The sequence below is a fragment of the Roseomonas sp. CECT 9278 genome, from assembly GCF_918698155.1.
In the GTDB taxonomy this organism is placed as follows: Bacteria; Pseudomonadota; Alphaproteobacteria; order Acetobacterales; family Acetobacteraceae; genus Neoroseomonas.
This window is the reverse complement of sequence record NZ_CAKKLX010000033.1, coordinates 1-55,517: the sequence shown is the minus strand read 5'-3', so window position 1 is coordinate 55,517 and position 55,517 is coordinate 1. Positions and strand designations below refer to the sequence as shown.

The 55,517-nt window shown below is 72.7% G+C and carries 51 protein-coding genes and 2 pseudogenes; 32 read left to right on the top strand and 21 right to left on the bottom strand.

Annotated features, from left to right (window positions below; all coding sequences use genetic code 11):
* The 10 genes and pseudogenes from LQ222_RS18845 to LQ222_RS18800 all read left to right on the top strand — a co-directional run.
* Window positions 1–317: pseudogene (locus LQ222_RS18845) on the top strand (hypothetical protein); the annotation flags it as partial.
* Window positions 318–398: 81 nt separating this feature from the next.
* On the top strand, window positions 399–1,352 hold the full coding sequence (mdh, locus tag LQ222_RS18840; protein ID WP_230168386.1) for a malate dehydrogenase: 954 nt from the start codon (window positions 399–401) through the stop codon (window positions 1,350–1,352).
* Between the two features lie 67 nt (window positions 1,353–1,419).
* A complete protein-coding gene (gene sucC / locus LQ222_RS18835; RefSeq protein ID WP_230168385.1) occupies window positions 1,420–2,613 on the top strand; it encodes an ADP-forming succinate--CoA ligase subunit beta in 1,194 nt (397 codons plus the stop codon).
* 4 nt (window positions 2,614–2,617) lie between these two features.
* Window positions 2,618–3,514 carry a succinate--CoA ligase subunit alpha gene (gene sucD, locus LQ222_RS18830; RefSeq protein ID WP_230168384.1) on the top strand — a complete coding sequence of 299 codons (897 nt, stop codon included), beginning with the start codon at window positions 2,618–2,620 and terminating at the stop codon, window positions 3,512–3,514.
* A gap of 154 nt (window positions 3,515–3,668) precedes the next feature.
* The gene (locus LQ222_RS18825) at window positions 3,669–6,554 is read left to right on the top strand and encodes a 2-oxoglutarate dehydrogenase E1 component (RefSeq protein ID WP_230168383.1); all 2,886 of its coding nucleotides are present in this window, start codon (window positions 3,669–3,671) and stop codon (window positions 6,552–6,554) included.
* Window positions 6,555–6,639: 85 nt separating this feature from the next.
* Window positions 6,640–7,875 carry a 2-oxoglutarate dehydrogenase complex dihydrolipoyllysine-residue succinyltransferase gene (gene odhB / locus LQ222_RS18820; protein WP_230168382.1) on the top strand — a complete coding sequence of 412 codons (1,236 nt, stop codon included), beginning with the start codon at window positions 6,640–6,642 and terminating at the stop codon, window positions 7,873–7,875.
* 54 nt (window positions 7,876–7,929) lie between these two features.
* Window positions 7,930–8,124: a hypothetical protein gene (locus LQ222_RS18815; RefSeq protein WP_198373216.1), complete on the top strand. Its 195-nt coding sequence runs from the start codon at window positions 7,930–7,932 to the stop codon at window positions 8,122–8,124.
* A gap of 292 nt (window positions 8,125–8,416) precedes the next feature.
* A complete protein-coding gene (locus LQ222_RS18810) occupies window positions 8,417–9,139 on the top strand; it encodes a hypothetical protein (RefSeq protein ID WP_230168381.1) in 723 nt (240 codons plus the stop codon).
* Window positions 9,140–9,215: 76 nt separating this feature from the next.
* On the top strand, window positions 9,216–9,605 hold the full coding sequence (locus tag LQ222_RS18805) for a copper resistance protein NlpE (protein WP_230168380.1): 390 nt from the start codon (window positions 9,216–9,218) through the stop codon (window positions 9,603–9,605).
* Between the two features lie 4 nt (window positions 9,606–9,609).
* Window positions 9,610–10,263, top strand: coding sequence for a hypothetical protein (locus tag LQ222_RS18800; RefSeq protein ID WP_230168379.1), 654 nt, complete (start codon window positions 9,610–9,612; stop codon window positions 10,261–10,263).
* On the opposite strand, the gene LQ222_RS18795 is transcribed toward LQ222_RS18800, so the two are convergent.
* The 3 genes from LQ222_RS18795 to LQ222_RS18785 are packed head-to-tail and all read right to left on the bottom strand — an operon-like array spanning window position 10,226 to window position 14,651.
* Window positions 10,226–10,924, bottom strand: a complete 699-nt coding sequence (locus tag LQ222_RS18795; RefSeq protein WP_230168378.1) for a hypothetical protein — start codon at window positions 10,922–10,924, stop codon at window positions 10,226–10,228. The two genes, LQ222_RS18800 and LQ222_RS18795, sit on opposite strands and share 38 nt — an antisense overlap.
* The gene (locus LQ222_RS18790; protein WP_230168377.1) at window positions 10,921–13,011 is read right to left on the bottom strand and encodes a hydantoinase/oxoprolinase family protein; all 2,091 of its coding nucleotides are present in this window, start codon (window positions 13,009–13,011) and stop codon (window positions 10,921–10,923) included. Before LQ222_RS18790 ends, LQ222_RS18795 begins: the two co-directional genes overlap by 4 nt.
* The gene (locus LQ222_RS18785) at window positions 13,008–14,651 is read right to left on the bottom strand and encodes a hydantoinase B/oxoprolinase family protein (protein ID WP_230168376.1); all 1,644 of its coding nucleotides are present in this window, start codon (window positions 14,649–14,651) and stop codon (window positions 13,008–13,010) included. The genes LQ222_RS18790 and LQ222_RS18785 overlap by 4 nt, the downstream gene beginning before the upstream one ends.
* A gap of 94 nt (window positions 14,652–14,745) precedes the next feature.
* Here LQ222_RS18785 and LQ222_RS18780 point away from each other — a divergent pair, with 94 nt between their 5' ends.
* From LQ222_RS18780 to LQ222_RS18755, 6 genes are all read left to right on the top strand, one after another.
* Window positions 14,746–15,684, top strand: a complete 939-nt coding sequence (locus LQ222_RS18780) for an SMP-30/gluconolactonase/LRE family protein (RefSeq protein ID WP_230168375.1) — start codon at window positions 14,746–14,748, stop codon at window positions 15,682–15,684.
* Between the two features lie 81 nt (window positions 15,685–15,765).
* Window positions 15,766–16,896, top strand: coding sequence for an ABC transporter substrate-binding protein (locus LQ222_RS18775; RefSeq protein WP_230168374.1), 1,131 nt, complete (start codon window positions 15,766–15,768; stop codon window positions 16,894–16,896).
* Window positions 16,897–16,909: 13 nt separating this feature from the next.
* A complete protein-coding gene (locus tag LQ222_RS18770) occupies window positions 16,910–17,779 on the top strand; it encodes a branched-chain amino acid ABC transporter permease (protein WP_230168373.1) in 870 nt (289 codons plus the stop codon).
* Window positions 17,776–18,651: a branched-chain amino acid ABC transporter permease gene (locus tag LQ222_RS18765; protein ID WP_230168372.1), complete on the top strand. Its 876-nt coding sequence runs from the start codon at window positions 17,776–17,778 to the stop codon at window positions 18,649–18,651. Before LQ222_RS18770 ends, LQ222_RS18765 begins: the two co-directional genes overlap by 4 nt.
* Window positions 18,648–19,406: an ABC transporter ATP-binding protein gene (locus tag LQ222_RS18760; RefSeq protein ID WP_230168371.1), complete on the top strand. Its 759-nt coding sequence runs from the start codon at window positions 18,648–18,650 to the stop codon at window positions 19,404–19,406. The genes LQ222_RS18765 and LQ222_RS18760 overlap by 4 nt, the downstream gene beginning before the upstream one ends.
* Complete coding sequence (locus tag LQ222_RS18755; protein WP_230168370.1) at window positions 19,403–20,140, top strand: ABC transporter ATP-binding protein; 738 nt, start codon at window positions 19,403–19,405, stop codon at window positions 20,138–20,140. The genes LQ222_RS18760 and LQ222_RS18755 overlap by 4 nt, the downstream gene beginning before the upstream one ends.
* Here the strand turns inward: LQ222_RS18755 and LQ222_RS18750 are convergent.
* The 3 genes from LQ222_RS18750 to LQ222_RS18740 are packed head-to-tail and all read right to left on the bottom strand — an operon-like array spanning window position 20,137 to window position 23,476.
* On the bottom strand, window positions 20,137–21,531 hold the full coding sequence (locus LQ222_RS18750; protein ID WP_230168369.1) for an MFS transporter: 1,395 nt from the start codon (window positions 21,529–21,531) through the stop codon (window positions 20,137–20,139). The two genes, LQ222_RS18755 and LQ222_RS18750, sit on opposite strands and share 4 nt — an antisense overlap.
* Complete coding sequence (locus LQ222_RS18745) at window positions 21,528–22,520, bottom strand: NADPH:quinone oxidoreductase family protein (protein WP_230168368.1); 993 nt, start codon at window positions 22,518–22,520, stop codon at window positions 21,528–21,530. The genes LQ222_RS18750 and LQ222_RS18745 overlap by 4 nt, the downstream gene beginning before the upstream one ends.
* Window positions 22,520–23,476 carry a tripartite tricarboxylate transporter substrate binding protein gene (locus LQ222_RS18740; RefSeq protein ID WP_230168367.1) on the bottom strand — a complete coding sequence of 319 codons (957 nt, stop codon included), beginning with the start codon at window positions 23,474–23,476 and terminating at the stop codon, window positions 22,520–22,522. Before LQ222_RS18740 ends, LQ222_RS18745 begins: the two co-directional genes overlap by 1 nt.
* 66 nt (window positions 23,477–23,542) lie before the next feature.
* Between LQ222_RS18740 and LQ222_RS18735 the strand changes: the two genes are divergently transcribed.
* Both LQ222_RS18735 and LQ222_RS18730 read left to right on the top strand, forming a co-directional pair.
* Window positions 23,543–24,658, top strand: coding sequence for a CaiB/BaiF CoA-transferase family protein (locus LQ222_RS18735; protein WP_230168366.1), 1,116 nt, complete (start codon window positions 23,543–23,545; stop codon window positions 24,656–24,658).
* A complete protein-coding gene (locus LQ222_RS18730) occupies window positions 24,655–25,920 on the top strand; it encodes a hydantoinase/carbamoylase family amidase (RefSeq protein ID WP_230168365.1) in 1,266 nt (421 codons plus the stop codon). The genes LQ222_RS18735 and LQ222_RS18730 overlap by 4 nt, the downstream gene beginning before the upstream one ends.
* Before the next feature lie 3 nt (window positions 25,921–25,923).
* On the opposite strand, the gene LQ222_RS18725 is transcribed toward LQ222_RS18730, so the two are convergent.
* Window positions 25,924–27,081: a hypothetical protein gene (locus tag LQ222_RS18725; protein WP_230168364.1), complete on the bottom strand. Its 1,158-nt coding sequence runs from the start codon at window positions 27,079–27,081 to the stop codon at window positions 25,924–25,926.
* 160 nt (window positions 27,082–27,241) lie between these two features.
* Between LQ222_RS18725 and LQ222_RS18720 the strand changes: the two genes are divergently transcribed.
* The 3 genes from LQ222_RS18720 (at window position 27,242) to LQ222_RS18710 (ending at window position 35,075) form a co-directional block, all read left to right on the top strand.
* Window positions 27,242–32,344 (top strand): alpha-2-macroglobulin, encoded by a 5,103-nt coding sequence (locus tag LQ222_RS18720; protein WP_230168363.1) that lies wholly within the window; start codon window positions 27,242–27,244, stop codon window positions 32,342–32,344.
* Window positions 32,345–32,604: 260 nt separating this feature from the next.
* Complete coding sequence (pbpC, locus tag LQ222_RS18715) at window positions 32,605–34,704, top strand: penicillin-binding protein 1C (RefSeq protein ID WP_230168362.1); 2,100 nt, start codon at window positions 32,605–32,607, stop codon at window positions 34,702–34,704.
* 41 nt (window positions 34,705–34,745) lie between these two features.
* Window positions 34,746–35,075 carry a putative quinol monooxygenase gene (locus tag LQ222_RS18710; protein WP_230168361.1) on the top strand — a complete coding sequence of 110 codons (330 nt, stop codon included), beginning with the start codon at window positions 34,746–34,748 and terminating at the stop codon, window positions 35,073–35,075.
* A 24-nt stretch (window positions 35,076–35,099) separates the two neighbouring features.
* On the opposite strand, the gene LQ222_RS18705 is transcribed toward LQ222_RS18710, so the two are convergent.
* Genes LQ222_RS18705 through LQ222_RS18695 form a run of 3 tightly spaced genes read right to left on the bottom strand, consistent with a single transcriptional unit; the run spans window position 35,100 to window position 36,785 of the window.
* Window positions 35,100–35,402 (bottom strand): AzlD family protein, encoded by a 303-nt coding sequence (locus tag LQ222_RS18705; RefSeq protein WP_230168360.1) that lies wholly within the window; start codon window positions 35,400–35,402, stop codon window positions 35,100–35,102.
* The gene (locus LQ222_RS18700; RefSeq protein WP_230168359.1) at window positions 35,399–36,109 is read right to left on the bottom strand and encodes an AzlC family ABC transporter permease; all 711 of its coding nucleotides are present in this window, start codon (window positions 36,107–36,109) and stop codon (window positions 35,399–35,401) included. Before LQ222_RS18700 ends, LQ222_RS18705 begins: the two co-directional genes overlap by 4 nt.
* Before the next feature lie 49 nt (window positions 36,110–36,158).
* Window positions 36,159–36,785, bottom strand: a complete 627-nt coding sequence (locus LQ222_RS18695; protein ID WP_230168358.1) for a RecX family transcriptional regulator — start codon at window positions 36,783–36,785, stop codon at window positions 36,159–36,161.
* A 90-nt stretch (window positions 36,786–36,875) separates the two neighbouring features.
* On the opposite strand from LQ222_RS18695, the gene LQ222_RS18690 reads away from it, so the two are divergent.
* The 10 genes and pseudogenes from LQ222_RS18690 to LQ222_RS18645 all read left to right on the top strand — a co-directional run bounded on the left by LQ222_RS18690 (window position 36,876) and on the right by LQ222_RS18645 (window position 45,406).
* Window positions 36,876–37,205, top strand: coding sequence for a hypothetical protein (locus tag LQ222_RS18690; protein WP_230168357.1), 330 nt, complete (start codon window positions 36,876–36,878; stop codon window positions 37,203–37,205).
* 14 nt (window positions 37,206–37,219) lie between these two features.
* Window positions 37,220–37,645: an excalibur calcium-binding domain-containing protein gene (locus LQ222_RS26240; protein WP_308071643.1), complete on the top strand. Its 426-nt coding sequence runs from the start codon at window positions 37,220–37,222 to the stop codon at window positions 37,643–37,645.
* Between the two features lie 38 nt (window positions 37,646–37,683).
* Window positions 37,684–38,151: a heme-binding protein gene (locus LQ222_RS18680; RefSeq protein ID WP_230168355.1), complete on the top strand. Its 468-nt coding sequence runs from the start codon at window positions 37,684–37,686 to the stop codon at window positions 38,149–38,151.
* Window positions 38,152–38,320: 169 nt separating this feature from the next.
* Window positions 38,321–38,668, top strand: coding sequence for a hypothetical protein (locus LQ222_RS18675; protein WP_230168354.1), 348 nt, complete (start codon window positions 38,321–38,323; stop codon window positions 38,666–38,668).
* Window positions 38,669–38,830: 162 nt separating this feature from the next.
* Window positions 38,831–40,033, top strand: coding sequence for an aspartate aminotransferase family protein (locus tag LQ222_RS18670; protein ID WP_230168388.1), 1,203 nt, complete (start codon window positions 38,831–38,833; stop codon window positions 40,031–40,033).
* Window positions 40,030–40,980 carry an ornithine carbamoyltransferase gene (gene argF / locus LQ222_RS18665; protein WP_230168353.1) on the top strand — a complete coding sequence of 317 codons (951 nt, stop codon included), beginning with the start codon at window positions 40,030–40,032 and terminating at the stop codon, window positions 40,978–40,980. Before LQ222_RS18670 ends, argF begins: the two co-directional genes overlap by 4 nt.
* 468 nt (window positions 40,981–41,448) lie before the next feature.
* Window positions 41,449–42,978, top strand: a pseudogene (locus LQ222_RS18660) (methyl-accepting chemotaxis protein); the annotation flags it as partial.
* A 340-nt stretch (window positions 42,979–43,318) separates the two neighbouring features.
* On the top strand, window positions 43,319–44,299 hold the full coding sequence (locus tag LQ222_RS18655; protein ID WP_230168387.1) for an Hsp33 family molecular chaperone HslO: 981 nt from the start codon (window positions 43,319–43,321) through the stop codon (window positions 44,297–44,299).
* A gap of 7 nt (window positions 44,300–44,306) precedes the next feature.
* Window positions 44,307–44,906: a hypothetical protein gene (locus LQ222_RS18650; protein WP_230168351.1), complete on the top strand. Its 600-nt coding sequence runs from the start codon at window positions 44,307–44,309 to the stop codon at window positions 44,904–44,906.
* Between the two features lie 110 nt (window positions 44,907–45,016).
* A complete protein-coding gene (locus tag LQ222_RS18645; RefSeq protein WP_230168350.1) occupies window positions 45,017–45,406 on the top strand; it encodes a RidA family protein in 390 nt (129 codons plus the stop codon).
* Between the two features lie 17 nt (window positions 45,407–45,423).
* Here the strand turns inward: LQ222_RS18645 and LQ222_RS18640 are convergent, their stop codons facing one another.
* The 3 genes from LQ222_RS18640 to LQ222_RS18630 are packed head-to-tail and all read right to left on the bottom strand — an operon-like array spanning window position 45,424 to window position 47,254.
* Window positions 45,424–45,723 (bottom strand): phosphoribosylamine--glycine ligase, encoded by a 300-nt coding sequence (locus tag LQ222_RS18640; RefSeq protein ID WP_230168349.1) that lies wholly within the window; start codon window positions 45,721–45,723, stop codon window positions 45,424–45,426.
* Window positions 45,720–46,643, bottom strand: a complete 924-nt coding sequence (gene nudC / locus LQ222_RS18635) for an NAD(+) diphosphatase (RefSeq protein ID WP_230168348.1) — start codon at window positions 46,641–46,643, stop codon at window positions 45,720–45,722. Before nudC ends, LQ222_RS18640 begins: the two co-directional genes overlap by 4 nt.
* A gap of 50 nt (window positions 46,644–46,693) precedes the next feature.
* Window positions 46,694–47,254 (bottom strand): HD domain-containing protein, encoded by a 561-nt coding sequence (locus LQ222_RS18630; RefSeq protein WP_230168347.1) that lies wholly within the window; start codon window positions 47,252–47,254, stop codon window positions 46,694–46,696.
* 75 nt (window positions 47,255–47,329) lie between these two features.
* Between LQ222_RS18630 and LQ222_RS18625 the strand changes: the two genes are divergently transcribed.
* Entirely contained in the window at window positions 47,330–48,073 is a 744-nt protein-coding gene (locus LQ222_RS18625) for a hypothetical protein (protein WP_230168346.1), read from the top strand.
* 247 nt (window positions 48,074–48,320) lie between these two features.
* Here the strand turns inward: LQ222_RS18625 and rho are convergent, their stop codons facing one another.
* From rho to LQ222_RS18585, 8 genes are all read right to left on the bottom strand, one after another.
* Window positions 48,321–49,595, bottom strand: coding sequence for a transcription termination factor Rho (rho, locus tag LQ222_RS18620; protein ID WP_230168345.1), 1,275 nt, complete (start codon window positions 49,593–49,595; stop codon window positions 48,321–48,323).
* 407 nt (window positions 49,596–50,002) lie between these two features.
* The gene (locus tag LQ222_RS18615) at window positions 50,003–50,455 is read right to left on the bottom strand and encodes a CopD family protein (RefSeq protein WP_230168344.1); all 453 of its coding nucleotides are present in this window, start codon (window positions 50,453–50,455) and stop codon (window positions 50,003–50,005) included.
* The gene (locus LQ222_RS18610; protein ID WP_230168343.1) at window positions 50,452–50,751 is read right to left on the bottom strand and encodes a DUF1330 domain-containing protein; all 300 of its coding nucleotides are present in this window, start codon (window positions 50,749–50,751) and stop codon (window positions 50,452–50,454) included. The genes LQ222_RS18615 and LQ222_RS18610 overlap by 4 nt, the downstream gene beginning before the upstream one ends.
* A gap of 61 nt (window positions 50,752–50,812) precedes the next feature.
* The gene (locus tag LQ222_RS18605; RefSeq protein ID WP_230168342.1) at window positions 50,813–51,760 is read right to left on the bottom strand and encodes a tripartite tricarboxylate transporter substrate binding protein; all 948 of its coding nucleotides are present in this window, start codon (window positions 51,758–51,760) and stop codon (window positions 50,813–50,815) included.
* Window positions 51,761–51,789: 29 nt separating this feature from the next.
* Complete coding sequence (locus tag LQ222_RS18600) at window positions 51,790–52,689, bottom strand: alpha/beta hydrolase fold domain-containing protein (protein WP_230168341.1); 900 nt, start codon at window positions 52,687–52,689, stop codon at window positions 51,790–51,792.
* 263 nt (window positions 52,690–52,952) lie between these two features.
* Complete coding sequence (locus LQ222_RS18595; protein WP_230168340.1) at window positions 52,953–54,062, bottom strand: NADH:flavin oxidoreductase/NADH oxidase; 1,110 nt, start codon at window positions 54,060–54,062, stop codon at window positions 52,953–52,955.
* A complete protein-coding gene (locus tag LQ222_RS18590; RefSeq protein ID WP_230168339.1) occupies window positions 54,059–54,841 on the bottom strand; it encodes a DUF2272 domain-containing protein in 783 nt (260 codons plus the stop codon). The genes LQ222_RS18595 and LQ222_RS18590 overlap by 4 nt, the downstream gene beginning before the upstream one ends.
* A gap of 92 nt (window positions 54,842–54,933) precedes the next feature.
* A partial coding sequence (locus LQ222_RS18585; protein ID WP_230168338.1) for a hypothetical protein occupies window positions 54,934–55,517 on the bottom strand: 584 nt, incomplete at its 5' end.

Here is a 55,517-nt window from a genome sequence, read left to right as displayed (position 1 = left end):
CCGCGGCGGCGCCGCAGCGCCGCGAAGCCGCCAGCAGCCGCCAGGCCGCGGCGCGCCCCGCCGCCACCACCCGCCAGGCCTCGGCCAGCCGGACCCGCGATGCCCGCGGCACCCGCCAGGCCGCCACCCGCGCCAATGACCGCCAGCAGGCGGCGGCCAATTGCCGCGGCCGCAACTGCGCCCCGCGCACCCGCACCGTGTCCTGGCAGGGCGGGCTGGAGCCCGCCACCAATGCCCAGGCCCATGCCTGCCCCAGCGGCACGCTGGCGACCCTGGCGCATGGCCACGCCAACATCGTCCGCTGCATGCCCATGTAGCCGGCCAGCCTTGCCGGCGGCCGGGCCGCGGAGTAGGTAGCAGCGCGTTTTTGCGCACTGCACCAGACCCGAGGAAGCCTCATGGCCCGCAAGAAGATCGCGCTGATCGGCGCCGGCAATATCGGTGGCACGCTGGCCCACCTGATCGGCCTCAAGGAACTGGGCGACGTCGTCATGTTCGACGTCTTCCCCGGCGTGGCGGCGGGCAAGGCGCTCGACATCATGCAGTCCGGCCCGGTGGACGGGTTCGATTCTGCCATGGCCGGCACCGGCGACTATGCCGGCATCGCCGGTTCGGACGTGGTCATCATCACCGCCGGCTTCCCGCGCATGCCCGGCATGAGCCGCGACGACCTGGTGTCCAAGAACGCCGGCGTCATCGCCCAGGTGGCCGAGGGCGTGAAGACGCATTGCCCGAACGCCTTCGTCATCGTCATCACCAACCCGCTCGATGCGATGGTGTGGGTGTTCCAGCAGAAGTCCGGCCTGCCGGCCAACAAGGTGGTCGGCATGGCCGGCGTGCTGGATTCCAGCCGCTTCCGGCTGTTCCTGGCGCAGGAATTCAACGTCTCGGTCGAGGACGTGACCGCCTTCGTGCTGGGCGGCCATGGCGACACCATGGTGCCGCTGACGCGCTATTCCACGGTCGCCGGCATCCCGGTGCCCGACCTGGTGAAGATGGGCTGGACCACGCAGGAGAAGGTGGACGCGATCTGCGCCCGCACCGCCAATGGCGGCGGCGAGATCGTGAAGCTGCTGGAGAAGGGCTCCGCCTTCTACGCGCCGGCCGCGAGCGCGATCGCGATGGCCGAGAGCTACCTCAAGGACAAGAAGCGCGTGCTGCCCTGCGCCGCCTGGCTGACCGGCCAGTATGGCGTGAAGGACCTGTATGTCGGCGTGCCGGTGGTGATCGGCGCCGGCGGCGTGGAGCGCATCGTCGAGATCGAGCTGAACGCCACCGAGAAGGCCGCCTTCGACAAGTCCTGCGGCGCGGTGCAGGAACTGATCGACGCATCCAAGAAGCTGGTGGGCTGATCCACCCGGGCCCGGTGGCGACACCGGGCCTTTTTCCTGTCCGCCCCGTTTCAGGGAACCCCCCAGCATGAACATCCACGAATACCAGGGCAAGGAGCTGCTGCGCCGCTATGGCGTCGCGGTGCTCGACGGCCATGTCGCCTGGTCGGCCGACGAGGCAGTGGCCGCCGCCAGGCAGCTGCCCGGCCCGGTCTATGTCGTGAAGTCGCAGATCCATGCGGGCGGGCGCGGTGCCGGGCGCTTCAAGGAAGACCCGAACGGCAAGGGCGGCGTGCGCGTCGTGAAGTCGATCGAGGATGTGCGCGCCGCCGCCGAGGCGATGATCGGCAAGACGCTGGTCACCAAGCAGACCGGCCCCGAGGGCAAGGTCGTCAGCCGCGTCTATGTCGAGGATGGCTGCGACATCAAGCGCGAGCTGTATCTCGGCCTGCTGGTGGACCGCGCGACATCGCGCGTCACCATCATGGCCTCGGTCGAAGGCGGCATGGACATCGAGGAGGTGGCCGAGAACCACCCCGAGAAGATCCTGAAGGTCGCGGTCGACCCGGCCGCGGGGATTTCCGGCTTCCATTGCCGCAAGCTGGCCTTCGGGCTGGGGCTTGAGGGCAAGCAGGTGGCGTCCTTCACGAAGTTCGTCACCGCGCTGTACGGCGCCTTCGTCGAACTGGACTGCATGATCGTCGAGATCAACCCGCTGGTGGTGACCGGCGCGGGCGAGATCGTCGCGCTGGATGCCAAGGTGTCCTTCGACGACAGCGCGCTGTACCGCCACAAGGACCTCGAGGCCCTGCGCGACGACAGCGAGATGGACCCGAAGGAACTGGATGCCACCAAGAACGACCTGAACTATGTCGCGCTCGATGGCGAGATCGGCTGCATGGTGAACGGCGCGGGCCTGGCCATGGCGACGATGGACATCATCAAGCTGTACGGGTCGTCGCCGGCGAACTTCCTCGATGTGGGCGGCACCGCGAATGCGGCGCGCGTGACCGAGGCGTTCCGCATCATCACCTCCGACGCCAATGTGAAGGCCATCCTGGTCAACATCTTCGGCGGCATCGCCAAATGCGACATGATCGCCGAGGGCATTGTGGTGGCGAGCAAGAACCTCGACCTCAAGGTGCCGCTTGTGGTGCGCCTGGAAGGCACCAACGTGGAACTCGGCAAGAAGATCCTGGCCGAGAGCGGCCTTGCGATCATCCCCGCCGACAATCTTGCCGATGCCGCCCAAAAGGTGGTTGCGGCCGTGAAGGGGGCGTAAGGCCATGGCCGTTCTCGTCGACAAGACCACCCGCGTCATGACCCAGGGCTTCACCGGGGCCCAGGGCACGTTCCATGCGTCCCAGGGCATCGCCTATGGCAGCACCTATGTCGGCGGCACCACGCCCGGCAAGGGCGGCACGATGCACCCGGAACTGAACCTGCCGGTCTTCGACACGGTGGCGGAGTGCGTGGCGCGCACGCAGGCCAATGCGTCGGTCATCTACGTGCCCGCGCCCTTCGCCGCCGATGCCATCCTGGAAGCGATCGACGCGGAAGTGCCGCTGATCATCTGCATCACCGAGGGCATTCCCGTGCTCGACATGGTGCGCGTGAAGCGCGCGCTGTGCGGGTCGAAGTCGCTGCTGGTCGGGCCGAACTGCCCCGGCGTGATCACGCCGGAAGCCTGCAAGATCGGCATCATGCCCGGCCATATCCACAAGCGCGGGTCGGTCGGCGTGGTGTCGCGCTCGGGCACGCTCACCTACGAAGCGGTGGCGCAGACCACCGCGGCGGGGCTCGGCCAGTCATCCTGCGTGGGCATCGGCGGCGACCCGGTGAAGGGCATGGACTTCATCGACGTGCTCGAACTGTTCCTGAAGGACGACGAGACCAAGTCCATCGTCATGATCGGCGAGATCGGCGGGCAGTCCGAGATGATCGGCGCCGACTTCCTCAAGCGCGAGAATTTCGGCCCCGGCAAGCCGAACAAGCCCGTGGTCGGCTTCATCGCCGGCGCCACCGCCCCGCCGGGGCGGCGCATGGGCCATGCCGGCGCCGTCATCTCGGGCGGCAAGGACACCGCCGAGGCCAAGATGGAGGCCATGAAGGCGGCCGGCATCCATGTGGCCGACAGCCCCTCGGCGCTGGGGTCCACCATGGTGAAGGCCTTGAAGCGGTAATGCGCCGGCGGGGCGAAAGCCCTGCCACAAGGCGGCCATCCGCCCTATGTTAAGCGACGCCGCCGTACCCTCCACCCAGGGGCGGCGGCGACCCGCATCTGAGACCACCCGAGCGTGACATCCGGCGGCGCCGCCCGTCGGCACGGAGAAGACAATGGCCGGAGTTGACGTCCTCGCCACCGCGATGACCGGCGCGAATGCCGCGTACCTCGCCGACCTCTATGCCCGCTGGGCCGAGAAGCCCGACAGCGTCGACCCTTCGATGGCCGAGCTGTTCGCCGCGCTCAATGACGAGGCACGCGCGGTCCTGACCGACGCCACCGGCGCGTCCTGGGCGCCGCGCATCCGCGGCGCCTTCGGCCCCGACCCCGAGGCGCCCGCACCCACCGCCCGCCGCGCCACCGATGCCCCCGCCGCGCAGGCTGCCAATGCCGAGGCTGCGCGCCGCCAGGTGCTCGACAGCCTGCGCGCGCTGATGCTGATCCGCTCCTACCGCGTGCGCGGGCATCTGGAAGCGCAGCTCGACCCGCTCGGCCTGACCGCGCCCAAGGCGCATCCGGAGCTCGACCCGAAGACCTACGGCTTCAGCGAAGCCGACATGGACCGGCCGATCTTCCTCGACATGGTGCTGGGCCGCGACACCGCGACGCTGCGCGAGATCATGGCGATCTGCCGCGCCTCGTATTGCGGGCCGATCGGCGTCGAGTTCATGCATATCCAGGATCCCGACCAGAAATCCTGGATCCAGCGCCGCATCGAAGGCGCGCCCTGGCTGACCGCCTTCGACGTCGCCACCAAGACCGAACTGCTCGCCGACCTCACCAAGGCCGAGGGCTTCGAGGCCTTCTGCGCGCGCAAATTCGTCGGCACCAAGCGCTTCGGCCTGGAAGGCGGCGAATCCACCATCCCGGCGCTGGAAGCGGTGATCGAGACCGCCGTGCCGCTCGGCGTAAACGAGGTGGTGATCGGCATGGCCCATCGCGGCCGGCTGAACGTGCTCGTGAACACCGTGCGGAAGCCGTATCTCCAGGTGTTTTCCGAATTCAAGGGCGTGGGCGCCAACCCCGACGACGTGCAGGGGTCGGGCGACGTGAAGTACCACCTGGGCACCAGCACCGACATCGAGATCGGCGGGCGCATGGTGCACCTGTCGCTGCAGCCCAACCCCTCGCACCTCGAAGCGGTGGACCCCGTGGTGGCGGGCAAGGTGCGCGCGCGCCAGGACATGGCGGGCGACACCAAGGGTCGGCGGTCGGTCATGGGCATCCTGCTGCATGGCGACGCCGCCTTCGCCGGCCAGGGCGTGGTCTACGAGACGCTGGCGATGTCTCAGCTGATCGGCTACCGCACCGGCGGCACCATCCACATCATCACCAACAACCAGATCGGCTTCACCACCGTCGCCGCGCACGCCTATTCCGGCCTGTACTGCACCGACGTGGCCAAGGCGATCCAGGCGCCGATCCTGCACGTCAACGGCGACGACCCCGAGGCCGTGCTGTTCTGCGCCAAGATGTCCGCCGAATTCCGCATGGAATTCGGCGCCGACATCGTGCTCGACATCGTCTGCTACCGCCGCCATGGCCACAACGAGGGCGACGAGCCCGCCTTCACCCAGCCCATCATGTACAACCGCATCAAGGACATGCGGACCACGCGCACCCTGTATGCCGAGAAGCTGGTGCGCGAGGGCAGCCTGACCGCCGACCAGGCCAAGGCGATGTACGACGCCTTCAACGCGAAGCTCGAGGACGCCTTCGAGGCCGCGCAATCCTTCAAGCCGAACAAGGCCGATTGGCTGGAAGGCCATTGGTCCGGACTGAAGTCGGCCGGCGCCGGCGAGGAGGTCGAGAAGCTGCACGAGACCGCCGTGCCGCTCGACAGGCTGCGTGAGGTCGGCGCCGCGCTGTGCCGCGTGCCGGAGGGCTTCGGCGCCAACCCCAAGATCGTCCGGCAGCTCGACACCAAGCGCCAGTCGATCGACACCGGCGAAGGCATCGACTGGGCGACCGGCGAGGCGCTGGCCTTCGGCACGCTGCTGCTCGAAGGCCATCGCGTGCGCCTGTCCGGCGAGGACGTGCAGCGCGGCACCTTCTCCCACCGCCACGCCTACCTGATCGACCAGGCGACGCAGGCCGAATACGTCCCGCTGAACAACCTCCGCGAGGGCCAGCCGAAGTTCGAGGCGTTCAACTCGCTCCTGGCGGAATTCGGCGTGCTCGGCTTCGACTACGGCTATACCCTGGCCGACCCGAACACGCTGGTGCTGTGGGAAGGCCAGTTCGGCGACTTCGCCAATGGCGCGCAGGTCATCATCGACCAGTTCATCGCGTCCGGCGAAACCAAGTGGCTGCGCATGTCGGGCCTGGTGATGCTGCTGCCGCATGGCTACGAGGGCCAGGGGCCGGAGCATTCCTCAGCGCGCCTCGAACGCTACCTGCAGCTGTGCGCCGAGCGCAACATCCGGGTCTGCAACTTCACCACGCCGGCCAACTACTTCCATGCGCTGCGCCGCCAGCTCAAGGCGAACTACCGCAAGCCGCTGGTGGTGATGACGCCGAAGTCGCTGCTGCGCCACAAGCTCGCGGTCAGCAGCATCGCGGATTTCGGGCCCGGCAGCGCCTTCCGCTACGTGATCCCCGAGACCGACGCGATCGCGCCGGACGACCAGGTGAAGCGCGTCGTGCTGTGCACCGGCAAGGTCTATTACGACCTGCTGGCCGAACGGCGCGAGAAGGGCATCACCGACGTCGCCATCGTGCGCGTCGAGCAGATGTTCCCCTTCCCCGCCACCTCCCTGGCCAAGGCGCTGGCGCCCTACCGCAACGCCGAGGTGGTGTGGTGCCAGGAGGAACCCGAGAACATGGGCGCCTGGACCTTCATGGATCGCCGCATCGAGAAGGTGCTGAAGACCCTCGACATCCAGGCGAAGCGGCCCGAGTACATCGGCCGCGAGGATGCCGCGAGCCCGGCCACCGGCCTGGCGCGCATCCACCAGCAGCAGCAGGCCGCGCTGGTGCGCGCGGCGCTCGGGCTGTGACACCCGGACAGGCACTGCGGGCCACGCGGCCCGGCACGACACTGCGCGCCGCGACGCGCGCCCCGACGATCAACGGACGGCACACATGACCGACATCCTGGTTCCCACGCTCGGCGAGAGCGTTTCCTCCGCGACCGTGGCGCGCTGGCTCAAGAAGGCCGGCGAGGCGGTGGCCGCCGACGAGCCGCTGGTGGAACTCGAGACCGACAAGGTCACGGTCGAGGTCAACGCGCCCTCCGCCGGCGTGCTGGAAGCCATCGCCGCCGCCGAGGGCGCCGAGGTCGGCCCGGGCGCCGTGCTGGGGTCGATCGCCGCCGGTGGCGCGGCGGCAGCGCCGAAGCCCGCCGCCGCCGTGCCGCAGGTCGAAACCCCGCGCGCCGTGACCGGGCCGGTCGCCGTGCCGGGCGCGCCCACCGGCTCGGCGCCCGCCGCAGCGCAGGCCGCCGCCCCGCTGCCCGCCGCGGCCAAGATGATGGCCGAGACGGGGGCGAACGCCGCCGCGATCGGCGCGGGCACCGGCAAGGATGGCCGCATCACCAAGGGCGACGTGCTCGACTACCTGGCGCGCCCCGCACCCGCCGCCGCCGCGCCCGCCGCGCCCAGGCCCGCCCGTGCGATCGAAGCCGGCGAGGAGCGCGTGAAGATGACGCGCCTGCGCGCCACCATCGCGCGCCGCCTGAAGGAAGCGCAGAACACCGCCGCCATGCTCACCACCTTCAACGAGGTGGACATGGGTGCCGCGATGGCGCTGCGCGCCGAATACAAGGACGCGTTCGAGAAGAAGCACGGCGTGAAGCTCGGCTTCATGTCCTTCTTCGTGAAGGCGGCCGTCGCCGCGCTGAAGGAATTCCCGGCGGTGAACGCCGAGATCGACGGCGACGAGATCGTCTACAAGAACTTCGTCCACATGGGCATCGCGGTGGGCGGCCCCTCCGGCCTGGTGGTGCCCGTGCTGCGCCACGCCGACAGCCTGTCCTTCGCCGAGATCGAGAAGACCATCGGCGCCTATGGCAGGAAGGCGCGCGACGGCGCGCTGAAGCTCGATGACCTGGCCGGCGGGTCCTTCACCATCACCAATGGCGGCATCTATGGCTCGCTGATGTCCACGCCCATCCTGAACCCGCCGCAGTCGGGCATCCTGGGCATGCACAAGATCCAGGACCGCCCGATGGCGGTGAATGGCAAGGTCGAGATCCGCCCGATGATGTACATCGCGCTGTCCTACGACCACCGCATCGTCGACGGGAAGGAAGCCGTCTCCTTCCTGGTGCGCGTGAAGGAAAGCATCGAGGATCCGCGGCGTCTGATGCTCGACATCTGACCCGCCCGGCCGCGCCGGCAACAGGCGCGGCCCAATCCAGAAAGGAAAGCCACCATGCGAAGCCGGGACGGCCAGTTCTCCGACGCGCGCCCGATCCAGCGCAGCCGCGGCGAAAAGGAAAAGCTGCTGCGCGAGCTCAAGGACACCCTCGCGGGCCTGAAGCCGCACGCCTCGCCCTCGATGCGCACCACGCTGGTGGCGCGCATCCGCGAGATCGAGGCCGAGCTCGGCATGAGCGGCAAGAAGTAGCCGCCCACGCGCGGCGGTCTGCGCCGGCGTCTCGCCGGCCACCAGGTGGTAGACGCGATGGAAATGGAAGGGCGAGAAGGCTGCCGCCTCGGCCAGCGCCTCCAGCCCCGGCGGGTCGTGCGGGCGGGCGGCGATCAGCGCCATGGCGCGGGCGATGCGCGTGGCGTGGTCCTGCCCGGTCCTGCTGCGTCGCGACATCGCCGCTCCTCCTGTCCGCCTCGCCTCATGGCACGATGCCACTTGATCGCGCTTGCGCAGTTGCGCCGGCGCCGCCGCGGATGATGATGCGCCGATGTCGCGCATCGCCATCGGCACCATCCTGCCCTCCTCGAATCGCGTGGTGGAGCGCACCACCGCGGCGCTGTTGCGCCACCTGCCCGGCATCGACCATTGCGTCGCGCGCATCCCCTACGCGCCGGACGGCAGCGGCCAGCCGCCGGGCGCCTACGACGCGGCCTCCTACGCCACCGCCGCGCGGCTGCTGGGCCATGCCGGCGTCGCGGCGGTGTGCTGGAACGGCACGCGCGGCGCCGCCCTGGGCCTGCCCGCCGACCGCGCCCTGGCGGCGACCCTGGCCGCCGAGGCGCGGTGCCCCGCCACCACCACCGCGCTGTTCGCCGCCGCCTGGCTGCATCGCCGCGGGGCGCGGCGAATCGCGCTGATCCTGCCCGGCACCGCGGCCGAGGGCACCGCCCACATCGCCGGCTTCGCCGCCGAGGGCATCGAGACCCTCGCCGCCGAAGGCCTCGACTGCCCGGACAACCTCTCCGCCGCCGCGGTGCCTGACGGCGCAATCGTTTCTGCCGCGCGGCGCCTGTCGGCCGCGGTGGCGCCGGATGCCATCCTGGTCTGGAGCACCAACCTGCCCGGCCTGCCCTGCATGGCGCCGCTGGAAGCCGAGTTCGGCATCCCGGTGCTCGACAGCGCCGCGCTCGGCGTGGCGGCGCTGCTGGACGCCGCCGGCATCGACCCCGCGCCGCTGGGCCCGCTCGGGCGCGTGTTCGCCGCCCCCTGAATCACTTCATCGCCGCGGCGCGCATCCACGGGCATTCACCGCGCGTAGGGCTTCCGAATGCCCGCCGGAGCGCATCATGTCCCGCCGTCTCCCCGCCGCCATCCTCGCCGTAGCCCTGCTGCTCCCGGGCCTCGCGCAGGCCAGCCCGCTCGCCGGGACCTGGCGCGCCGCGCAGGGCGGGCAGGCGGTCGAGATCACGCTTGAGGCCGATGGCCGCTTCGCGCGCCGCGACCGCGGGCCGGACGGCCGCGCCATAACCGTCTCCGGCCACTGGACGCTGGAGGATGCCGGCCCCTGGCTGCGCCTGACGATCGAGGACTGGGCGCCGCGCCGCGCCTGCGGCCTGGTCGGCTGCACGCCGATCCGCATGCTGCCCCACGAGACCTACCGCTACGCCCTGCAGCCCGACGGCACGCTGCTGCTCGAGGATACCGGCGGGCGCATCGCCCTGCGGCGGGAGGGCTGAGGCCATGACGCCACGCCCCGGCCGCGAAGGCTCCGCCCTCGCCCTGGCGGAGGACCTCGATCAGTGCCGCGCCGGCTTCGGTGCGCTGCTCGCACGCGCCGACCTGCCCGCCGCCGCCGCCGCGGAGCTGCGCCGGCGCTACGGCGAAGCGCATCGCGCCTACCACGATGCCGCCCATGTCGGGCTGCTCTGGCTGCGCCACCTGCTGCATGGCGGCGACCCGGGGGACCGCGACCTCGCACTCGCCATCCTGTTCCACGACGCGATCTACGACCCGATGGCGAAGGACAATGAGGAGGCCTCGGCGGCGCTGCTCGCGCAGCTGGTGCCGGGCGACACCGCCTGGGCGCAGGACGCCATCCGCGCCACCGCCGACCACCTGGGCCATGCGGGCACGGATTGCCGGGTGCACCGGCTGCTCGACCTCGACCTGACCCCGCTGGCGGAATCGCCCGCGGTGTTCGACCGCAACACCGGCTTCCTGCGGCGCGAATACGCGGCGGTGGACGACGCGCGCTGGCGCGCCGGGCGCGGCGCGGTGCTGGCGCGCTTCCTGGAGGCACCGAGAATCTTCCGCACGCGCCTGTCCACCATCTACGAGGCGCGGGCGCGCGAGAACCTCACGGCGGCGCTGGCGGACCTCCGCGCGGCGGCATGAAGCGGAAGGCGCCGGCGGTGACCAGGCCGAGCGCCAGCCCCTCCAGCGCGCCGCCGACCAGCCCGCCGATCACCAGCGATGCCGGGCCCATCGATGCCGGCCCGGCCAGCCAGCGCATGCTGCCCAGCAGCGCGCCGAGCATGAACCCCACCATCACCACCCGCGTCCAGCCGGCGCGCCCGGCCACCACCCGGTCCAGCACGCGCCCCTGCGCCTGGCCATAGAGCAGCCCGCCCACCACGCCCTTCAGCGCGGCGCCCATCAGCACGAACATCTCGATCGGCATGCCGACGGCCCGCTGCGCCAGCACGCCATAGACCAGCCCCACCACCAGCGCGGTCAGGTAGCCGGCCACGGCGGTCGCGCCGATCCAGGTGCCCAGCGGCAGGTCGTCATAGGCCTGGCGCATCACCGCGCCCTGCGCCGCGGCCAGGCAGGCGCCCAGCACCGCCCCGCCGCCGGCCTGCAGCAGCGGCGCGACCATGCCGCCAAGCCCCGGCGCCAGCGCCGGCAATACCAGCGCGTTCCACACGGCAGCGAGCGCGAGGCCGACCGCGCCGCCGCCGATGCAGGCCAGGATCCAGCGGCCGCCATGGCCGGCCGGCGGCGACCATGACGAACGATCGGGCGCCGCGGGGGCGCCGTGCGGCGTGGCGGTCATGCGGCATCTCCCGGCAAGGCGATATCCAGCCAGCCACGCGCATCCATCCGTGCCTGGTCGCCCGCCAACAGCAGCACGGTGGTGGTGTCGCTCTCGACGATGGCGGGCCCCACGACGACCTGGCCATCGGCCAGCGCGGCGAAGTCGAGCACCGGCAACGCGGCCTCGACGCCGTCGATCCGCGCGCGGCGCGTCGCGAAGGGGGCGGCCGGCGCGCGCGGCCCCGCGGCCGGCGGGGCGGGCATGGGCGGCAGCCGGCCGATCACCGCCAGGCGCGCATTCACCAGCACCACCTCCTCGCCGGCCAGCGCGTAGGTGAACAGGGATTCGTGGCGGGCGTGGAAGGCCTCGGTCACCCGCTGCGCGAGGCCCGGCGCGTCCCAGTCCACCGCGTCCAGGGGCACGGCGATCTCGAAGACCTGTTCGCCATAGCGCATGTCGGCGGCGCGCCTGGTCTCCACCGTGCCGCCGAACCAGGTGGCGACGCGTGCGCGGCCCTCGGAGTCCAGCCCGGCCCAGATGGTCCGCAGCGCGGCATCCTCGGGCACGCCGCCGGCGCCGATCTCGCTGCGCGCCATCTCGTAGCGCAGGTCGGTGTGCAGCATGCCCCAGGCGGACAGCCCGGCGGCAAAGACCGGCACCGCGACGCGCGTGACACCCAGCTCGCGCGCCACCGCGCTGGCATGCAGCCCGGCCGCGCCGCCGAAGGCCAGCAGCGTGAAGTCGCGCGGATCGACGCCGCGGCGCACGGTGGCGACGCGGATGCCATCGGCCATGCGCACATTCGCCAGGCGATGCACGCCCTCCGCCGCTGCCATCGCGTCGATGCCGAGCGCCGCGCCCAGCCGCCCGAAGGCCGCCAGCGCGCCGTCGCGATCGAGCTTGCGCGCGCCGCCCAGGAAGTTGTTCGCGTCAAGATAGCCGAGCACCAGGTTCGCATCCGTCACCGCCGGTTCCGTGCCGCCCTGGCCGTACGCGACCGGCCCCGGCACCGCGCCCGCGCTGCGCGGCCCGACCTGCAGCGTGCCGCCGGCGCCGACATGCCCGATCGACCCGCCGCCGGCGCCGAGCGTCACGATATCCAGGCTCTCGAGCGCGATGCGTTCCCCCGCCACGGTGCGCCCGCGGCCCAGCGCGGCCTCGCCATCCTGCACCAGCGCGATGTCGGTCGAGGTGCCGCCCACGTCGAAGGTGATGAGGTCCTGGCCCAGCCCGCGCGCAGCGAGCGCGACACCCGCCGCGACGCCGCCCGCCGGCCCCGACAGCGCGGTGCCGGCGGCCAGCCGCGCCGCTTCCTCGACCGGCGCCACGCCGCCATGCGACAGGATGACGAAGACCGGGCCTTGATACCCCGCGCTGTCCAGCCGCCCGCGCAACCGCGCGAGATACCGCGACACCACGGGCCCGACATAGGCATTCACGCAGGCGGTGGAGAAGCGTTCGAATTCCTTGATCTGCGGCAGCACTTCCGCACTCGTGGTCACGAACACGCCGGGCAGCGCGGCGCGCACCGCCTCGGCCGCCGCGCGTTCATGGGCATCGTCGCGCCAGGCATGCAGGAAGCAGATCGCCACGGCCTCGACCTGCTCGGCCTTCAGCGTGGCGATGGCGGCGTCCAGCGAGGCGAGGTCCAGCTTCTGTTCCACGCGACCATCGGGGCGGATGCGTTCGCGCACCGGCAGCCGCAGCCGGCGCGGCACCAGGGCGGGCGCGGCGGGCAGGCGCAGATCGTAGCGGTCGGGCTTGAGGCCTTCGCGCATCTCGATGACATCGCGATGGCCCTCGGTGGTCAGCATCGCGACCTTGGCGCCGCGGCGTTCGAGCAGCGCATTCGTCGCGACCGTTGTGCCATGGACGATGCGTTCCGTGCGCGCCAGCAGGTCGGCCAGCGTGACACCCAGGCGATCCGCCAGCACGGACAGGCCCGCCACCACGCCCTCGCTCTGGTCGGCCGGCGTGGAGGCTGCCTTGGCCAGCGTGGTGGTGCCATCGGCGGCGACGCAGACCACGTCGGTGAAGGTGCCGCCGACATCGACGCCGATGCGATAGGCCAATGCCGCGGCGCTGCGATCCTCCGGCGCGCTCACAGCAGGCCCTCCTGCGCGTCGCGCGCGCGCGCCGCCGGGTCGCGCAGTTCCGGCGGCCCCCATCCGCCGCCGCCGCCGGCGCGCACATGCAGCGTATCGCCGGGGGCGAGCGGAATGCCGACCTCCTTCGTGCGAAGGTCGCGCGAGGTCCCATCGGCGCGATCCAGCGTGTAGTGGTGCGGCGCGCCGTCCCGCCCGCCCAGCATCCCCGCCGCGCCATGGCGCACGCCGTCGCCCGCGGTATTCGCGACCGATGGGCCATCTGTCTCCAGCCGCATCACCAACTCGCCACCCAACCCGCCACGATAGGTGCCATCCCCCGCGCTGCTGGGCCGGAATTCGTGCTTCGCGAAGAACAGCGGAAAGCGCGCTTCCGCCATCTCGACGCTGCCGAACTTCAGCCCGCCGGCCGAATGCCATTCGCCCGCGGTGGACCAGCCATCGCCCTTCGGCGAGCCGCCGCCGCCAGGCCGCGCATGGAACAGGTGCCACACGAAGGACCGCCCCGGCCGGCGTGCATCGCTGCCCTTGATCGCCACGCGGAAGCGCCGCCCCCAGCCACCCATCGCGCGCTCCGGGCAGGCATTGGCCAGCGCCTTCACCACCGCCTCGACGATCTCGTTCGAGCAATGCGAGGTGCACATGGTCACCGGCGCGCCCTCGCGCGGGAGCACGATGGTGCCTTCCTGCGCGATGATCTCGATGGGGCGGAAGCAGCCATCATTCTTCGCGACCTCCGGGTCGAGCAGGAAGGCGATCGCCATCCGCACCGCACTGACCGTGTTCGGCCACGACGAATTCAGGAAGGAGGGCACCTGCGGCGCGGACTCCGACAGGTCCACGATGATCGCGTCGCCGCGCTTGGTGACCGTCGCGCGGATCGGGATGTCCTGCTGCCCGAAGCCGTCATCGTCCAGGAAGGCCTCGCCCCTCCAGGTCCCGTCCTTCCAGGTCGAAATGATGCGCCGCGCATGCGCTTCCGACAGGGACTGGATGCCCGCCGCCGCCGCTGCCGCCAGCGCCGCGCCGTGCTTGGCCACCACGGCGTGCAGCCGCTTCTCGCCCAGATGCGCTGCGCCGATCATCGCCATCAGGTCGCCGCGCACCTCGCGCGGCAGGCGCGTGTTCGTCACGATCATCCGCACCAGGTCGGCCCGCGGCACGCGCCCCTGGCCGAGCAGGATGGGCGGCAGGCGCAACCCTTCCTGGAAGATCTCGGTCGCCGCGGGGTTGTAGGCACCATGCGTGCCGCCGCCGATATCGGTGTGGTGCGCCCGCACCACCGACCAGAACAGCAGCCGCGCCTCGGCGAAGACCGGCACGATGATGGTCAGGTCCGGCAGATGCGACCCGCCATGATACGGATCGTTGAGCAGGTAGATGTCGCCGTCGCGCACCGCATCGCCGAAGGCATCGACCACCGCCTGCACGGCGAAGGGCATGGCGCCGACATGCACCGGGATGTGGTCGGCCTGCGCCAGCAGTCGCGCCCGCGAATCGCACAGCGCAATCGAGAAATCGCGCGACGAATTCAGGATCTGCGAATAGGCGGTGCGCAGCATCGCCTCGCCCATCTCCTCCACGATCGCGCGGAAGCGGTTGTCGAGCACGGAGAGCGTCACGGGATCGGGCGTGGTCATGGCGGAACGCTCCGGCGCGCCGCGCCCGCCGTCAAGGCTTCGCAGCGCGCCCGCGCCGCGCCATCATCGCGCCAACCATTGGGAAGGAAGCGCCATGACCGTCACCGTCGAAGCCCCCGACCTGCGTATCGTGACGGATGGGCTACGCTTTCCCGAAGGCCCGGTCTGCCTGCCGGATGGCTCGGTCGCGCTGGTCGAGATCGAGGCACGGCGCATCACCCGCGTGGCGGCGGATGGCACCAAATCCACCATCGCCACGGTGACGGGCGCACCGAACGGCCTCGCGCTCGGTCCGAACGGGATGCTGTACGTCTGCAACAACGGCGGCTTTTCCTGGCACGAGGAACCCGGCCTGCTGCGCCCCGGCCACCAGGCGGCGGACTATTCGGGCGGGCGCATCGAACGCATCGACCCCGCGACCGGCGCGGTCGAGACATTGATCCGCGCCGTCGATGGCCGCCCGCTGCGCGGCCCCAATGACCTGATGTTCGACGCGCATGGCGGCTTCTGGTTCAGCGACCTCGGCAAGGTCCGCGCGCGCGACCGCGACCATGGCGGCGCGTATTACGCGAAGGCGGATGGATCGGGCGCCGTCGAGGCCGCCTTCCCCATCTTCGGCGGCGCGAACGGCATCGGCATCAGCCCCGACGGCAGGACCGTGTACGTCGCGGAGACCGAGACCGGCCGCCTCTGGGCCTGGGATGTCGAGGCCCCCGGCAAGCTGAAGAAGGAACCCTGGCCATCCAGCAACGGCGGCCGCGTGATCTGCCAGTTCCCCGGCTACCGGCGGCTCGATTCCATCGCCATCGCGGCATCCGGCAACATCATCGTCGCCACGCTGGTGGCCGGCGAGATCACCACCGTCTCCCCCGCCGGCGAGATCCTGCGCGTGGTCAGGATGCCCGAGCGCATGCCGACCAACATCTGCTTCGGCGGGCCCGACATGCGCACCGCCTACATCACGCTGTCCACCAGCGGGAAGCTTGCCGCGATGCAATGGGACGAGCCGGGTTTCCGCCTGCCGCACGGTTGACAGCCACGGCGTCGCGGGCCGAGGCTCCGCGCCACGAAGGCGACGCCACGAGGCGCCGGCCCGCATGAGGGAGTATCGTCCATGTCCGGTCCCGTGATCGGCCGCCGCGGCGCGCTTGCCGCCGGCCTCCCGCTGCCCTTCATCCGCCCCGCCACCGCCCAGACCACCGAGCCCTACGTGATGGGCTCGCTGTTTCCCATGAGCGGCCCCAGCGCCGAATTCGGCGAGGCCTTCACCCGCGGCGCGCAGGTCGCGCTGCAGCACATCGCCGCCGACAACCTGCTGCGCCGCCCGGTGCGCCTGCAAAGCGAGGACAGCCAGGCGCTGCCGCAACCTTCCGTCGTCGCGATGAACAAGCTGATCAGCGTCGATCGCGCGCATTGGGTGCTGGTGTCCTGGACCGCGACGTCGAAGGCGGTTGCGCCGATCGGCGACCGCGCGAAGACCATCATGGTCAATGGCGGCGCGGTGGGACCCGACCTTGCGGGCCTGTCGCCGTATTTCTGGAACGTCATCGCGCTCGCGCATCTGGAAGTGCAGGTGATGGTGCCCTTCCTGGTGCGCCAGCGGAACGCGAAGCGCGTCGCGCTGGTCTATGTGGACGACCCGCTGGGCGATGCCATCCTCGGCCAGCTGCGCACCAACCTGCCGCGCGCGGGCGGCGAGCTGGTCGGCAGCTTCTCGGTGCCGCGCGCCGCCCAGCAATTCGGCCCGGTGGTGGCGCGCGTGCGCCAGACGCGGCCCGATGCGGTCTATGTCGCATCCTTCGGCGCGCAGAACGCGCAGATCGTGAAGGCGCTGCGCGACAACGGCGTGACGCAAACCATCTGTTCGTACTCCGCCTTCGGCATCGACAGCCTGCGCACCATGCCCGAGGCCGAGGGCGCGATCTTCACCTCGCAGAAGCTGGACCTGACCGGCGCGCATGCGCTGACGCGCCGCTTCGCCACCGACTTCCAGGCGCGCTTCGGCCAGCCGCCGGTGGTCTATCACGCCAACTACTACAACGCGGCCTATCTGTTCGGTCTGCTGGCGAAGCAGGTGGAAGCGGCCGGCGGCACGGTGAATGGCGACAGCCTGCGCGCCGCGATGCTGGCCACCCGCAAGTTCGACCTGGTCGGCGGCGAGGGCGAGTTCGACGAACAGGGCAACATGCTCACCCAGATGCAGGTCAACGAGATCCGCGGCCAGCAATTCGTCGCCATCGGCTGACCGGGGCGGCCCCGTGCTGTTCCTGCAACTGCTGCTCAACGGGCTGCAGGTGGGCGCGATCTATGCGCTCACCGCCGCCGGCTTCGCGCTGATCTTCGGCGCGACCAAGATCTTCCACGTCGCCCACGGCACCGCCTTCACCATCGCGGGCTACGTGTTCCTGTTCGCCTGGCGGGCGGGCTGGCCGGGCTGGGCGGGCGTGGCGGCGGCGGTGCTGGCGGCCATGGCCTTCGGCGTGGCGATGGAACGCTGGGTCTATCGTCCGATCCAGCGGCACGAGGGTTCCTTCTTCACGGTCTTCGTCGCGGCCTTCGGCGTGGGCATCGTGGTGCAGAACGTGATCGGCATGATCGCCGGGCGCGGCTTCGCCACGGTGGATACGCCGCTGTCCTTCTCGGCCGAGATCCTGCCGGATGTCTTCGTCGCACCGATGCTCTGGATCGCGCTGGCGACAGCGGGCGTGCTGTTCGTGGCGCTGACGCTGTTCCTCACGCGGCATCCGGCGGGGGTGGGGCTGCGCGCGCTGTCGCAGAACCCCGACCTGGTGCGGACCTATGGGCTGTCGTCCAACGGGCTGTCGGTGCTGGCCTTCGCGATCGGTTCGGCGCTCGCGGCACCGGCCGCCATCATCACGGTGATGACCACCGGGCTGAACGAGGCGATCGGCCACCAGGTCATGCTGATCTCGATCGCCGCGACCATCGTGGGCGGCATCGGCTCGCTGCGCGGCGCAGCACTCGCGGGCATGATGCTGGGCATCGCGGAGAGCCTCGCGCTGCAATTCGTCGACACGCAATGGGCGGAGGCGGTGTCCTTCCTCGTGCTGTTCGGCTTCATCATCTTCCGCCCGAGCGGCATCTTCGGCGTGGTGCAGACGCGATGACCGCCTTCCTGCTGAACCTGGCCACGCTCGCCGCCATCTCGGGCATCCTGGCCTCCACGCTGAATTTCATCGTGGGCTATGCGGGCATCTTCTCGGTCGCGCATGCGGTGTTCTTCGGCCTCGGTGCCTATGCCGGGGCGCAGGTGGCGCTGCTGCTGGTGCCGAACCCGTTCCTAGCCTGCCTGGCGGCGGCGGCGATCGCGGGCGGGTTGTCATTGTGCCTCGCGCTGCCGGCGCTGCGCGTGCGGGGCGAATACTTCGTCGCGGCGTCGCTCGGCCTGCAGATGGTGGCGGCGACGCTGTTCGCGGAGCTCAAGCCGCTCACGGGCGGCATCGGCGGGCTGGTCGGCATCCCGCGGCCGGAACTGCTGGGCAACGTGGTGCCCGTGCTGCCGCTGGCGCTGGGCGCGCTGGCGCTGATCCTGTTCCTGACCGCACGGCTGCAACGCGGCGCCTTCGGCCGCACGCTGCAATCCATCCGCGACGCCGACAGCGCGGCCGAGGCGCTCGGCAAGAACGTCAATGCCGCCAAGACGCTGGCAGTGGTCTTCGCCTGTGCCGGCGCGGGTGTCGCGGGCGCGCTCTATGCGCTGCACCTGTCCTTCATCAACGTGGAATCCTTCACGCTGGACCAGTCGATCCAGATCATGGCGATGGTCATCATCGGCGGCACCGGCACGCTGTGGGGGCCGCTGGTGGGCGCGGTCATGCTGCTGAGCCTGCCGGCCGTGCTGACCTTCATCCCCTTCATTCCGCCCACCGAGGTCGGCGCCGTGCAGCAGATCATCTACGGGCTGGCGATGACGCTGCTGATGATCTTCCGCCCCGCCGGCCTGGTCGGCGACCAGAGCAAGGGGAGGTCCACCTCGTGACCGAGGTGCTGCTGAAATCCGAGAACCTGGCGCGCGCCTTCGGCGGCGTTCAGGCGGTGGCGGGGGTGTCGCTGTCGCTGCCCGCGGGGCAGGTCACGGCGCTGGTCGGGCCGAACGGCGCGGGCAAGACCACCACCTTCAACCTGATCACCGGCAACCTGCGCGCCGATTCCGGCACCGCGCATATCCGCGGCCAGCCGATCATGGGGCTGAAGCCCTGGCAGGTGGCGCGGCTCGGTGTCGCGCGATCCTTCCAGGACCTGCGGCTGTTCACCCACATGACGGTGCGCGAGAACGTGCTGGCGGCGACCGAGACCGCGGCCTGGTTCTGGCAGCCCGGCGGCGCGCGCGCCCGCACCGCGCGCGAACAGCGCGCGCAGGCCGCTCTGGAAGCGACCGCCCTGACCGACCTTGCCGATGCACGTGCCGTCGACCTGGCCTATGCGGAGCGCAAGTTCCTCTCCATGGCGCGCATCCTGGCGGCCGAGGCGGATATCTGGCTGCTCGACGAACCGGCCTCGGGCCTCGACCTGGCGTCGCGCCTGCGCTTCGGCGCATTGCTGCGCGCCGCCACCGCGCGCGGCGTGGCGATCTGCCTGATCGAACACAACCTGGACGTGGTGGCGGAACTGTCCGACCGCATCGCCTTCCTCGACCAGGGGCGGGTGCTGGCGGAAGGCGACCCGCAATCGATCCTGCGCGATCCCGCGCTGGCGGCGATCTATTTCGGCGACCGCCCGCAGGAGGCCGCATGAGCGCCACGACCAGCGCCGGCGCAGCCGCGCCCGCGCTCCAGGCGACCGGCCTGACAGCCGGCTTCGGCGGGCGCGACGTGCTGCAGGATGCCTCCCTCACGCTGAACGACGGCGAGATCCTCTGCCTGATCGGCCACAACGGCGCGGGCAAGTCCACGCTGCTGCGCGTGCTGTTCGGCCTGCATCGCCCCTCGGCCGGCGCGCTGCGCGTCTTTGGCCAGCAGCCCGCGCAGCACAACCCGGCGGCGATGGGCGCGGCGGGCGTGGCCCTGGTGCCCGAAGGCCGCGGCGTGTTTCCCGACCTGACGGTGGACGAGATCTTCGGCCTGGCGCTGTGGTCCGCCGGCGTGCCGAGATCCGGCCAGCGCGAACGCATCGACGAAGTGCTCGACGTCCTGCCGCGCATCAAGGAGTTCCGCACGCGGCGCGCCGGCACGCTGTCGGGCGGGCAGCAGCAGATGGTCTCGATCGGCCGCGCGCTGCTGACGCGCCCGCGCGTGCTGCTGCTGGACGAACCCTCCATCGGCCTGGCGCCGAAACTGTTCCAGGACCTGATCCGCCCGATCGCGACGCTGCGCCAGACCCGCGGCATGTCGATCCTGCTGGTCGAGCAGAACGTGCGCGAGGCCTTTGCCATCTCCGACCGCGTGCTGGTGATGCGATCGGGGCGCTTCATCTTCGAAGGCGCGCCATCCGAACTCGACGACCATGCGAAGCTGATGGAGCTGTTCTAACGCCGGTGCCCCGACACCTCGGCCCCCGCATCCCGCGCCAGCCGCGCATGCAGCGGCACCGACACGACCACCACCAGCGCCGCCACCACGAAGCCCCAGGAGAAATCCGCCACCGCCAGCGCAGCGCGGCCCGACAGCGCCAGTGATGCCTCCAGCGTCGTCGTCGCCAGCACCACGCCCAGCGCCGGCGTCAGCTGCTGCAAGGTGCCATACAGCGCCGTCGCCGCCGACATGCGCTCGGCCGGCACATCGGCGAAGGCCAGCGTGTTCAGCGCGGTGAACTGCAGGCTGCGCGCCAGCCCGCCCGCCGCCAGCAGCAGGAAGATCGCCGCCGCCGGCCAGGCAGGCGTCAGCAGCGCCAGCGCCGCGATGCCGGCGGCCGCCACCACGCCATTGCCCATCAGCGCCGCGCGGAAGCCGGTCCGCCGCAGCAGCGGCCGCACCAGCGGCTTCATCGCGAAGGCGCCGAGCGCAGTGGCGAAGGACACGAAGCCGCTTTCCGTCGCGCTCATGCCGAAGCCGATCTGCAGCATCACCGGGATCAGGAAGGGCACCGCGCCCGCGCCGGTGCGAAAGATGCTGCCCGCCACCGCCGGGTCGCGGAAGGTCGCGATGCGGAACAGCGAGAGATCCACCGCCGGGCGCGCCCGCCCCCGCATGTGCCGCACCGCCAGCACGCCGGCGCACAGGCCCAGCGCCAGCGCCGCGCCCGACATCCAGCCCGGCACGACATGCCGCCCCACCGTCTCGATCCCGAACATCACCAGCGCGAGCGTGGCACCCGTCAGCGCCAGCCCGACCAGGTCCGGCGGGCCGGGCCGTGTCGGCGCCACGGCCGGGATCTTCCACGCCACCAGCGCGAAGCCCGCCAGCCCGATCGGCACGTTGATCCAGAACACCGCGCGCCACGAAAACAGGTCGGTCAGCACGCCCCCCAGCGGCGGCCCCGTCACAGGCCCCAGCAGCGCGGGCATGGTCAGCCAGGCCATGGCCGAGAGCATGTCCTTCTTCGGTACGTCGCGCAGCAGCAGCAGGCGCCCGACCGGCACCATCATCGCCCCGCCCATGCCCTGCAGGATGCGGAAGCCGATCAGCTCGCCCAGCCCCTGCGCGCGCCCGCACAGCACGGATGCACCGACGAACACCAGGATCGCCAGCATGAACACGCGCTTCGCCCCGAAGCGGTCGGCGATCCAGGCGGAGAACGGGATGAACACCGTCAGCGCCACCAGGTAGGACGTGATGGCCGCGCCCAGCCGCGCCGGATCCTCGTTCAGGTCGCGCGCCATGGCCGGCAGCGCGGTCGCCAGCACCGCGCTGTCCAGGTTCTGCATGAACAGCGCCGAGGCGACGATCAGCGCGATGCCGCGATGATCGCGCGCGCCGCTCACGGCGTCAGGATCACGCGGCCGGCGCTGCGGCGTTCGCGCACTTCCGCCATCGCCTCGCGGAACAGCGCCAGCGGGAAGGCGGCATGCACCTCCGGCTTCAGCGCGCCGTCGCGCCACCAGCCGACAAGCTGCGACCACATCTGCTGCACGCGCTGCGCGTGGACGCGGCGGTTGTCGCCCGGCGACCAGCCGACATACGTGCCCCAGTTCACCCCGGCCACCGCGATGTTCTTCAGCAGCAGCAGGTTCGCCGCCACCGTCGGAATGCCGCCGCCGGCGAAGCCGATCACCACCAGCGTGCCGCCATCGGCCAGGCAGCGCAGCGAATCATCGAAGGCGTCGCCGCCGATGGTGTCCAGCACGCAGCCGACGCCCTGCCCGCCGGTGGCCGCGCGCACCGCCTCGCGGAAGGGCTCCGCGCTGTCCAGCACCACGTCCGCGCCGCGCGCCCGCAGCATGCCGTGCTTCGCCGCCCCGGCGCGGGCGACCACGCGCAGCCCCATGACCTTGGCGATCTCGACACCAGCCAGCCCCACGCCGCCCGCCGCGCCATGCACCAGCACCCAGTCGCCAGGCGCGGGCCGCGCGCGCCACAGCAGCGCCGCCCCCGCGGTGGAATAGGATGTCGGCAGCGCCACCGCAGGCTCCATCGGCAGCCCATCGGGGATGGGGAAGACATGGATGTCGTCCACCACCGCTTCCTCGGCATAGCCACCCCAGTCGAGCACGGCGAAGACGCGCGTGCCGATCGGCGGTGCCTCGGCATCCGGCGCGGCCTCGATGATGGTGCCGACCACTTCGGTGCCCGGCGCGAAGGGCAGCGGCGGGCGGCGCTGGTACTTGCCGGCCACCACCAGCTGCGTGGCGAAGGACACGCCGGCGGCGGCGACGCGGATGCGCACGCAGCGCGGGCGCAGCGGCGGCGGCGGGATGTCCTTCAGCTCCAGCGCATCGAAGTCGCGCCAGGATTCGCAGATGACAGCGCGCATCATTCCATCCGGATGTTGGCGGCGCGCACGATGGCGCCGAATTTCTGGGATTCGCTGCGGCAGAAGGCGTCGAAGGCGGCCGGCGAATCGGCCACCGGGTCGGCGCCCAGCGGTGCCAGGCGCGCGCGCACCTCCGCATCCTGCACCGCCGCCGCCACCGCGCGCTGCATGCGCTCGGCGATCGCCATCGGCGTGCGTGGCGGCGCCCAGATGCCATACCAGGTCGAGATCACCAGGTCGGGAAAGCCCGCCTCGGCCGCGCTGGGCAGCTCCGGATAGACCGGCACGCGCCGCGCATTCAGCGCCGCCAGCGGCCGCAGCAGCCCCTCGCGCACCGCGCCCGCGCCGGCCGGCACGCTGTCGAACATCACCTGCACATTGCCCGCGATCAGGTCCTGGATCGCCGGCCCCGCGCCGCGATAGGGGATGTGCACCATGTCCACCCCGGCGATCTGCTTGAACATCTCCGCCGCCAGATGCTGCGCGCCCCCGATCGACGACGATGCATACGAAACCCGCCCGGGATTGGCCTTGGCATGGTCCGCCAATTCGCGCAGCGAGCGCACCGGCAGGCGCGGGTTCACCAGCGCGACCAGCGGCACCATCGCCATGTTCGTCACCGGCGTGAAGTCGTTGAGCGCGTCATACGGCATGGCGCGGTTGATGTGCGGGATGATGACATGCGCCGAGGCATTCACCAGGAACACGCCGCCATCCGGCGCCGCGCGCGCCACCTCCGCCGACCCGATGGTGCCCGATGCACCCGGCTTGTTCTCGATCACCAGCGGCTGGCCGAGTTCCTGCTGCGCGCGCATCGCCACCACGCGCCCCACCAGATCGGTCGGTCCGCCGGGCGGATAGGGCACGATGCAGCGCACCGGGCGCGTCGGCCACTCCTGCGCCAGGGCCGGCGTCGCCAGCGTGGCGGCCAGCACGGCGCGTCGCGTGATCCTCATGGCATCCCCTTCCCTTGTCGCGGCTTCGCGTCAGGATAGGCCCACAAACGCTGAGGAGGAAACGCGATGGACGAGGCAATGCGCCCCTACAGGGGCATTCGCGTGCTGGATGCGGGCCAGGGCATCGCGGGGCCGTATTGCGGCATGATGCTCGCCGCCTGTGGTGCGGATGTCATCAAGCTGGAACCGGCCGAGGGCGACTGGTCGCGCGGGCTGGGCTCGGCCAGGGACGGCGTCTCGGTGATGACGGTCGCCTTCAACCGCGGCAAGCGATCGGTGGTGCTCGACCTGAAATCCGATCACGGCCGCGCCGCCGCCGCGAAGCTCGCCGCCCGCGCCGATGTGCTGATCGAGGCCTTCCGCCCGGGTGTCGCCGCGCGCATCGGCCTGGGGCCGGAGAATGCGAAGCCCGACGCGGTCTGCCTGTCGATCTCCGGCTTCGGGCAATCCGGCCCCTATCGCGAACGCCCCTGCACGGATTCCGTGGCGCAGGCCTTCTCCGGCTTCGTCGCGCTGAATGCCGGCGCCGACGGCGCGCCGCACAAGGCCGGCCCCTTCATCGCCGACATGGCCACCGGCATCCACGCCTTCGCCGCGGTGCAGGTGGCGCTGGCCGCGCGCCTGCAGGACAGCGCGCCACGCCAGCGCATCATCGACATGTCGCTGATGGCCGCCAGCGCCAACCTGCTGACGCACCAGATCGGCGAATGGGGCTACCAGGGGAAGTCGGCGGCGCCGCCCAATGCGCCGGCCGGCGCCTACCAGGCCGCCGACGGCGCCTGGGTGATGGTGACGCTGGTGCGCGAACCCGAATGGCTCGCCATCTGCGACGTGCTCGACATCCCCGACGCCAAGGCCGACCCGCGCTTCGCCTCCTTCCCGCTGCGCTGGGAGAACCGCGAGGCGCTCTACGCCATCGTCCGCGCCGCCTTCGCGAAGCGCGATTCCACCGACTGGGTGGCGCGGCTGCAGGGCGCGCGGCTGCTGGCGGACCGCGTCAACTCGCCGCTCGACTGGCTGGCGAATGAACACGTGGTCGCCACCGGCGCCGCCACGCGCATCGCGCAGCCGCAGCTGGGCGAGGTGCCGCTGCCGATGCTGCCGGGCCTCGGCCATTTCCACGCGCTGGCGCCGGCGCTGGGCCAGCACACGGCGGAGGTGCTGGCGGAACTCCCGGCATGACGCGCGCCGCCGCGCTGGCGCCCGAGGCACCGCGCGTGCAGGCCATGCTCGACGCGCTGGCGGTGATCGGCGCCGACCCGCCGGGAATCACCCGCCATGCCTTCGGCGACCGCGAGGATGCCGCGCACGCACTGGCCGTGGACGAGGCACGGCGCCTCGGCCTCGACATCACGCGCGATGCCGCGGCGAACCTGTACCTCACCTGGCCCGGTGCCGACCGCGCCGCGCCGCGCACCCTGCTCGGCTCCCACTTCGACACCGTCCGCCATGGCGGGAATTTCGACGGCGCCGCGGGGGTGGTGGCCGCGCTCGCCGCCGTCTCCGCACTGAAGGCGGAAGGCTTCGCGCCGCGCGCCGACATCACCATCGCCGCCTTCCGCTGCGAGGAAGCGGTGTGGTTCGGCCTTGGCCTGATCGGCAGCCGCGCCGCCCTCGGCATCCTGCCGCCCGAGGCGCTGGACCGCCGCCGCGCCGATACCGGCCTCACGCTGGCGCAACACATCGCGCGCTGCGGCGGCGATCCGGCCGCGCTGAAACCAGGCACGCGCCACCTTCCACCAGGGCCGATCCGCTGCTTCCTGGAAGCGCATATCGAACAGGCACCCTCGCTGCTCGAAGCCGGCGTGCCGATCGGCATCTGCACCGGCATCCCCGGCAATGTCCGCCACGCCGCCATCCGCATCACCGGGCAGGACGCGCATGTCGGCCTGCCGCGCCGCTTCCGCCGCGACGCCGCGCTGGCGGGCGCCGAGATCTTCACCGCGCTCGATGCGCTATGGGCCGAGGAAGACGCCGCCTGCCGCGCCATGGCCGTGACCATCGGCCGCTTCCACACGGATGCCGCGAAGCACGAGATCACCGTCGTCGCCGGCGACTTCACCTTCTCGATCGACCTGCGCGCCTACGACGTGGACCACCTGGCCGCGCTGGAACGTCGCTTCCACGACATCCTCGACAGCACCGCGCACCGCCGTGGCGTGGCCATCGACCGCGGCCCGCGCAACGCCGCCCCGCTCGGTCCCTGCGATCCCGCGCTGCAGGCCGCCCTCGCCGCCGCCGCAGCGCGCGCCGGCGTCGCCACGATGCCGCTCGGCTCGCCCGCCAGCCACGACGCCGCGAATTTCGCCGCGCAGGGCATCCCGACCGGCCTGCTGCTGATCCGCAACGCGAACGGCAGCCACAACCCGCACGAGGCGATGGACACCGCCGACCTCATGACCGCCGCCGCAACCTTCGCGGAATTCCTGCGCGAGACCGCCTGAACCTCAGCGCGCAAAGGCGGCGCGCGGCACCGCGCCGATCGTCATCGGCGTCGGCGCGCCGTTGTAGTGGCGGCCGGTGATCACGCGCAGCAGCGTCTCCTGCGTGCCGGGCGGCTGCCGCGCCTCGATCGCCGCGACCAGGATCCCCTCCGCCGCGCCGTCCACCACCTCCTGCCGGGCGGCGCCGATCCCGGGCGCCGGCGGCATCGCGGCCAGCCGCGCGGCCATCGCCTCGGCCGCCGCCACCGCCGGCGCGCGGTCGCGATACGCGATCGCCAGGCGCGTCACGATCCCCTGCGCGTCGCGCCGCTCCGACAGCATGGCGAAGGCCCAGGGTGGCGGGCTCGGCAGCGTGTCGGTGTCGAGCATCTCGGCGCGCAGCCGCCGGGCCACATCCTCGGGCCGGCCGGTCAGGTCGGGCACCATCACTTGCGGTGCGGTCACGAAGACCAGCGCCTGCGCCAGGTCGCGCGCCTCGGGCCCGCCCGCGCTCGTCCGGGCCAGGGCGCGCAGCTCCGGCACATCCGCCAGGCTCCGCCCGGCCCCCGCCGCGCCCAGCGCCGCGGCCATCGTCGCGTCCTCGCGCGTCGCGACCAGCACGCCGGCCGCCGGCACCGCATAGCGCAGCGACAGGCCGAGGCTGCCGCCCAGCGCATCCCCCGGCGCGCGAAAGGGGAAGTTGGGGGCATTGTCGGCACCGCGCGCCAGCACCTCCTGCCCCGCGATCCGGCGGGGTGCGAAGCCGCGCGCGGCCAGCGGCGCCGCCAGGGCCTGCAGCCCCGGCATGCGCGCCCCGGCCAGCAGGCGCACCGCATTCGGCACCGGCCCGGTATCGAGCAGCACAAGCGCCTCGATCGCGTCGAAGTCGAAGCCCGATACCGCGGGCCAGTCCTCCAGCTGCCCCAGCGCGATGTTGCCCAGCGCCGCCGGTGCCGCCGCGGTGACCGCCTCGGCGCGGGAGGCGCCGGGCGTGGCGGTCGGCCCGCTCTGCCCGGCCAGCAGGTCTGGCCGCGCATAGGCCAGGATGACCTGGCCGGGCCGCTGGCTGCCAGGCTGTGGCTGCGGCAGCAGGCGCATCAGCGCGGGCAGCGAGGTCTCGGCGGCCTGGACGGCCGGCACGGCGGCGGCCAGCGCGGCCGCGAGAAGAAGGACGTGGCGCATGCGCCCAGTCTGTGCAGGCCGCGCCGCCAGGACCAGGGCCTTCCGTCACGCGCGGTGAAGTGCTTCACGATCGTGCGGATCCCCTGCGCGGGCCGCGTGCGCGCCGCGTGGCGACGTGCCATGCTCCCCGCGCCAAGCGTCTCGACTGGAACCGCCCCACATGCGCCTGATCCGCCTGCTGCTGATCCTCGCCCTGACCATGCCGGGCCTCGCGGCCGCGCAGTCCTTCGACCTGCCGGGGCTGGGGCGCGACGCCTCGGCCTACCAGCAGGAGATGACGCGCCGCTTCCCCGCCGGAGCCTCCCCGCAGCAGCGCGCCGCCGCCGAATTGCGCGCCGGCCAGGCCGAGGGCCGGCGCGACTACGCCGCCGCCGCCGCGGCCTGGGAAGAACGCATCGGCATGGGGCAGTCGAACGCGGTGCATTGGCTGTCGCTGGCGCAGGCGCAGCTCGCCGCCAACCCGCCCAACAACCAGCGCGCCCTGCAGGCCGCCTGGCGCGCCTTCCAGCTCGCCCCCTATGGCGAACCCGAAGTGGCGCCGCTGATCGTGATCGCCGAATCGCTGCGCCGCCTCAACCGCCCCGTCCAGCAGATCGAGGCGCTGGAAGCCATCCTGGAACGGATGGACAGCGCCGAGCACCGCGAACGCCTGGCAGCCGCGCGCCGCGCCGCCGGCATGCTGGTGCGCCGCGTGACGCCCGAGGCCGATGCCGACCCCGCCCGCGCCTGCATCGCCTTCACCAACCCGCCGGCGCGCCGCACCGACTGGCAGCCGCAGGACTGGGTGCGCGCCGACCCGCCCATTCCGAACCTGGCGGTGGAACGGGAGGGCGACCTGCTGTGTGTCGCGGGCCTGCCCTGGGGGGCCACCACGCGCGTCATCCTGCGCGCCGGCCTGCCCGGCGAGGACCGCCAGAACCTGCGCACCGACACCGCGGTGGGCATTGCCGTGCCCAACCGCGACCCGCGCATCGCCTTCGACACCGCCTCCTTCATCCTGCCGCGCGGGCAGGAACCGCGCGTGGGCGTCGCCACCGTCAACGTGACGGGCATGTCCATGCGCATCGTGCGCGTGGCCGAGCGCAACCTGGTGCCCCTGCGCCGGGACTGGACGCCCGGCGAGGCGCTGGAATCCTGGACCGCCGCCAATGTCAGCGAGGAGATGGGCCGCGTATTGTGGGAAGGCCGCGCCGAATTGCAGCGCGTCGAACCCAACCGCACGCACCGCTCCATCCTGCCACTGCCCGACGTGCTGCGTAGCGCGGGCCCCGGCGCCTACCTGCTGGTGCTGCGCCAGGATGAATCGCGCCGCGGCGGCGGCGAGACCGCGGCCCTGCCCTTCTTCGTCACCGATATCGGCCTGACCGCCTGGCGCGGCGCCGATGGGCTGGCCGTGCAGGCGCGCTCGCTTCAGGCGGGCACCATCACCGCCGGCCTGCGCATCATGCTGATGGCGCGCAACAACGAGATCCTGGCCGAATCCCGCACCGGCGCCGATGGCCTGGTGCGCTTCCCCGTCGCGCTGATGCGCGGCACCGGGCCGCTCGCCCCCGTCGCCGTGCATGCCGAGACCACCGACGACATCGCCGCGCTGTCGCTCGAAGCCGCCTCCTTCGACCTGTCGGACCGCGGCGCCACCGGCCGCCCGCATCCCGGCCCGGTCGATGCCTTCCTGTGGCTCGACCGCGGCATCTATCGGCCGGGCGAGACGGTGAACGCCGCCGCGCTGATCCGTGACCCCGCCGGCCAGCCGCTCGACCTGCCGATCCGGCTGCGCCTGCGCCGCCCGAACGGTCAGGTCGCCGCCGAGATCGTACCCCCGCGCCAGGATGGCGGCGCCATCTATTGGCCGCTGCGCCTGTCCGCCGGCGCGCCCTTCGGCCAATGGGTGATCGAGGCCCTCACCGACCCCAATGCGCCGCCGATCGGCCGCACCACCTTCCGCGTCGACGCCTTCGTGCCCGAACGCCTGGAGGTGAATGCCGGCCCGGTGCCCGGCCCGCTGGTGGCCGGCCGTACGCTCGAAGTGCCCGTCACCGCGCGCTTCCTGTACGGCGCGCCCGGCGCCGGCCTGACCGGCACCGCCGAACTGCGCCTGGTGCACGACCCCGAGCCCTTCGAAGCCTGGCGCGGCTGGCGCTTCGGCCTGGCGCAGGAGCAATTCGCCCCCGACCTGATCCCCTTCGAAATCCCCGAGACGAACGAACAGGGCGCGACCACCCTCTCGCTGACGCTGCCGCAGCCGCCCGACACCACGCGCCCGGTGCGCGCCGAGGTCGCTGTCTCGGTCAGCGAACCCGGCGGGCGCGAAACCCGCACGCGCTTCACCGTGCCGGTGCGCGCCCGCGCCACGCTGGTCGGCGTGCGCCCCGCCTTCGAACACGACGCCGTCGATGCCGGTGGCGAAGCGGCCTTCGACATCGCCGCCGTCTCGCCGGATGGCGCGGCGGTGCCGGCCACGCTGCGCGTGCGCCTGGTGCGCGAACGCCCCAACTGGCGCATCGTCGTGCGCGGGTCGATCGCGCGCTGGGAAACCGTGTGGCGCGACGAACCGGTCGATGCACAGGAAATCCGCGTGGTCGCCGGCCAGCCGACGCGCTTCGCGCGGTCCCTGCAATTCGGGCGCTACCGGCTGGAAGTGACCGACGCGAACGGCCTCGGCATCACCTCCATCCGCTTCCGCTCCGGCTATGCCGGCGTGGAATCCGCCGAGATCCCCGACCGCGTGGACATCGCCGCCGATCGCCGCGCCTATGCGCCCGGCGAGAGCGCGCGGATCCGCATCACCCCGCCCTTCGCCGGCCGCGCCTCGGTCGCCGTGCTGACCGACCGCCTGGTGGCACTGCGCGAAATTGAGGTCACCACCGCCGGCACCGAGGTCGAAATCCCCGTCGATGCCGCCTGGGGCCCCGGCGCCTATGTGGCCGTGACCGTCTTCCGCGCCGGCGAGACCCGCAACGGCCAGGCCGGTCGCGGTCTGGGCCTGGCCTGGGTCGGCATCGACCCCGCGCCGCGCACGCTGGGTGTGGCGATCGACACGCCCGAACGCATCCGCCCCCGGCAGCGCATCGAGGTGCCGGTGCGCGTGACCAACGCCAACGGCCCCGTGCTGCTGACGCTCGCCGCGGTCGATGAAGGCATCCTGCGCCTGACCAACTTCGCCACGCCGAACCCGGCGGCGCATTTCCTGTCGCGCCGCCAGCTCGGCGTCGATATCCGCGACGACTACGGCCGGCTGATCGCGCCCGCCGAGGGCGAACTGGCCCTGCTGCGCCAGGGCGGCGACGAGGATGCCGCCGCCGACGCGCTGCAACCGCCGCAACGCCTGGTCTCGCTGTTCTCCGGCGTGGTCCGCGCCGGGCCGGATGGCGTGGCGATGGTGCCGCTCGACATCCCCGACTTCGCCGGCGAACTCCGCCTGATGGTGGTGGCCTGGGAAGGCACCCGCGTGGGCAGCGCCGCGAAGCCGATGACGGTGCGCGACCAGGTGGTGGCCGAAGCCCTGCTGCCGCGCTTCCTCGCCCCCGGCGACGAGGCGCGCCTGTCGGTGCTGCTGCACAACATCGAACTGCCGGCCGGCGAGATCGCCGCCGAACTCACCGCGTCCGGCGGCCTCGCGATCGACGGTCCGGCGCGCCTCGCCGCCACGCTCGCCACCGGCGCCCGCGCGCAGCCCTTCACCACGCTGCGCGCGACCGAGGGCGGCGAAGGCATCCTGCGCATCGCCGTCACCGGCCCGAACGGTTTCCGCGTGGAACGCGAGAGCCGCATCACCATCCGATCCTCCCGCCCGCGCGTGACGGAAGTGGCGGGGGTGGACCTGCCCGCCGGCGTGGAACTGCCGCTCGCCCCGCCGATCGACCGCTTCGTGCCGGGCGCCTGGCGCGCCAGCGCGTCCTTCGGCGCCGCCGTGCGCTACGACGTGGCCGGCATGCTGCGCGCGGTCGAGGACTTCCCGCTCTACTGCCTCGAACAATCGGCCTCGCGCGCGCTGGCGCTGTCCGCCGGCATGTCGGAGGACAGCAACCAGGACCGCGCCATCCGCCTGCAACGCGCCGTCGATTCCATCCTGGACCGCCAGCGCTTCGACGGGTCCTTCGCGATGTGGAGCGCCAGCGGCGAAACCCAGCAATGGCTGACACCCTTCGCGGTGGAAGCCCTGGTCCGCGCCCGCACCGCCGGTGCCACCGTGCCGGAAGGCGCGCTGCGCGAAGCGCTCCGCTTCCTGGATGAAGCCATCGAGGATGCCGGCGGCGACACCCCGCAGGACCGCGCCGCGCAGGCCTATCGCCTGCACGCCATGGCCCTCGCGGGGCAGGTGCGCCTGGGTGCAGCGCGCCGCCTGATGGAAGCGCTGGCCGACCTGCCCACGCAGCTGTCGCGCGCGCAGCTCGCGGCCACCTTCGCACGCGGCGGCGATACCGCGCGCGCCGAACAGGCCTTCACCGCCGCGCTGGCGGCGACCGGAAGGCGCTTCTGGTTCTACGACTACGGCACCGCGCAGCGCGACCTGCTCGCCACCACCACCCTGCTGCGCGAATCCGGCCTGCTGCCCGAACGCCTGAACCAGGTGATGTCCACCCTGCCCGGGCCGGACTTCACGCCCTATCGCTCCAGCACGCAGGAACAATCCTGGGCGGTGCTGGCCGCGCAGGTGCTGGGCCAGGGCACACGCGCCGCCACCATCGCGGTGAACGGCAGCGCGCTGCCGCCGCGCCCGGTGGTGATGGCCGCGCTCACCGGCCCCGGCACCGCGCGCAACCTGGGTAGCGCATCGGTCTGGCAATCCGTGTCCATCAACGGCATCCCGCGCGAACCCCTGCCCGCCGCGCGCGAGGGCTTCCGCGTCACCCGCCGCTTCTTCGCGCTGAACGGCGAACCGCTGAACCTCGACCAGCTGCGCCAGAACGCCTCCTTCATCCTGCTGATGGAAGTCCGCAGCGAAACCAACGACCGCCACGAGGCCATGCTGATCCAGGGCCTGCCCGCCGGCTGGGAAATCGCCACCCGGCTGCCCGCCGGCGACATCGCCGGCATGCCCTGGCTCGGCACGCTGACCGAGGTCGACAGCCAACCTGCGCTGGACGACCGCTACGCCGCCGCCATCACCCTCACCCCCCAACGCCCCTTCGCCCGCATCGCCGTCCGCCTGCGCGCCGTCACGCCCGGCACCTTCGAACTGCCGGGCGGCGAAGCGCAGGACATGTACCGGCCGGGGATCTTCGCGCGGCAGAACACGGCGAGGATCACGGTGCTGCCGTGAGGCGGGCGCGCCTTGCGCTGATGGTGACGGAGAGGGGCTTTGCCCCCCTCCGAACCTCCCCCCACCAGGGGGCTACGGCCCCCTGGACCGCGGGGTTTGAATCGGGGGATTGGGGAGGGGCATCGTCGGTGCCGCCTGACCCCACGGGCACGCCCTGCCCCTCCCCAACTCCCCCGATCAAGTCGAGGGTTCCAAGGGCCTTAAGCCCTTGGTGGGTGGGGTCCGGGGAGGGCAAAGCCCTCCCCGCCGCCCTCCGCCGCATGGGCGCCGCCCTTCTCCTGGCCGTCACCGTCATCCTCGCCGTGCTGGCGCTCGACAGGATATCCCCGCCGGACCTGTCGCGTCTTCACGCCGCGGGGGTCGAGGTGTTCGACCGTGACGGCCGCACGCTGTCGGTCTTGCCGGCGCCGGGTGGGGTGTGGCGGTTGCGGACGGCGGTGGCGGATGTGCCGCCGGTGTTGGTTGAGCTGCTGGTGGCGGCGGAGGATCGGCGGTTTCGCAGCCATGTCGGGGTTGATCCGGTGGCGCTTGGGCGGGCCGTCGTGCAGTGGGTGCGCGCGGGGCGGGTGGTGTCGGGTGGGTCGACGCTGACCATGCAGGCGGCGCGGCTGCTGGAGCCGCGGCCGCGGACGTTGCGATCCAAGCTCATCGAGATTTTTCGTGCGGTCCAGCTGGAGGCGCGGTTCAGCAAGGACGAGATTCTCGGCATCTGGCTGACCCTCGCCCCGCAGGGCGGCAATATCGAGGGTATGCGCGCTGGTGCGCTCGCCTGGTTCGGGCGTCCGGCGGCGCGGCTGGATGCGGCGGAATCGGCGCTGCTGGTCGCGCTGGCGCGGCGGCCGGCGTCGTTGCGGCCGGACCGGCATCCGGATGCCGCGCGGGCGGCGCGCGATGCCGTGCTGGCGCGGCGTGGAGGTCCTGCGGCGGGCATGTCCGAGGCTGATCGCGCGCTGTCGATCGCCGCCGCCATGCCCGACCGTCGGCGCGACATGCCGCGCCTGGCGCCGCACCTGGCGCGGGAGATGGCGCGTGGTGCGGCGGGCAGTGTGGCGCTTACGCTCGACGCCGCCCTGCAGCGCGCGACCGAACGCCTGGCGCGGGACATCCTGCCGACGCTGCCCGACCGTGCTGCCTTGGCGATCGTCGTCGCCGATGTCGCGACGCGCGAGGTGCGTGCGCTGATCGGCGGCGAGTGGGGGGCGGAATCGCGGGCCGGCGCTCTGGACCTGACGCGGGCGGTGCGCTCGCCGGGCTCGGCGCTGAAGCCCTTCCTGTATGCCATGGCCTTCGAGCGCGGCATCGCCACGCCGGGCACCATCGTGGCCGACCTGCCGCGGCATTTCGGCGAATACGCGCCGGAGAATTTCTCGCGCGACTTCGCCGGGCGCGTGACGGCGGCGCAGGCGCTGCGGATGTCGTTGAACCTGCCGGCGGTGGCCTTGCTCGACCAGGTGGGCGCGCTGCGGTTTGCCTCGGCGCTGAAGGCGGCGGGGGCGGCGCCGCGGTTGCCGCCCGGGGCGGATGCGTCGCTGCCGCTGGCGCTGGGCGGGGCGGGCACCACCTTGCGGGAGATGGTGGCGCTGTATGCCACGCTGGCGGACCATGGCCGCGCGCGGCCGCTGCGCCTGGTGGCGGGCCCCTCGGCTGAGCCGCAGGGAGCACGCGCGCCGGCCGAGCCGCACCCTTCCGGCACCCCGGCGACGTCGCCGGTTTCAACCACGCCGACGGCATTCCAGCAGGTGGTCGAACGCCGCGCGGCGGATGCCGTCGCCGCCATCCTGGTGCAGCCCTTCCCCGGCGGTGGCCCGGCGGGCGTGGCTTGGAAGACCGGCACCTCGTGGGGTGGGCGCGATGCCTGGGCGCTGGGCTTCGATGCGCGGCATGTCGCGGGCGTGTGGATCGGCCGCCCCGACGGCACGGCCATGCCCGGCGCGACAGGGCGGCAGGGCGCGCTGCCGGTGCTCGCGCGTGTCTTCGCGCTGCTGCCCGAGGCCCCGCGCCAGGGCCTGCGCGTGGTGGCCGATGCCCCGCGCCAGGGCGCGCCGGCGGATCGTCTGCGGCTGCTGTTCCCGCCGCCCGGCGCGGCGCTGGCCGATGGCGCCGGGCCGGTCGTGCTGCGCGCCGCTGGCGGGCGCCGCCCGCTCGCCTTTTTGGTCGATGGCGCACCGCTGCGCGCCGAGGCCGCGCGGCGCGAGGTCGCCTGGACGCCGCCCGGCCCCGGCGCCTACCGCATCACCGTGCTGGATGCCGATGGCGTGGCGGCGTCGGTCGGCGTGCGGGTGCGCGGGCCGGACAGCGCGCCGACCGGGGGCATCACCATCACGCTGGTCCCTGCATCCGTTTCCGCGCCGGCGCCGTAGATCCGCCGGCGGCGCCCCGGGCCCGCCCGCAGGACACGGAGATGGACGGCATGGGGATCGATGGCGGAGAGGTGCGCGTGCTGGCGGCGGCCCGCGTGAAGCCCGAGGCGCGCGCGGATTTCGCCGCGCTGGTGGCCGCCTTCGTCGCGACCACGCGGCGCGAGGATGGCTGCATCCTGTACGACATCTTCGCCTCGGTGACCGACCCTTGCGCCTTCGTCGCGGTGGAGCGCTGGACGCATCGCGCGGCGGCGGAATCCCACCTGGCGGCGCCCCACACGCAGGCCTTCCTGGCGGCGCTGGCGGGTGCGTCGGACGGCACGCCGGCCAGCATCACGCTGCTGTCGGGTCGGGTCGAGAGCCTGCTGTAGCGCCGCGCCACATGCGCGGTCGCCCTACGCCACCATCCCGAACACCCAGATCGCCGCCACGCCGGCCGCGATCGCCGCCGCCATGTTGCGCGTGGCGGCCTGCACCGCCACCACCACCGCCGCGGCGGCGAAGCCCTTCGCGCCCTGCGCCGCCAGCGCCGGCGCGACATAGGCGATGAAGATCGGCCCCGGCAGGTGCTGCAGCGCCACCTCGACCCCGCGCGGCGGGCGGAAGGCGCGGAACAGCGCATAGCCCCCGGCACGGCACAGATAGGTCGCCAGGGCCATGCCCAGGATCGCCAGCAGCACGTCCATCCGCAGCGTCATGGCGCCCGCCGCACTTCAAGCCACGCGCCCAGCGCCGCGCCGCACAGCGCGCCGGCCATCAGCGGCCAGGGCGCTGGCAGGCCCGCCGCCCACGCCAGCAGCGACACGCCGGCGGCAAGGCCCCAGGGCAGCAGGTCGCGCCGCACCCCCTGCCAGACCGGCACCAGGATGGCGCAGAAGGTCGCGGTCGCGGCGAAGAATACCGGATGCCCCGGCGGCAGGCGCACCGCCGCGCCGAACGCGTGGCCCAGCGCCACCGCAATCATCCAGAACAGCCACAGCGCCAGGCTGACGCCCAGCAGGAACCCCGCATCCCGCCCGCCCTTGCGCTGGTCGGCCGCCGACAGCGCGTAGGAATGGTCCACCAGCGTCGCCAGCGTGCCCCACAGCCGGATCCCGCGCAGCCAATCGAGCCACGGCGCCAGCGCCGCGCCCATCGGCGCCAGGCGCATGTTCACCACCAGCGCCGCCAGCGTCGCCGCCAGGATCGGCGCGGGCTCGGTCCATAATTCCAGCGCCAGCAGCTGCGACGACCCGGCGAAGACCAGCCCCGACATCAACGACGTCTCGAGCAGCGACAGGCCCTTCGCCGCCGAGATCACGCCCACCACCAGCCCGAAGGGAAAGGTGCCGATCACCAGCGGCACCGCCTGGCGCACGCCGCGCCGCACGCCGTGGCGGGTGAAGACGACGCGCGCGGCGTTCATGCGCCGGCCCGCCGGCGGCGGGTGTCGCGGAACCGGGACGCGGCGTGCCTCATGCGCGGCTGCGCGCCGCCAGCAGGCGGTCCTGCGCGGCAGCGGGGTCCATCGCCAGCGCCTGCCGCGCCACGGCGTGGCCGAAGCCGCCGCGCGCCAGCGCCGCCATCGCCTTGCGGCGCGCCTCCGCATCCTCCTGCGTGCGCGCGAAGGGACCGATCCGGCGCCGGCGGCAATAGGCGAGCGCGGCATCCAGCTCGGCCTCCTCGTTCGCGGGCAGCGCGGCGGCGGCGATCCCGGCATCGACGCCCTTGGCCGACAGATGCGCCGCGATGGCGCGGCGCGACCGCCCGGTCCGCGCCAGGCGCCGCGCCCGGCTGGCGGCGAAGGCGGCATCGTCCACCGCGCCGGCCTGCACCATGGCGCGCGCGACCTCGGCCACCGCGGCGCGGGCGGTCGCGGCGGCGGCGGCCACCTGGTCGCGCGGCTCGCCCTCGGCCTCGGCGGCGCGGGCCCAGCGGTCGATACGGCGGTCCAGCACGCGCTTCAGCCCGGCCTCGGTGGCCGCGTAGCGCGCCAGGTGCAGCAGCGCGGCCTCGCGCAGGCGGGACGCGGTGGGGGCCGGGCCTGCCGGGCGCGGGGCGCGCCGCCCGCGCGGGGAATTCGCCTGCGGTTCATCCGCCATCGCGCGGTTCTGCCACGGCCGGGTTTCGGTGACGAGGCCGGCAACCGTGGCGGCTTCAAGGCGTTGCGGGACAGGAAGGGAGCCGACGCCATGTTCATCATCCGCATGATCACCACCGCCGGGCTGCTGTGCCTGCCCTACCTGGCCATGTCCCAGCCGGTCACGCCGCCGCAGGCCGGCGGCCCGCAGCCGGGCCAGGTGGAGGCCGTCGGCCGCGATGCCGGGCCGGCCAACCACCCGCCGCGCACCGACAGCCCGCACGCCGTCAACCGCGGCACCGACGGCTCCGCGGTGGGCCACGCGCATGATCCCGATGCGACCGGCACCACGCCGCAGGGCATGCTCGGCACCGCCACGGCGGGCGAACGCGCGCCCGGCGCGCCGGTGGTCCCGCAGCCGGCGCCGACGCCGCCGGGCTGAGAGACCGTTTGAGAATGCCGGTGCCGGGCTGCAGAATGCGCCGCTCGGCGCAGTCTCGAACGGTCCCTGGCCGCCCGCCCGCGCCGCGTCGCCATTGCGCAGCTGCCGGCAACCGCGGCAGCCTTCGCCGCGGAGGCGTGCGGATGGTGGCCCCTGGCGTTCGTCGCAGCAGCGCAGGCCGCATCGCATCCGTGCTGGGTGCGGCGTTGTGGTGCATCGGCCTCTGCCAGCCCGCCGGAGCGCAAGCCCTGCGCCGCGACGCGCCAGCCAGCCCCGCTCGCTGGCGCTGCGGCGAGAAGACCTACTGCACGCAGATGACCAGCTGCGACGAAGCCCTGTTCCACTTCCGCCACTGCGGCCTGCTGCGCCTGGATGGCGACCGCGACGGCGTGCCCTGCGAACGCCTCTGCGGCCGCCCCGCCTCGACACGCCGGCGCTGAGCGCCTATCCGCCCGGGTCGAAGAACCGAGGACCCGCCATGCCCCAGCCCGCCCACCCCGCCGCCATCAACGGCCTGACGCTCGCGCAGTCCGAGACCATCGCCGCCGCCGCGCTGGCCAAGGGCCGTGCGCTCGGCCTGCTGCCGCTCTGCGTGGTGGTGCTCGATGCCGGCGGCCAGCTGAAATCCGCCAGGCGCGAGGACGGCGCCTCCATCCTGCGGCCCGAGATCGCCACCGGGAAGGCCTTCGGCGCGCTGGCCATGGGCTTCGGCACGCGAGAGCTCGCGCGGCGTGCCCAGGCGGTGCCCGGCTTCACCAACGCGCTCTCCGACCTGACTGGCGGCCGCGCCGTGCCGGTGCCGGGCGGCGTGCTGGTGCGTGATGCCAACAACATCCTGCTCGGCGCCGTCGGCATCAGCGGCGACGCCTCGCCCAAGGACGAGGAATGCTGCATCGCCGGGATCGAGGCCGCCGGGCTGATCGCCGATACCGGCGACCCCGCCTGAGGAGCCCCTCGGTTTCGCCGGCGCCGGCCAGGCGCCCCGCACCGGCATCGCGCACGGGGGCCGCTGCCGGCGCGGCGGGGTGCTTCCCGAACGGCGTACCAGGCCCCTGCAACTTTCCGTCACACGCGACGTTGCAGGGACATCGGACGAACCCAAAGGAGCCCCGTCGATGTCCCTTCTTCCCCGCGCCGCCATGGCTGTCCTGCTGATGGGCGGCCTCGTGGCCTGCGACCAGCGCGGCAACCCCACCTCGAACGTCGAGCCGGTGCGCGCCGTCGACCGCGCCGCCGGCACCAATGCCTCGGGCGCGTACCCGTCGCAGAGCGACGGCACCCGCGCCAACCCGCCGGGCACCGCCGCGGGCCGCGCCATCGACCGCGCCGCCGGCACCAACATGTCCGGCGCCTACCCGTCGCAGAGCGACGGCACCCGCGCCAACCCGGCGGGCACCGCCGCGGAACGCGCCGCGGGCAGCAACCCGCCGACCCGGCGGAACCCGAACAACCCGGGGCTGTGATCGGAACCGGGAGGGCGCGCACCGGGAGGGCTCTGCCCTCCCGGACCCGCCCGCGCCCGGCTTCCTTTCCGCCCGTTGTTGCGGCTAGTGTCTGCGCTTCCCTGCGTTGATGCCACGATGGTCGTGGTTGCGCGCCGGGAGATGCGGAGAGTGGATTCCACCGTGATTCCCGCCCTGATGCCGACCTACAACCGTGCCGACCTTGCTTTCGAGCGGGGCGAGGGTGCGCGCCTGTGGACGGATGACGGGCGACGATTCCTCGATTTCGGCGCCGGCATCGCCACCAGCAGCATCGGCCATGCCAACCCGCATCTGACCAAGGCGATCGCCGAGCAGGCCGGGCGCGTGATGCATGTCTCGAACCTGTATCGCATCCCCGAGGCCGAGAAGCTGGCGGCGCGCCATGTCGCGGCGTCCTTCGCGGATTCCGTCTTCTTCGGGAATTCGGGCGCCGAGGCGAACGAAGGGATGATCAAGGCCGTCCGCAAATACCACGCGGCGACCGGCCACCCGGAACGCTACGAGATCCTGTGCTTCGAAGGCGCCTTCCACGGGCGCACGCTGGGCACGCTGGCGGCCACCGGGAACGAGAAATACCTCGCCGGCTTCGGCCCGCCGCTGGAGGGCTTCCAGCACCTGCCCTTCGACAACATGAACGCGCTGCGATCCGCCATCAGCGCCAAGACCGCCGGCATCATGATCGAACCGGTGCAGGGCGAGGGCGGCGTGCGCCCCTGCCCCGACCGCTTCCTGCAGGAGATCCGCGCGGTCTGCGACGAATTCGGCCTGCTGATGGCGCTCGACGAAGTGCAGTCCGGCATGGGGCGCACGGGCAAGCTCTGGGCCCATGAATGGGCCGGGATCGAACCCGACGTCATGTCGGCGGCCAAGGGCATCGCCGGCGGCTTCCCGCTGGGCGCGGTGCTGGCGAAGGAGAAGGTCGCCCAGTACCTCAGGCCCGGCACGCATGGGTCGACCTATGGCGGCAATCCGCTGGCCTGCGCGGCGGGGAACGCGGTGCTGGACGTGGTGCTGGCGCCGGGCTTCCTCGATGGCGTCATGCGCGTCTCGGCGCATCTGTGGCGCGGGCTGGAAGGCCTGGTGGTGAAGCATCCCTCGGTGGTCGAGGCGGTGCGCGGCCGCGGGCTGCTGTGCGGGCTGAAGCTGACGCCGGCGGTCACCAATGGCGACATGCAGGCCGCCGCGGTGGCGGAAGGGCTGCTGACCGTCGCGGCGGGGATGAACGTGCTGCGCCTGGCGCCGCCGCTCATCATCACCGAGGCCGATGCGGACGAGGCGGTCGACCTGCTCGACCGCGCCTGCCGCCGGCTGACGCCCTCGAAGGCGCAGGTCGCCGCGAAGTGAGTGCGGCGCTCAAGCCGGTCGGCGGGGGGGCCAGCGCCCCCCGCCACTTCCTCGAGATCATGGACTTCGACACCGCGTCGCTGCGGCGGATGCTCGACCTCGGCACCCGGGCGAAGCGCGGCGAGGTGACCGACCGGCCGCTCGCCGGCAAGACCGTGGCGCTGCTGTTCGAGAAGCCCTCGACCCGCACGCGCGTGTCCTTCGAAGTGGGCGTGCGGCAGCTGGGCGGCGACGTTGTCGTGCTGACCTCGCGCGACATGCAGATGGGCCGCGGCGAGACGCCCAGGGACACCGCGCGCGTGCTGTCGCGCTATGTCGATGCGATCATGCTGCGCACCGACGACGTGCGAAAGATCCGCGAATTGGCGGAATACGCCACGGTGCCGGTGATCAACGGCCTGACCGACATCTCGCACCCCTGCCAGATCATGGCCGACGTGATGACCTTCGAGGAACATCGCGGCCCGATCGCCGGCCAGGTGGTGGCCTGGACGGGCGATGGCAACAATGTCGCGCAGTCCTTCATCCAGGCCTCGGCGCGCTTCGGCTTCACGCTGCGCATCGCGACGCCGAAGGAACTGGCGCCGCCCGCCGCGCTGCTCGACTGGGCGCGCGCGCAGGGGGCGCGGATCGAGCTGACCAACGACCCGGTGGCGGCGGTGGCCGGCGCGCGCTGCGTCGTGACCGATGCCTGGGTGTCGATGTCGGACGAAAAGGAAGGCCGCGCGCCGCAGCGGCACAACCTGCTGGCGCCCTACCAGTTGAATGCCGCGCTGCTGGGCCACGCCGCGCCGGATGCGATCGTGATGCATTGCCTGCCGGCGCATCGCGGGGAGGAGATCACCGACGAGGTGATGGACGGCCCGCAATCCGTGGTGTTCGACGAGGCGGAGAACCGGCTGCACGCGCAGAAGGGCGTGCTGTTGTGGGCGCTGGGCGGGGCCTGATCGCGCCCCATCGGGACGGCGCGATCCGGCGCCTGCTGCCGCCCGGTGGCGCGGCGGACCGGTGCCGGGCGGTCTCGAACCGTCGCTGACCAGCCGCGTCCCGTGCTGCACGGTGACCGCGGGGCGGCCCCTCCGCGGCTCGCGGGCCCGCACCGGTCGCCGCTGCCGCCCCCCCGGGGCGGGCGCGAACTCCATGCCTTTGAATACAAAGCGATTTTCCGGTCGCGCTTAACCCGCGCCTCACGTTCCCGCGAGACACTGCCCCGTCTTGTCATGGCGCGGAGGACTCGATCGATGGCGCGGATCACCGGCGTGCCCGGAAACGTCTGGAACCGTATCGGCCTGGTGCAGCGCCTGGTCGTCGCCGCCGTGCTGGCGGTGGGCGCCGCCGTCGCCGCCGTGCAGGTCATCGACCTGCGGGCCTTCGAACGGCGCGAGATGGCCCGCGCCCAGGCCGACCTCGACATGAACCTCGAGATCCTCAAGGAGATGCTGCGTCCGCTCGGCACCGGCTGGGCGCTGCAGGATGGCCGCCTGACGCTCGGCGGCCAGCCGCTGGAAGGCCGCAACGACGTGGTCGACGTCGTCAAGCGCCTGGCCGGCGGTGTCGCCACCATCTTCCAGGGCGACCTGCGCATCGCCACCAACGCCCAGCGCCCGGACGGGACGCGCGGCACCGGCACGCGCCTGGCTCCCGGGCCGGCCTATGACGCGGCGATCACCCGCGGCCAGACCTATCGCGGCGCCAACGACATCCTCGGGCGGCTTCACCTGACCGTCTACGAACCTGTCCGCGACGCCGCCGGCCAGCAGCTCGGCATGCTCCTGGTCGGCGTGCCGATCACCGAGATCGCCGCCGACATCGCCGCACGCCAGCGCGAGGCGCTGCTCACCAGCCTGGTCGTGGTGCTGCTGGTCGGCGCCTTCATCTGGTTCGTCCTGGTGCGCGCCATGCGGCCGCTGGGCGGCATGGCCAAGGCGATCGACGCGATCGCGCAGGGCCGCACCGATGTGGATGTGCCCTGCCGCGACCGCACCGACCAGCTGGGCGTGATCGCGCGTTCGGTCGAGACACTGCGCGCCGCCACCGGCCGCGCCGCCGCCGCCGAGGCCGCCACCGCCGAGGCGCGCGAGCAGGCCGAACACGCCCGCCGCCGCGCCGCGGACTCCGCCGCCAGCACCGTGCAGGAGCGCATCGGCGCGGTCGCCGCGACCCTTGCCACCGTGGCCCGGCGCCTGGAGGACGCCACCGGCGAGATCGCCGCGGGGGCCGATGCCTCGTCCCGCCAGACCGCCGCCGCCGCCGCCGGCGCCGACCGCACCAGCGCCAATGTCGCGACCGTCGCCGCCGCGGCCGAGCAGATGGCGGCATCGGTCAGCGAGATCACGCGCCAGGTCAGCCAATCCGCCACCACCACGCGCCGCGCCACCGAACAGGCCGGCGCGACCGATGCCGGGGTGCGCGAACTGGCGGCCTCGGCGCAAAAGATCGGCGAGGTGGTCAGCCTGATCAGCGACATCGCCGGGCGCACCAACCTGCTGGCGCTGAACGCCACGATCGAGGCCGCGCGGGCCGGCGAGGCCGGCAAGGGCTTCGCCGTGGTGGCCAGCGAGGTGAAGGCGCTCGCCTCCCAGACCGCCAAGGCCACCGAGGAGATCGGCCGCCAGATCGCCGGCATCCAGGCCAGCACCGGCCAGGCCGTCGCCGCCATCCAGGGCATCGGCGAGGTGGTGCGCGAGGTCGACCAGATCGCCGGCGCGATCGCCGCCGCGGTGGAACAGCAGGGTGCCGCCACGCAGGAGATCGCGCGCGGGGCGGGCTTGGCCGCGACCGGCACCGGGGAGGTCTCGGGCAGCGTCGCCGAGATCCGCCTGAGCGCCGAGGCCGCCACGGCGCGCGTGGCGGAACTGCGCCGTGTCGCGCAGGATGTCGTGACCGGCGAGGCATCGCTGCGGGCCGAACTCGACGGGATCGTGGCGTCGCTGCGGGCGGCGTGAGACCGGCGCGGGAAGGCTTGCGGTCGGGAAAATTTTCCTGTATGCTTGCCGCATCAAGGGCGGAACCTTGGCCAGGCCGCGGGCGGCGCGCCCTTCGCCGGCACAGCGGGCGGCGCCCGCCGGCCGGGAAGCCCCGACGGGCCTGCACGCGCAGCCCCCGAGCATGCTGCGTTCGCTCGCGCTCACGTCGCAGGCTCTAGCCTGTTGTTTTCAGAGCATCTTCACGCGTTCAGATGATTCCATCCGAACGCGATCGGCTCTAAAATTCTAAAGTCGTAAAATCCCAAAGTCCCGGACCGCGCCGCCCGCGCCCGTGGACGCCGCCCCGCCCACGTCCTATCTGGGCCGGGTGTCCAGCCCAACCGATCCCTCCCGCACGCCCGACTTCCTCAACCACGACCGCCCGCCGGTGCCCGACCTCGTGGTGCCGCGCGGCGTGCAGCCCTTCCACCTGGCCGACCGCCCGGTGCGCGGGCGGTTGGTGCGGCTCGGCCCGCTGGCCGATGCGCTGCTGACCCGCCACGACACCCACCCCGCCGTGACCGCGCTGGCCGGCCAGGCGCTGGCGCTCACCGCCGGGCTGGCGGCGGCGCTGAAGTTCCGTGGGTCGTTCAGCCTGCAGGCCAAGGGCGATGGCGCGGTGCCCATGCTGCTGGCGGATTGCACCGATGGCGGCGCGCTGCGCGGCTATGCGCGGGCCCATCCGGAGCGCCTCGCCGAGGTGATGGCCGCGACGGACGCGCCAAGCGCGGCGGCGCTGCTGGGCCAGGGCTTCCTTGCCTTCACCTGCGACCAGGGCGGCGACATGGACCGCTACCAGGGCATCGTCGCGATCGAGGGCGACACCCTGACCGCCATGACCGGCACGTATTTCCGTACCTCCGAGCAGATCGCCACGCATGTCCACCTGGCCTGCGCCCGCACCGATGCCGGCTGGCGCGCCGGCGCGCTGATCCTGGAGCGCGTCGCCGGCGAGGGCGGCATCGGCGAAGCGATGGACCGCGACGCGCAGGACGAGGCCTGGCGCACCGCCGTGGCGCTGGCCGCGACCCTGACCGATGCCGAGCTGCTGGACGATGCCCTGCCCGGCGAACGCCTGCTGCACCGGCTGTTCTCGCTGGAGGGGCTGGCGCTCGACCGCGCCCGCGCGCTGTCCTATGGCTGCCGGTGTTCGCGTGCGAAGCTGGCTGGCGTGCTGGCGGGGTTCGGCGAGGACGACCTCGACCACATGGCGGAGGACGGGACCATCACCATGACCTGCGAATTCTGCAACCTCGGCTTCCGCTTCGACCGCGCCGAGCTGCGCGGCAACCAGGCCTGACGCCGTGGTGCCGCCGCGCCGCGCCGTGCTGGGCGCGCTGGTCGCCGCCGCCTGCGCGGGGCCGGAGGAAGCACCCCCGCCGCTGCCGGCCGGCCCGCCTTCCTACAGCCACCTGACACCGCTGCGCCTGTCGGTCGGGCGCATCGAGTTCCAGCCCGGCACCGACGCCGCCGCCACGCGCACCATGCCGCCGGCGCCGCTGAATCCCGCCGATGTCGTGCGGATCATGGCGCAGGAACGGCTGTCGGCCGCCGGCGGCCCCGGGATCGCGCGCTTCCGCGTGCAGATCGCGACGCTGACGCGCGAGGGCTCGGCCTCGGGCGGCGTGTTCACCGCAGCGACCGAGCGGCTGACCTGCACGCTGCGCTGCCGGATCGAGATCCGCGGCGAGGACGGCACCCAGGCCGGCTTCGCCGAGGCCGAGGTGCGCCGCGCCGCTGTGCGCCCCGCCGGCAGCCCGGCGGAGCGCGCCCGCGCCGCCGAGGAGCTGGTGCGCGCCGCCGGTGCCGACCTCAATGTGGAATTCGAATACCAGATCCGGCGCAATCTGCGCGCGATGCTGGCGCCTGTCGCGGCGCCGCCGGCCGCACCCAGGCTCGACATCTGATCACCGGCCGGGCGGGGCGATCCGCACCCTGCCCCGGGATGGCGGGATTTGCCGCGCGGCCCGCTTCGGGACAGGCTGCGCCACGCACGGCAGCCCAGGGGACCCCCGCCATGGCCACGCTCACCTTCTCGAACCCGCCCGGCGCGCCGCAGCCGCAGTCGCGCTATTCGCAGGCCGCGCTGATCGAAGGCGAGGGCCGGCGGCTGATCGTCTCCGGCCAGGTCGGGCTGCGCCCCGACGGCACGCTGGTGGCCGCGCCGGAGGACCAGATGGCGCAGTCGCTCGCGAATCTCGGCGCCGTGCTGGCGGCGCATGGCATGGGGCCCGCGCACATCGTGAAGATGACGGTGTTCCTGACCGACCCCTTGCATGTCGTGCCGTGGCGGAGGCATCGCGACGCCTTCCTCGCGGGCCATGCACCGGCCAGCACGCTGCTGATCGTCGCCGGCCTCGCGAGCCCTGACTTCGTGGTCGAGGTGGAGGCCGAGGCGGTCGCCTGATCCGGCCGCCGCCCGCGTCAGAAGGTGACGCGGCGGACCTGCTCCACGCCGCCCGGCGGCAGCGCGCCGCGCCGCGTCATGCAGCTGCGCCAGGCGCGCGGCATGGCTGCCAGCAATTCCTGGCGGACGACCTCGTCATGCGCCGGGTTGCCGGAGGCGGCGGTGCTCGCGATGCGGCGCACCTCGGGGTCCTGCTCGGCCTCGCGCCGGCAGGCCTGGCCGTCGGGGCTGTTGTCGACCGGCACATTCGCCCAGATGCCGCCCTGCTGGCAGGCGCCGAGCGCCAGCAAGACCAGAACCGGCAGCACGCGCCTCATGCGCCCATCCAATCCTCGATAAGCCGGCGCGCGATGGAATCCGCGCGCGGCAGGGAGAAGCCCAGCGCCTGGTGATCGCGGATCTGGTCCCGCGTGAACCACCGCGCATCCTTCAGTTCGTCGTGGTCGATGTGGATGTCCTCCGACAGCCCCTCGGCGTGGAAGCCGAGCATGATGGAGGACGGGAACGGCCAGGGCTGGGACGAATGATACCAGACGCCGCCGACATCGATGCCGGCTTCCTCCTTCACCTCACGGCGGACGGCTTCCTCCAGGCTCTCGCCCGGTTCCACGAAGCCCGCCAGCGTCGAATACATCGCGGTGTTGGGGAAGCGGTGGGAATGGCCGAGCAGGCAGGCATCGCCGCGCACCACCAGCATGATGACGGCGGGGTCGGTGCGCGGGAAATGCTGCGCGCCGCAGCCCTGGCAGACCATCACATGCCCGGCGGAGCGCGGTTCGCAGCGCGACCCGCAGATGCCGCAGAAGCGGTGCTTGGTGCGCCAATGCATCAGCCCGCGGGCATGGGCCAGCACGCTGGCTTCGCCGGGCGGCAGCAGACCGGCCACCTGGCGCAGGTCGGTGAAGGCGCCCATGCCATCGGGCAGCAGCGGCAGCGGGTCGTCGGCGGTCGAGCAATCCACCGCGAAGACCGGCCGGCCTTCCCACAGGCCGAGGAACGCCCACGGGCCATCGGCCATGCGCACGGATTGCGCCGCCGCGCCGGTCAGCAGCACGGCTTCCGGGTGGCCGTCCGCCACGCCCTTCATCAGGGAGCGCGCGCGCCAGACCGGCGTGAACAGCGTGTCCGGATGGTTCAGCGCGGCGGCGATGAAGTCGGCATCGTCGCGCTTCTCGCCGGCGCGGTCGAGCGGGCTGCCGGTATAGGCGTTGGGGCGGCTGGCGGGGATGGAGAGCATGCGGGGCGGAAGGTGCCATGCGGCCCCGCCCCCGTCCATCCGCCGGGACGTCAGGGCCGCGCTTCGTCCGCCAGCCGCGCGAGCGCCGCGCGATAGGTCTCGTCGAACAGCGCATCGAGAGCGGGGTTCACGCCGCGGCACCCGGCCGCCACGCGCCCCGCCCAGCCGACATATTCGGTGCGCCGCGCGTGGTTCCAATTGGCCGGCGGGCTGTCGGCGATGGCGCGCAGGTTCGACACCTTGTCCGCGAGCTTGAGCTGCTTCGCCGCATCCGACTTCTTGGGCGCGTGGGAGACCTGCAGCGACTTCCTGATCTCCTTGGGCAGGGACTTGTCGTCGGTGGCTTCCGCGACGATCGCCGCGACTTCCTCGCCGAAGGCGGCGACCAGGTCGGCGTGGGTGCAGTCGGTGTCCTCGACCGTGTCGTGCAGCAGCCCGGCCAGGATGGCGGGCAGCGGCGCGCCGTGCTCGGCGAGGATGCCGGCCACCTCGATGACGTGGTTCACATAGGGCTCGGCGGCGGCGCCCTTGCGCGCCTGGCCGGCATGGGCGCGGGCGGCGAACAGCGTGGCGCGCAGGATCTCGGCGGCGGGGTCGGTGCAGGGCTTCATGGCGTCTCCTTTGTGGCCGTCGCGGGCCCTGGCGCAAGGGGATAGGCTGCGCCGCGGGGGCCGGGAGCGGTGGCGATGACGGATCGGGTGCGCGCGGTGCGGCGGCGGGTGGTGCTGGCGGGCGCGCTTGCCGTGCTGGCCGTGGATCGTGCGGCGCGCGCGCAGCCGGTTGTCGCCGCGCCTGCCCCGCCGGAGGCGCGCGGGACCATCACGCCCCAGGCGCGCGACGCGATCGAGCTGCTGCGCCGTGCGCGCGCCTGGCTCTGCCCACGCTGCAGCGACGACATCGAGCGGTCGGGCGTGAACCATCCGTCGCTGCGGTCGATCAACGGCAGCGGCTGGATCGAACGCGCGTCGAACGTGATCGAGGCGACGCCGGGCCTGCCCGGGGCGGTGCCGGCGTTGCGCCTGCTGAGCTACGGCACCGAGGTCCTGGAATTCTACGGCGAGGAGGAGGCGACCTGGGCGATCGACGCCGCGATCGTGGCGCTGCAGGCGGAAGGGCGCGTCGCCGCCGGCGCGCCGCCGGACCCGCGGGCGCTGATCGGACAGCTGCGCCTGGTGCGCCGCTTCATCTGCCCGCGCTGCGTGAGTCCCCAGAGCGAGGATGCGCGACGCAAGCGCGCGCGGGCGACGGAGGAGCTGGCGGTCGCGCGGGAGATGCTCGCCGCCGCGCCGCGGCTGCGCCATGCGGAGCAGGTGGCCGCACGCCTCGGGGTGGCGCAGCAGGCGCTGGCGGCGTCCGACGACCGGCAGGCGGATGCGGCGCTGGCCTGGGCGATCGAGCGGTTGCGGCCCTTGCCGCGCGCGGCGCGGTAGGGGGCGGCTGAACCGAGCCGCGCAGGTTGCGGTAAGGCCGGGTGCCGAAGGGGCGAACCACCTGCGCCGTCACGCAACGCCAGAGCCGCTTCCGTTCGCCTTGGCTCACCGAAACGCCTCACGACCATTGCCCTTGCGAGCATCTTCACCCGATCAGATGATTCGATCTGATCGGGATCTGCCCTGGCAGGCGTCGGCCGGGGCACACCGAAGGCGTGCCCGACGATGCGGATGCGAGGAACACCACTCAGGTGTTCATCGCATCGAAGAAGTCCTGGTTCGTCTTGCTGTACTTCAGCTTGTCGGTCAGGAATTCCATCGCGTCCTGCGTGCCCATCGGGTTCAGGATGCGCCGCAGCACCCACATCTTGGACAGCGTGCCGCGATCGACCAACAGTTCTTCCTTGCGGGTGCCGGACTTGGTGATGTCGATCGCCGGGAAGACGCGCTTGTCGGACAGCTTGCGGTCCAGGATGATCTCGCTGTTACCGGTGCCCTTGAATTCCTCGAAGATCACCTCGTCCATGCGCGAGCCGGTGTCGATCAGCGCGGTGGCGATGATGGTCAGCGACCCACCTTCCTCGATGTTGCGGGCGGCGCCGAAGAAGCGCTTGGGGCGCTGCAGGGCGTTGGCGTCGACACCGCCGGTCAGCACCTTGCCCGACGAGGGGACAACGCTGTTGTAGGCACGGCCGAGGCGCGTGATGGAATCCAGCAGGATCACCACGTCGCGCTTGTGCTCGACCAGGCGCTTGGCCTTTTCCAGCACCATCTCGGTCACCTGGACGTGGCGCGTGGCCGGTTCGTCGAAGGTGGAGGCCACCACCTCGCCGCGCACGGTGCGGGCCATGTCGGTGACTTCCTCGGGCCGCTCGTCGATCAGCAGCACCATCAGGAAGACTTCGGGATTGTTGGCGCTGATCGACTTCGCGATGTTCTGCAGCATCACGGTCTTGCCGGTGCGCGGCGGTGCCACGATCAACGCGCGCTGGCCCATGCCGATCGGCGCGATCAGGTCGATGACGCGGTGCGTGTTGTCCTTGGCCGGCGACTTCGCGACGCTCTCGACCTCCGGGTTCTCCATCTTGAGCCGGCGGTTCGGATAGAGCGGCGTCAGGTTGTCGAAGTTGATGCGGTGCTTGAGCGATTCGGGCGGCTCGAAATTGATGTTGTTGACCTTGAGCATCGCGAAGTAGCGCTCGCCATCCTTGGGCGCGCGGATCTGGCCCTCGACCGTATCCCCCGTTCGCAGCGCGAAGCGCCGCACCTGGGCGGGCGAGATGTAGATGTCATCCGGGCCGGGCAGGAAGTTCGCCTGCGGGGATCGCAGGTAGCCGAAGCCATCCGGCAGGATTTCGAGGGTGCCCTCGCCAAAGATCGCCTGGTCGTTCTCGGCCAGGGTCTTGAGGATGGCGAACATCATGTCCTGCTTGCGCAGGGTCGAGGCGTTCTCGACGTTCAGCTCCTCGGCGAAGGCGAGGAGGTCGGCGGGGCTTTTGGCCTTGAGTTCGGAGAGGTGCATAGGGTCCTGGACGGCGTCCGAGAGAGCGGGGGATTGGCCGGGACGTTCCCGCGGGCGCGGCGATGGAAGCCGGTGCCTGCCTGCCCGGATCGGCGCCGAGGACCGGCGCGAGGGGCAATGTCCCGAAAGGAAGGAAGGAGGAATTCGCGGCTCAAGGCGCGGGGCACCCCGCGCCGCAGGCGGGAAGCGGCGGAACCCTAGGAAGGCCGGGGCCGCGCGTCAACCGCGGATATGCGCAGGCGCCGGGGCGGCTGCAAGGGCGCCCGCCCCGCCCCTCGGATCGCGCCAGGCGCGATCCGCGAGCGCACGGCGCGACCGCGCCCAACCTGCCAGCCGCCGCCAGAGCGCCAGTGCCCGGCGCGAAGGCAAGGCGGGCGGATGCCCGCCGCCCGCCGTTTGAGGGCACATCAAAACGGCTTCGCGATCACCATCACCACGATCAGGATCAGCGCCAGCGTGGGCACCTCGTTCATGATGCGCCAGTCGCGTTCGCTGCGCGCATTGGCGTCGCGTTCGAAGCGCTTGCGCCCGACCGACAGCACATGATGCACCCAGGTCATCGCGCTCAGCCCGGCGACCTTGCCCCACCACCAGCCCGCGCCCCAGTCCGCGACTCCGGGCGTCAGCACCAGCAGCAGGCCGAAGGTCCAGGTCCACATCATCGCCGGGTTCATGATGGCGCGCATCAGGCGGCGCTCCATCACCTTGAACAGCTCGGACTGCGCCGAACCGGGTGCCACCTGGCAGTGATAGACGAACAGCCGCGGCAGGTAGAACAGCCCCGCCATCCAGGCGAAGGCGCCCAGCAGGTGCATCGACTTCACCCACGGATACCAGGGCGCCAGCGCGTCGATGGTCACGTCGGCACGCCCTCGGCCAGCGCCACGGTGCCGGTGGTCGACGCCAGGCGCATCGCCAGCAGCGGGGCGTAGTCCGCACTGTCGTAGAAGGCGCGGGCGGTGGCCATGTCGGGGAATTCCAGCACCACCAGGCGGTTCAGGGCGGGCGCGCCTTCCTTCACGTCGATCGCGCCGCCGCGCACCAGGTAGCGGCCGCCGAAGCGCGCAATCACGGCCGGCACCGCGGCGCGATACGCCTCGAAGCCGGCGGCGTCCTGCACGGTGATGTTGGCGATCAGGTAGGCGGGCATGTCCATGCCTCCGGTTGCTGGCGGCGCAGCATGGCCGCGCCGCGCAAGCGCCGGCAAGCCTGCCCCGTCAGCGCGACCGCAGCAGGCCGAGGTCGCGCAGCAGGCCCTCATTCGCCGCGCTCTCGGCCGCGAAGGTGTCGCGGAATGCCGCGCCCGGCAGGAAGGCCGGCACCGAGGCCAGGCGCTGCGCCGTGGCGCGGAAGCCCTCGCTGCCCACGGCGCTTTCGCAGGCGCGCTCGATCGCCGCGGCCGCGGCGTCCGGGATGCCCGCCGGCGCGATCAGCCCGCCATGCGAACTGCCCTGCACCGGGAAGCCGAGCTCCGCCACCGTCGGCACGTCCGGCAGATGCGGCAGCCGCTGCGCCGCCACCGCGGCGATCGGCGTGAGGCCGGTCGAGGCCGGGATCGACGACGCCTCGATGAAGGCCTGGATCTGCCCGCCGAGCGCCGCCGTGCTCATTGGACCCGCACCGGTGAAGGAGACCATCAGCCCCTCGATCCCCGCGCGCTTCAGCAGCGCGGCCATCAGGATGTGCTGCGTGCTGGCATTGCCCGGCGCGCCATAGACCAGCGCCTCGCGCGCGGAACGCCCATGCGCGACCAGCCCGGCGAAGTCGCGGAACGGCGCGCCGCGCCCCAGGATCACCACCTGCGGGTTGTCGTACACGCGGCACAGGAAGCGGAAGCTGTCGAGCCCGTAGGTCAGCGCGATGGCATGCGGCTGCGCCGTCATCGGGTTGTTCGGCGTGATCGCGATGGTGTAGCCGTCCGGCCGTGCACGCGCGAGTTCGGCGGACCCGATCGTGCCCGCCGCCCCGCCGCGGTTCACCACCACCACGGTCTGGCCCAGCGCGCGCGTCAGCTCGGGTTGCAACGCGCGCGCCATCAGGTCGGTGTTGCCGCCGGGCGGATAGGCCACCATCAGCGTGACGGTGCGCGAGGGAAAAGCCTCCTGCGCCGCCGCGCCGGCCGTGAGCGCAAGGCCGAGCGCCGCCGCGATGAATCCCGTCCGCATGGTCGGCCTCCCGTTTTGTCGGCGCCAGGCTACGCTGTCGTGGCGGCCTCGGGAATCCCCCGCGCCCGCAGGAAGGCGCCGGCCGACGCCAGCGCGCGCCGCCCCTCCGCCAGCCGCGCCGACCACAATGGCCAGGCGTGGATCATGTGCGGCCAGACCTCGAGCCGCACCGGCACGTCCGCCGCACCCAGCCGCCCGGCGATGCGCACGGCGTCGTCCAACAGCGTCTCGGCCGACCCCACCTGCACCAGCACCGGCGGCAGGCCGCGCAGGTCGGCATGCAGCGGGGACACGCGCGGATCATCCGCCGCCACGCCGCCGCGATAGGCGGCCGACAGTTCCGCCAGGTAGCCGCGATGGATCAGCGGATCCACGCCATCCTTCGCGTCCATGCTGGCACCGGTCATCGCCAGGTCCACCCAGGGCGAGGCGAGCCAGGCGCAGCCAGGCAGCGGCAGGCCCGCATCGCGCTGCGCGACCATCAGCGCCAGCGACAGCCCGCCGCCCGCGCTGTCGCCGCCCACCGCGATATCCGCCGGCGCGAAGCCCTGCGCCAGCAGCGCGGCTAAGGCGGCGCGCGCATCCTCCAGCGCCGCCGGATAGGGGTGTTCCGGCGCCAGGCGATACGCCAGCGCCAGCGCCCGCATCCCCGCCGCGGCGCCGGCGCGGGACGCCATGGTGCGATGGCTCACGATCGACCCCGAGCAATACCCGCCGCCATGCAGGAACAGCAGCACGCGGGCGGCATCGACGCCCGGCGCCGCCGACCATTCGGCCGCGACGCCGCCGATGCTTGTGGGGGTGAACACGATGTCGGCGGGCGGCGCGTCCACCGCCGCGACTTCCTCGATCCGCGCGCGGCGCGCCGGCCAGCCCACCGGGCGCGGCCGGCCGGTCAGCAGGGCGCGGACGCCGTCGATCTCCCCCATGGGTGCTCTCCCTCCCGCCGTGGCGCGACGTTAGAGCATCACCCGCGCCAACGGTATCGTTCGCGCGGTTCAGGATGCCCGTGACGGCAGAGCGCGAGAGACGCGGCGGCGGGCCAAGGCGCGCGCAGACGCCTGTGGCCCTGGCGTGCGTGAAAACGCGACGCCCGTCGCGCTTCCGCGCGGACGTGACCCCACCCGCGCGTCCGCGCCGACACGACCCCACCCGCGCGTCCGCGCCGACACGACCCTATCCGCGCGCCACGTCACAGCGCCGGCTGCGGCGCCGCGATGGCCAGGTCCATGTGCACCTTCCCGTAGGTGCCCCAGGCGCGGTCATACTGCGGCGGGATGGCCAGCGCCTCGGTGCGCCCCAGCGTCGCCGCCGCATGCAGCGGCCAGTACGGGTCGCGCAGCAGCTCGCGCGCCAGGAAGATCAGGTCGGCCTTGCCTTCGCTCAGGATCGACTGCGCGTGCTCGGGCTCGGTGATCAGGCCGACCGCCGCGACCGGCACGCCCGCCGCGCGCACCGCCGCCGCACCCGGCACCTGGTAGCCCGGCACCAGCGTGATCTTCTGCCGCGGATCGTTCCCGCCCGACGACACATCCACCAGGTCGATGCCCAGCGCCTTCACGCGGCGCGCCAGTTCGACCGTCTCCTCCGTGGTCCAGCCACCCTCGACCCAGTCGGTGTGTGAGACGCGGATCGCCAGCGGCATGTCGCCCGGGATGGCCGCGCGCACCGCGGCGACCGTCTCGGTCACGAACCGCGTGCGCCCGTCGAAATCACCGCCCCAGCCATCGTTGCGGCGGTTCGACAGCGGGCTGAGGAACTGGTGCATTAGGTAGCCATGCGCGGCATGGATCTCGATGAAGCGGTAGCCCGCCCGCACCGCGCGCTGCGCCGCCGCGACGAAGTCGGCGATGGTCGCGGCCACCTGCGCCTCGGTCATCGCCTGCGGCACGGCGAAGTCGCCGAAGGCCTCGGCCGAGGGCGCCACGCAGGTCCAGGACGGATCCGCCGGCCCATGCAGCCACGGCGCGTTGCGCGACGCCTTGCGGCCCGCATGCGCGATCTGGATGCCCGGCACCGAGCCAACCGCCGCGATGGCCGCGGCCAGGCGCGCATGCGGCGCGATGTGGTCGTCGGACCAGATGCCGAGGTCGCCGGGGCTGATCCGCCCTTCCGGCGTCACCGCCGTGGCTTCCGCGATGGTCACGCCGGCGCCACCCACCGCGCGCGAGACCAGGTGCGCCAGGTGCCAGTCGGTCGGGATGCCATCCGGCTTCGCGGAGTATTGGCACATGGGCGCGACGCCGATGCGGCTCTTCAGCGTGACGCCGCGCAGGGTGAAGGGAGAGAACAGGTCGGTCACGATGGCGGTGCCCCGTTGGCTGGTGGTGGCGCGAAGGGCGGCAGGCGCCCCAGGCGGTTTTCGAACACGGCGAAGAAGCGCGGCTCGCCGCGCCCGCGCGGCAGCAGGCGCCCGGCGGCGTCGGTCGGCATCACGGCCAGTGTCACGGCATCGCGCAGGTTGCCGCCGACGGCCTCGACCACGCCCGCGCCCACGCGCACCACGATGTCGCAATGGGTGGGGCGGAACGCGCCGCGATCGGCGGCACGCTCGCGCCACGACCCGATCGGGCGCGACGAACGGTCGGCGCAGACCAGGTCGCCCACCTGCGGCGCGCGGTCGGCGACATCATGCGGGATGAAGGGCGCCAGCGCGGGAAACCGCTGCGCGTCCAGGATCAGCGCATCGAGGTAGAAGGCATGTGCGGCCGAAGGCGGGAATTCGCGCCGATCGACCCCCGCGCCCTGCAGCACGAAGGAGATGAAGGCCGCCGACCAGGCGGGTTCGCGCCAGGTATCGGCGCTGCCCCAGCGGTAGCGGGCGCGGTTGCGCGCGATCGGCGCCTCGCCCTCGGGCACGGCGCGCCAATAGGCCAGCACGCGCGGGAAGTTCGCCGCGTCGGATTCGCGCGTGCGCGGCGGCGCGTCGGATTGCTGCCGGCCCCATTCCTCCCACTCCGCGGTGGCGATGCGCAGCATGCGCTCGCGCGCGCTGGGCGGGTAGGACAGCGGCGGCTCGATGGCGACGGGCGCCGGCGGCGGCGGCGCGGCGCAGGCGGCCGCCAGGAGGGGCAGCAGCACGACCGCGGCGGACCAGCCCGCCCGCGGCCCGCGGGCGCCACGGCGGCGCGGCGGGGAATGGGTCGGCTCCGTGCCGCACGTCTTGCCGATGGTCACGCCGCTGCCCTCGCCGTCGCTGCCTCGGGCGGCAACAGCGCCGCCAGCGTCGTTGCCTGCGCGCCCAGCGTCGGCGCCGTGCCGGGCGGGCCGCCGGCCACCACCAGCACCGCGCCCTCGGGGCGGATGCGGCCCTGCAGCAAGGTCGTGGCTGTCGCCGCCAGGAAGGCGAGGCGACGCGCCGTCTCCTCGGGCAGCGCCACCGCCCCCGCGGCGCGCGCCGCCTGCACCGCGCGCAGCGCGCGCAGCAGCCGCGCGAGGTCCTCGGTGGCGACCGCCGCGGGGTTGCCCTCCCCGCGCAGGGCCAGCGTGTCGATCGGCCCATCGAGCGTCGCGAGCCCGAGCGCCGCGATGCCGCGCACCAGCGCCGCGGCCGGCGGGCGGTCGCGGCGCGCCAGCGCCAGCAGCGCCGCCGCATGGTCGCCGGCGGCGGCCGGCGCATCGCCCTCGGCGCGGAACACGCCGCTGTCGCGTTGCAGCGCCAGCAGCGTCGCCTCCAGCGCCGCACCGCGCGCCGCCAGGCCAGGGTCGCCGCCCGCCTGGCGCAGCGCATCCGCCGCCATCAGGGCCTGGGCCAGGT

Bases quoted from the DNA above. Each gene is read 5' to 3' on its own strand.
- LQ222_RS18765 (WP_230168372.1), top strand. From the start codon at position 17,776: ATGACCGCCTTCCTGCTGAACCTGGCCACGCTCGCCGCCATCTCGGGC.
- LQ222_RS18795 (WP_230168378.1), bottom strand. From the start codon at position 10,924: ATGACCGCCACGCCGCACGGCGCCCCCGCGGCGCCCGATCGTTCGTCA.
- odhB (WP_230168382.1), top strand. From the start codon at position 6,640: ATGACCGACATCCTGGTTCCCACGCTCGGCGAGAGCGTTTCCTCCGCG.
- LQ222_RS18690 (WP_230168357.1), top strand. From the start codon at position 36,876: ATGTTCATCATCCGCATGATCACCACCGCCGGGCTGCTGTGCCTGCCC.
- LQ222_RS18600 (WP_230168341.1), bottom strand. From the start codon at position 52,689: ATGGGGGAGATCGACGGCGTCCGCGCCCTGCTGACCGGCCGGCCGCGC.
- sucD (WP_230168384.1), top strand. From the start codon at position 2,618: ATGGCCGTTCTCGTCGACAAGACCACCCGCGTCATGACCCAGGGCTTC.
- LQ222_RS18710 (WP_230168361.1), top strand. From the start codon at position 34,746: ATGGACGGCATGGGGATCGATGGCGGAGAGGTGCGCGTGCTGGCGGCG.
- LQ222_RS18745 (WP_230168368.1), bottom strand. From the start codon at position 22,520: ATGCGCGCTGTCATCTGCGAATCCTGGCGCGACTTCGATGCGCTGGAG.
- LQ222_RS18810 (WP_230168381.1), top strand. From the start codon at position 8,417: ATGTCGCGCATCGCCATCGGCACCATCCTGCCCTCCTCGAATCGCGTG.
- LQ222_RS18700 (WP_230168359.1), bottom strand. From the start codon at position 36,109: ATGAACGCCGCGCGCGTCGTCTTCACCCGCCACGGCGTGCGGCGCGGC.
- LQ222_RS18785 (WP_230168376.1), bottom strand. From the start codon at position 14,651: ATGACCACGCCCGATCCCGTGACGCTCTCCGTGCTCGACAACCGCTTC.
- LQ222_RS18640 (WP_230168349.1), bottom strand. From the start codon at position 45,723: ATGAGGCGCGTGCTGCCGGTTCTGGTCTTGCTGGCGCTCGGCGCCTGC.
- LQ222_RS18800 (WP_230168379.1), top strand. From the start codon at position 9,610: ATGACGCCACGCCCCGGCCGCGAAGGCTCCGCCCTCGCCCTGGCGGAG.
- LQ222_RS18730 (WP_230168365.1), top strand. From the start codon at position 24,655: ATGACGCGCGCCGCCGCGCTGGCGCCCGAGGCACCGCGCGTGCAGGCC.
- rho (WP_230168345.1), bottom strand. From the start codon at position 49,595: ATGCACCTCTCCGAACTCAAGGCCAAAAGCCCCGCCGACCTCCTCGCC.
- LQ222_RS18740 (WP_230168367.1), bottom strand. From the start codon at position 23,476: ATGAGGATCACGCGACGCGCCGTGCTGGCCGCCACGCTGGCGACGCCG.
- LQ222_RS18605 (WP_230168342.1), bottom strand. From the start codon at position 51,760: ATGCGGACGGGATTCATCGCGGCGGCGCTCGGCCTTGCGCTCACGGCC.
- sucC (WP_230168385.1), top strand. From the start codon at position 1,420: ATGAACATCCACGAATACCAGGGCAAGGAGCTGCTGCGCCGCTATGGC.
- LQ222_RS18610 (WP_230168343.1), bottom strand. From the start codon at position 50,751: ATGGACATGCCCGCCTACCTGATCGCCAACATCACCGTGCAGGACGCC.
- LQ222_RS18825 (WP_230168383.1), top strand. From the start codon at position 3,669: ATGGCCGGAGTTGACGTCCTCGCCACCGCGATGACCGGCGCGAATGCC.
- LQ222_RS18625 (WP_230168346.1), top strand. From the start codon at position 47,330: ATGACGGATCGGGTGCGCGCGGTGCGGCGGCGGGTGGTGCTGGCGGGC.
- mdh (WP_230168386.1), top strand. From the start codon at position 399: ATGGCCCGCAAGAAGATCGCGCTGATCGGCGCCGGCAATATCGGTGGC.
- LQ222_RS18725 (WP_230168364.1), bottom strand. From the start codon at position 27,081: ATGCGCCACGTCCTTCTTCTCGCGGCCGCGCTGGCCGCCGCCGTGCCG.
- LQ222_RS18755 (WP_230168370.1), top strand. From the start codon at position 19,403: ATGAGCGCCACGACCAGCGCCGGCGCAGCCGCGCCCGCGCTCCAGGCG.
- LQ222_RS18720 (WP_230168363.1), top strand. From the start codon at position 27,242: ATGCGCCTGATCCGCCTGCTGCTGATCCTCGCCCTGACCATGCCGGGC.
- LQ222_RS18780 (WP_230168375.1), top strand. From the start codon at position 14,746: ATGACCGTCACCGTCGAAGCCCCCGACCTGCGTATCGTGACGGATGGG.
- LQ222_RS18815 (WP_198373216.1), top strand. From the start codon at position 7,930: ATGCGAAGCCGGGACGGCCAGTTCTCCGACGCGCGCCCGATCCAGCGC.
- nudC (WP_230168348.1), bottom strand. From the start codon at position 46,643: ATGCTCTCCATCCCCGCCAGCCGCCCCAACGCCTATACCGGCAGCCCG.
- LQ222_RS18675 (WP_230168354.1), top strand. From the start codon at position 38,321: ATGTCCCTTCTTCCCCGCGCCGCCATGGCTGTCCTGCTGATGGGCGGC.
- LQ222_RS18695 (WP_230168358.1), bottom strand. From the start codon at position 36,785: ATGGCGGATGAACCGCAGGCGAATTCCCCGCGCGGGCGGCGCGCCCCG.
- LQ222_RS18775 (WP_230168374.1), top strand. From the start codon at position 15,766: ATGTCCGGTCCCGTGATCGGCCGCCGCGGCGCGCTTGCCGCCGGCCTC.
- pbpC (WP_230168362.1), top strand. From the start codon at position 32,605: ATGGGCGCCGCCCTTCTCCTGGCCGTCACCGTCATCCTCGCCGTGCTG.
- LQ222_RS18630 (WP_230168347.1), bottom strand. From the start codon at position 47,254: ATGAAGCCCTGCACCGACCCCGCCGCCGAGATCCTGCGCGCCACGCTG.
- LQ222_RS26240 (WP_308071643.1), top strand. From the start codon at position 37,220: ATGCCGGTGCCGGGCTGCAGAATGCGCCGCTCGGCGCAGTCTCGAACG.
- LQ222_RS18645 (WP_230168350.1), top strand. From the start codon at position 45,017: ATGGCCACGCTCACCTTCTCGAACCCGCCCGGCGCGCCGCAGCCGCAG.
- LQ222_RS18680 (WP_230168355.1), top strand. From the start codon at position 37,684: ATGCCCCAGCCCGCCCACCCCGCCGCCATCAACGGCCTGACGCTCGCG.
- LQ222_RS18705 (WP_230168360.1), bottom strand. From the start codon at position 35,402: ATGACGCTGCGGATGGACGTGCTGCTGGCGATCCTGGGCATGGCCCTG.
- LQ222_RS18805 (WP_230168380.1), top strand. From the start codon at position 9,216: ATGTCCCGCCGTCTCCCCGCCGCCATCCTCGCCGTAGCCCTGCTGCTC.
- LQ222_RS18735 (WP_230168366.1), top strand. From the start codon at position 23,543: ATGGACGAGGCAATGCGCCCCTACAGGGGCATTCGCGTGCTGGATGCG.